Source organism: Dactylosporangium salmoneum (genome assembly GCF_039532525.1).
Lineage (GTDB): Bacteria > Actinomycetota > Actinomycetes > Mycobacteriales > Micromonosporaceae > Dactylosporangium > Dactylosporangium salmoneum.
Genome location: NZ_BAAARV010000016.1, coordinates 2,571 through 60,241 on the forward strand (window position 1 = coordinate 2,571; position 57,671 = coordinate 60,241).

40 protein-coding genes (1 of these 40 only partly in view) are annotated in these 57,671 nt (G+C 73.5%); 20 read left to right on the plus strand and 20 right to left on the minus strand.

Annotated elements, in window-relative coordinates:
* The first annotated feature begins 7 nt into the window (after positions 1-7).
* Positions 8-1,213 carry a multidrug effflux MFS transporter gene (locus ABD352_RS07835; RefSeq protein ID WP_344611879.1) on the plus strand — a complete coding sequence of 402 codons (1,206 nt, stop codon included), beginning with the start codon at positions 8-10 and terminating at the stop codon, positions 1,211-1,213.
* A 149-nt stretch (positions 1,214-1,362) separates the two neighbouring features.
* Here the strand turns inward: ABD352_RS07835 and ABD352_RS07840 are convergent, their stop codons facing one another.
* Positions 1,363-2,445: a Gfo/Idh/MocA family protein gene (locus tag ABD352_RS07840; protein WP_344611553.1), complete on the minus strand. Its 1,083-nt coding sequence runs from the start codon at positions 2,443-2,445 to the stop codon at positions 1,363-1,365.
* Positions 2,430-3,047 (minus strand): ThuA domain-containing protein, encoded by a 618-nt coding sequence (locus ABD352_RS07845; protein WP_344611554.1) that lies wholly within the window; start codon positions 3,045-3,047, stop codon positions 2,430-2,432. Before ABD352_RS07845 ends, ABD352_RS07840 begins: the two co-directional genes overlap by 16 nt.
* Before the next feature lie 208 nt (positions 3,048-3,255).
* On the opposite strand from ABD352_RS07845, the gene ABD352_RS07850 reads away from it, so the two are divergent.
* From ABD352_RS07850 to ABD352_RS07865, 4 genes are read left to right on the plus strand one after another with little or no spacing between them, the layout of a single operon-like run.
* Complete coding sequence (locus tag ABD352_RS07850) at positions 3,256-4,020, plus strand: class II aldolase/adducin family protein (protein ID WP_344611555.1); 765 nt, start codon at positions 3,256-3,258, stop codon at positions 4,018-4,020.
* An 11-nt stretch (positions 4,021-4,031) separates the two neighbouring features.
* On the plus strand, positions 4,032-5,282 hold the full coding sequence (locus ABD352_RS07855; protein ID WP_344611556.1) for an amidohydrolase family protein: 1,251 nt from the start codon (positions 4,032-4,034) through the stop codon (positions 5,280-5,282).
* An 11-nt stretch (positions 5,283-5,293) separates the two neighbouring features.
* Positions 5,294-6,058: a FadR/GntR family transcriptional regulator gene (locus ABD352_RS07860; protein WP_344611557.1), complete on the plus strand. Its 765-nt coding sequence runs from the start codon at positions 5,294-5,296 to the stop codon at positions 6,056-6,058.
* A 44-nt stretch (positions 6,059-6,102) separates the two neighbouring features.
* Positions 6,103-7,122, plus strand: a complete 1,020-nt coding sequence (locus ABD352_RS07865) for an NAD(P)/FAD-dependent oxidoreductase (RefSeq protein WP_344611558.1) — start codon at positions 6,103-6,105, stop codon at positions 7,120-7,122.
* On the opposite strand, the gene ABD352_RS07870 is transcribed toward ABD352_RS07865, so the two are convergent.
* Complete coding sequence (locus ABD352_RS07870; RefSeq protein WP_344611559.1) at positions 7,092-8,636, minus strand: beta-N-acetylhexosaminidase; 1,545 nt, start codon at positions 8,634-8,636, stop codon at positions 7,092-7,094. The genes ABD352_RS07865 and ABD352_RS07870 overlap by 31 nt on opposite strands.
* Before the next feature lie 401 nt (positions 8,637-9,037).
* Between ABD352_RS07870 and ABD352_RS07875 the strand changes: the two genes are divergently transcribed.
* From ABD352_RS07875 to grpE, 3 genes are all read left to right on the plus strand, one after another.
* On the plus strand, positions 9,038-9,748 hold the full coding sequence (locus tag ABD352_RS07875) for a DivIVA domain-containing protein (protein WP_344611560.1): 711 nt from the start codon (positions 9,038-9,040) through the stop codon (positions 9,746-9,748).
* A 128-nt stretch (positions 9,749-9,876) separates the two neighbouring features.
* Positions 9,877-10,542, plus strand: a complete 666-nt coding sequence (locus ABD352_RS07880; RefSeq protein WP_344611561.1) for a hypothetical protein — start codon at positions 9,877-9,879, stop codon at positions 10,540-10,542.
* Positions 10,539-11,402 carry a nucleotide exchange factor GrpE gene (gene grpE / locus ABD352_RS07885; protein WP_344611562.1) on the plus strand — a complete coding sequence of 288 codons (864 nt, stop codon included), beginning with the start codon at positions 10,539-10,541 and terminating at the stop codon, positions 11,400-11,402. Before ABD352_RS07880 ends, grpE begins: the two co-directional genes overlap by 4 nt.
* Positions 11,403-11,407: 5 nt before the next feature.
* On the opposite strand, the gene ABD352_RS07890 is transcribed toward grpE, so the two are convergent.
* On the minus strand, positions 11,408-11,902 hold the full coding sequence (locus ABD352_RS07890; RefSeq protein WP_344611563.1) for an RNA polymerase sigma factor: 495 nt from the start codon (positions 11,900-11,902) through the stop codon (positions 11,408-11,410).
* A gap of 2 nt (positions 11,903-11,904) precedes the next feature.
* Here ABD352_RS07890 and ABD352_RS07895 point away from each other — a divergent pair, with 2 nt between their 5' ends.
* Both ABD352_RS07895 and ABD352_RS07900 read left to right on the plus strand, forming a co-directional pair.
* Positions 11,905-13,695 (plus strand): dynamin family protein, encoded by a 1,791-nt coding sequence (locus ABD352_RS07895; protein ID WP_344611564.1) that lies wholly within the window; start codon positions 11,905-11,907, stop codon positions 13,693-13,695.
* 5 nt (positions 13,696-13,700) lie between these two features.
* Positions 13,701-15,620 carry a dynamin family protein gene (locus ABD352_RS07900; protein WP_344611565.1) on the plus strand — a complete coding sequence of 640 codons (1,920 nt, stop codon included), beginning with the start codon at positions 13,701-13,703 and terminating at the stop codon, positions 15,618-15,620.
* 5 nt (positions 15,621-15,625) lie between these two features.
* Here ABD352_RS07900 and ABD352_RS07905 read toward each other — a convergent pair whose 3' ends face one another.
* A complete protein-coding gene (locus ABD352_RS07905; RefSeq protein ID WP_344611566.1) occupies positions 15,626-16,363 on the minus strand; it encodes a hypothetical protein in 738 nt (245 codons plus the stop codon).
* Positions 16,364-16,500: 137 nt separating this feature from the next.
* Positions 16,501-19,020, minus strand: a complete 2,520-nt coding sequence (locus ABD352_RS07910) for an Hsp70 family protein (RefSeq protein WP_344611567.1) — start codon at positions 19,018-19,020, stop codon at positions 16,501-16,503.
* Positions 19,021-19,140: 120 nt separating this feature from the next.
* On the opposite strand from ABD352_RS07910, the gene ABD352_RS07915 reads away from it, so the two are divergent.
* Genes ABD352_RS07915 through ABD352_RS07925 form a run of 3 tightly spaced genes read left to right on the plus strand, consistent with a single transcriptional unit; the run spans position 19,141 to position 22,436 of the window.
* Positions 19,141-19,902 (plus strand): cyclase family protein, encoded by a 762-nt coding sequence (locus ABD352_RS07915; RefSeq protein ID WP_344611568.1) that lies wholly within the window; start codon positions 19,141-19,143, stop codon positions 19,900-19,902.
* Positions 19,902-21,524 (plus strand): thiamine pyrophosphate-binding protein, encoded by a 1,623-nt coding sequence (locus ABD352_RS07920; protein WP_344611569.1) that lies wholly within the window; start codon positions 19,902-19,904, stop codon positions 21,522-21,524. The genes ABD352_RS07915 and ABD352_RS07920 overlap by 1 nt, the downstream gene beginning before the upstream one ends.
* A gap of 6 nt (positions 21,525-21,530) precedes the next feature.
* Entirely contained in the window at positions 21,531-22,436 is a 906-nt protein-coding gene (locus tag ABD352_RS07925) for a helix-turn-helix domain-containing protein (RefSeq protein WP_344611570.1), read from the plus strand.
* A 6-nt stretch (positions 22,437-22,442) separates the two neighbouring features.
* On the opposite strand, the gene ABD352_RS07930 is transcribed toward ABD352_RS07925, so the two are convergent.
* Positions 22,443-24,623 (minus strand): protease pro-enzyme activation domain-containing protein, encoded by a 2,181-nt coding sequence (locus ABD352_RS07930; protein WP_344611571.1) that lies wholly within the window; start codon positions 24,621-24,623, stop codon positions 22,443-22,445.
* A gap of 256 nt (positions 24,624-24,879) precedes the next feature.
* Here ABD352_RS07930 and ABD352_RS07935 point away from each other — a divergent pair, with 256 nt between their 5' ends.
* Entirely contained in the window at positions 24,880-27,186 is a 2,307-nt protein-coding gene (locus ABD352_RS07935) for a putative bifunctional diguanylate cyclase/phosphodiesterase (protein ID WP_344611572.1), read from the plus strand.
* A 4-nt stretch (positions 27,187-27,190) separates the two neighbouring features.
* Here ABD352_RS07935 and ABD352_RS07940 read toward each other — a convergent pair whose 3' ends face one another.
* Positions 27,191-28,786 (minus strand): DUF4139 domain-containing protein, encoded by a 1,596-nt coding sequence (locus ABD352_RS07940; protein WP_344611573.1) that lies wholly within the window; start codon positions 28,784-28,786, stop codon positions 27,191-27,193.
* A gap of 298 nt (positions 28,787-29,084) precedes the next feature.
* On the opposite strand from ABD352_RS07940, the gene ABD352_RS07945 reads away from it, so the two are divergent.
* The 3 genes from ABD352_RS07945 (at position 29,085) to ABD352_RS07955 (ending at position 35,246) form a co-directional block, all read left to right on the plus strand.
* On the plus strand, positions 29,085-32,705 hold the full coding sequence (locus ABD352_RS07945; protein ID WP_344611574.1) for a CARDB domain-containing protein: 3,621 nt from the start codon (positions 29,085-29,087) through the stop codon (positions 32,703-32,705).
* 80 nt (positions 32,706-32,785) lie between these two features.
* The gene (locus tag ABD352_RS07950; RefSeq protein ID WP_344611575.1) at positions 32,786-33,760 is read left to right on the plus strand and encodes a hypothetical protein; all 975 of its coding nucleotides are present in this window, start codon (positions 32,786-32,788) and stop codon (positions 33,758-33,760) included.
* 109 nt (positions 33,761-33,869) lie between these two features.
* Entirely contained in the window at positions 33,870-35,246 is a 1,377-nt protein-coding gene (locus tag ABD352_RS07955; protein WP_344611576.1) for a cellulase family glycosylhydrolase, read from the plus strand.
* Positions 35,247-35,294: 48 nt separating this feature from the next.
* Here the strand turns inward: ABD352_RS07955 and ABD352_RS07960 are convergent, their stop codons facing one another.
* Both ABD352_RS07960 and ABD352_RS07965 read right to left on the minus strand, forming a co-directional pair.
* On the minus strand, positions 35,295-36,719 hold the full coding sequence (locus tag ABD352_RS07960) for a galactose-binding domain-containing protein (RefSeq protein WP_344611577.1): 1,425 nt from the start codon (positions 36,717-36,719) through the stop codon (positions 35,295-35,297).
* 11 nt (positions 36,720-36,730) lie between these two features.
* Positions 36,731-39,886 carry a discoidin domain-containing protein gene (locus ABD352_RS07965; RefSeq protein WP_344611578.1) on the minus strand — a complete coding sequence of 1,052 codons (3,156 nt, stop codon included), beginning with the start codon at positions 39,884-39,886 and terminating at the stop codon, positions 36,731-36,733.
* A gap of 193 nt (positions 39,887-40,079) precedes the next feature.
* Between ABD352_RS07965 and ABD352_RS07970 the strand changes: the two genes are divergently transcribed.
* Both ABD352_RS07970 and ABD352_RS07975 read left to right on the plus strand, forming a co-directional pair.
* The gene (locus tag ABD352_RS07970; RefSeq protein WP_344611579.1) at positions 40,080-41,123 is read left to right on the plus strand and encodes a chitinase; all 1,044 of its coding nucleotides are present in this window, start codon (positions 40,080-40,082) and stop codon (positions 41,121-41,123) included.
* A gap of 69 nt (positions 41,124-41,192) precedes the next feature.
* Positions 41,193-41,384 carry a hypothetical protein gene (locus ABD352_RS07975; protein ID WP_344611580.1) on the plus strand — a complete coding sequence of 64 codons (192 nt, stop codon included), beginning with the start codon at positions 41,193-41,195 and terminating at the stop codon, positions 41,382-41,384.
* A 90-nt stretch (positions 41,385-41,474) separates the two neighbouring features.
* Here the strand turns inward: ABD352_RS07975 and ABD352_RS07980 are convergent, their stop codons facing one another.
* The gene (locus ABD352_RS07980; protein WP_344611581.1) at positions 41,475-41,816 is read right to left on the minus strand and encodes an MmcQ/YjbR family DNA-binding protein; all 342 of its coding nucleotides are present in this window, start codon (positions 41,814-41,816) and stop codon (positions 41,475-41,477) included.
* A gap of 89 nt (positions 41,817-41,905) precedes the next feature.
* Between ABD352_RS07980 and ABD352_RS07985 the strand changes: the two genes are divergently transcribed.
* The gene (locus ABD352_RS07985; RefSeq protein WP_344611582.1) at positions 41,906-42,331 is read left to right on the plus strand and encodes a MarR family winged helix-turn-helix transcriptional regulator; all 426 of its coding nucleotides are present in this window, start codon (positions 41,906-41,908) and stop codon (positions 42,329-42,331) included.
* Positions 42,332-42,373: 42 nt separating this feature from the next.
* Here the strand turns inward: ABD352_RS07985 and ABD352_RS07990 are convergent, their stop codons facing one another.
* From ABD352_RS07990 to ABD352_RS08030, 9 genes are all read right to left on the minus strand, one after another.
* Positions 42,374-44,149: an Hsp70 family protein gene (locus tag ABD352_RS07990; RefSeq protein WP_344611583.1), complete on the minus strand. Its 1,776-nt coding sequence runs from the start codon at positions 44,147-44,149 to the stop codon at positions 42,374-42,376.
* Positions 44,150-44,171: 22 nt separating this feature from the next.
* Positions 44,172-44,498, minus strand: coding sequence for a putative quinol monooxygenase (locus tag ABD352_RS07995; protein ID WP_344611584.1), 327 nt, complete (start codon positions 44,496-44,498; stop codon positions 44,172-44,174).
* Positions 44,499-44,598: 100 nt separating this feature from the next.
* A complete protein-coding gene (locus tag ABD352_RS08000) occupies positions 44,599-44,787 on the minus strand; it encodes a hypothetical protein (protein ID WP_344611585.1) in 189 nt (62 codons plus the stop codon).
* A 76-nt stretch (positions 44,788-44,863) separates the two neighbouring features.
* A complete protein-coding gene (locus tag ABD352_RS08005) occupies positions 44,864-46,501 on the minus strand; it encodes an Hsp70 family protein (RefSeq protein WP_344611586.1) in 1,638 nt (545 codons plus the stop codon).
* A 59-nt stretch (positions 46,502-46,560) separates the two neighbouring features.
* On the minus strand, positions 46,561-51,504 hold the full coding sequence (locus ABD352_RS08010) for a carbohydrate-binding protein (RefSeq protein ID WP_344611587.1): 4,944 nt from the start codon (positions 51,502-51,504) through the stop codon (positions 46,561-46,563).
* A gap of 14 nt (positions 51,505-51,518) precedes the next feature.
* Positions 51,519-52,184, minus strand: coding sequence for a hypothetical protein (locus ABD352_RS08015; RefSeq protein WP_344611588.1), 666 nt, complete (start codon positions 52,182-52,184; stop codon positions 51,519-51,521).
* Positions 52,185-52,342: 158 nt separating this feature from the next.
* Complete coding sequence (locus ABD352_RS08020; RefSeq protein ID WP_344611589.1) at positions 52,343-53,983, minus strand: fucose isomerase; 1,641 nt, start codon at positions 53,981-53,983, stop codon at positions 52,343-52,345.
* Positions 53,980-56,469 carry a GH116 family glycosyl-hydrolase gene (locus ABD352_RS08025; RefSeq protein WP_344611590.1) on the minus strand — a complete coding sequence of 830 codons (2,490 nt, stop codon included), beginning with the start codon at positions 56,467-56,469 and terminating at the stop codon, positions 53,980-53,982. Before ABD352_RS08025 ends, ABD352_RS08020 begins: the two co-directional genes overlap by 4 nt.
* Positions 56,466-57,671 carry the 3' portion of an FGGY-family carbohydrate kinase gene (locus ABD352_RS08030; protein WP_344611591.1) on the minus strand. Its footprint extends 279 nt past the window's final position, so only the last 1,206 of its 1,485 coding nucleotides appear in the window; the start codon falls outside the window, past its right edge; the stop codon is at positions 56,466-56,468. Before ABD352_RS08030 ends, ABD352_RS08025 begins: the two co-directional genes overlap by 4 nt.

Here is a 57,671-nt window from a genome sequence, read left to right on the forward strand (position 1 = left end):
TTTCGGTCTGGTGCTCCTGCTCGGTTTCCTCACCGCGCTCGGGCCGCTCACCATCGACATGTACCTCCCATCCCTGCCGACCATCACCGACGATCTGCATGCGTCGGCGGCCGCGGTACAGCTGACGCTGACCGGCACCCTGGCCGGCCTCGCCGTCGGCCAGCTGATCGTCGGCCCGCTGTCCGACGCCCTGGGCCGCCGGCTGCCCCTGCTGGCCGGCATCGGCGTGCACGTGCTGGCGTCCGTGCTGTGCGTGTTCGCCCCGAACCTCGCCGTCCTCGGCACCCTGCGCGTCCTGCAGGGCCTCGGCGCGGCCGCCGCGTCGGTGGTGGCCATGGCCGTGGTGCGCGACCTCTGGACCGGCCTGGCCGCGGCCCGGATCCTCTCCCGGCTCATGCTCGTCGTCGGCGTGGCCCCGATCCTGGCCCCGACCATCGGCGGCCTCGTGCTGCGCCTGACCCAGTGGCGAGGCGTCTTCGTGGTGCTCGCCGCCGCGGGCCTGGCCATCCTGGCCGCCACCGCGCTGGCCCTGCCCGAGACCCTGTCCCCGGCCCGCCGCCGCGCCGGGGGCGTGGCCGGCACCGCCCGCGACTACGGCCGCCTGTTCGCCGACCGCGTGTACGTCGGCCTGATCCTCGTCGCCGGCCTGTCGATGGCCGCGCTGATCGCCTACGTGAGCGGCTCCAGCTTCGTCTTCCAGGACGGCTTCGGCCTCTCCCAGCAGCAGTTCGCGTTCGTCTTCGCCGGCGGCGCCGTCGGCCTGATCGCCGCCACCCAGCTCAACGTGCGCCTGCTGCGCCGCTGGACGCCGCAGCGCATCCTCCTCGGCGCGCTGGTCACCGGGACGGCCGCCGGCGCGGTGTTCGTGCTGCTGGCCGCGACCCGCACGGGCGGCCTGCCGGGCGTGCTGATCCCGCTGTGGACGGTGCTGGCGATGGTCGGCCTGGCCATGCCCAACGCCCCGGCCATCGCCCTGTCCCGCCACGGCGAGGCGGCCGGCACCGCCGCCGCCCTGCTCGGCGCGGTCCAGTTCGGCGCGGGCGCGGTGGCGGCGCCGCTGGTCGGAATGCTGGGGGTGGACGCCCTCGCGATGGCGATCGTGGTGTTCGGCGGGATGGCCGCGGCCGCCCTGACCCTGTGGCTGGTCGTGCGCCCGCACCGGCTCCCGGCCGAGCATCTCGTCGAGCCCGAGGCCCTGGCCGCCGTCCACTGAAGCAGCCGGAGGCCCTAGCCGCCGTCCACTGAAGCAGCCGCAGGCCCTAGCCGCCGTCCACTCAAGCAGCCGGAGGCCGTGGCCGCCGTCCACTCAAGCAGCCGGAGGCCCTGGCCGCCGTCCACTGAAGTAGCCGGAGGCCGTGGCCACTACTCCAGCGGCACCACGGGCGGGATCTCGCAGGTGCTCGTCAGGGTCACCGCGGCGGCCGACGCGGCCGCCGTCTGCAGCGACTCCATCACGTCCAGGACGTGGTAGGCCAGGCCGGCGTTGGCGCGGTGCCCGGTGCCGGCCGCCAGCGCGCGGGCCAGGTCGGCCACGCCGGTCCCGCGGGCGGCAGCGCGGTAGCCGGCCAGCTCCGGCAGCTCGGACCACGACTCCGTGGCGGCGGCGAAGTGGCGGACCGGCCCGGCGAAGTGGTTCGGGTCCGGCAGGTGGAGGGTGCCGTCGCTGCCGTACACCTCGATGCGGGGCAGCTGGGCGGCCCACACGTCGAAGCTCATCAGCAGGGTGGTCAGCGCGCCCGAGGCGTGCTCCAGCAGGCCGGTCTCATGGGTCGGGATGCCGACCGGGAACGTGGTGCCGGCGCGCGGGCCGGAGCCGATGGTGCGGGTGGCGCGCGGGGTCGAGGACAGGGCCGTGACGCGGCGGACCGGGCCCAGGAGGGTGACCAGGGCGGTCAGGTAGTACGGGCCCATGTCGAGCAGCGGCCCGCCGCCCGGCTGGTAGTAGAACTCCGGGTCCGGGTGCCAGCGCTCGTGGCCCGGCGTGGTCATGAAGGCGGTCGCGGCGACCGGGGTGCCGATCAGGCCGCCGGCCAGGGCGGCCCGCGCGGTCTGGACACCGGTGCCGAGCACCGTGTCGGGGGCGCAGCCCACCCGGCGGCCGGCCACGGAGGCCACGTCCAGGATCCGGCGGGCCTCGGCGGTGGTGGCGGCCAGGGGCTTCTCGTTGTAGACGTGCTTGCCGGCGGCGAGCGCGGTCAGGGCCACGCTCGCGTGGGCCGCCGGAATCGTCAGGTTCAGCACCAGGTCGACGTCCGGCGAGGACAGCAGGTCGGCGGTGAGCACGGGGCGTACACCCGGGAAATCGGCGGCGAGAAGACCGGCGCGGGCGGGGTCCAGGTCGGCGACGTGGGTCAGGGTCGCGTCCGCGGTGGCGGTCAGCGTGCGGGCGTACTGGGCGCTGATCTTCCCGGCGCCGATGATGCCGACGGTCAGCGGGTCGCCCACGCCAGCCCCCGCATGATGATCTCGTCGTGCTCGGGCACCTCGAGGTCCTTCGGTTCGTGGCCGACGGTGGTGACGAAGACGCGGCCCGCGCCGAAGGTGGTGGTCCACACGATCGGTACGGCGACGCCGTCGACGTCGGTGACGGCGTGGACCTCGATGGCCGGGTCGACGTGGACCTGGTACCGCTCCGTATGCACGTCGAACGCCGGCACCCCGGCCACCACCGGGTGGTCCGTGACCGGCGTGACCCGGTACCCGACGAAGTCCGGCGGGTGGTGGACGAACTGGCCGCCGGTGATGCGCTGGTAGTCGGGCGAGCCGCGGAACGCGTCGACGAGGCCGCCGTGCCAGCCGGCCAGGCCGGTGCCGGCCCGCACCGCGGCGCCCAGGCCGGCGACCTGCTCGCCGGTGATGGCGCCCATGGTCCAGCACTGCACGACCAGGTCGGCCCGGGCCATGAGGTCCGCGTCGAGGTAGGTGTCCAGCGACTCGGACGTGAGGACCTCGTGGCCGAGGGCGCGCAGCTTCGCGGCATAGCGGTCGGTGGTCTCGACCGGCCGGTGCCCCTCCCAGCCGCCACGGATCACGACGACGACGCTCATGGCCGCCGCCGGGCGCTGGCCGGGACGCGGTCGCACGAATGGTTGGAGACCGGCACGGCGACCGATGCTACCGGTCGATCGGTTCCCCTGCCGGAGTCAACCGCATCAAATCAATTTGATACAAAGACCAACCAAGCGATTGCTTGCCCTGCGCGGGAGAAGTTGCTAAATCTTTTAGAAGATTTGAACCGACGGTAAAGGAGGAGCGATGCCGGTGAAGCAGGGCGGGACGGCGGTCTGGGCGCCGCGGGTCACGCCGCCGATCGGGGTCGAGCTCAGCGACGCGCAGGCGCTGGCCTGTGCGTTCCGGATCCTGGCCCGTGACGGGTTCAGCGAGAACATCGCCGGGCACATCACGATGGTCTGCAACGACGACGGGGACATGTACATCAACCCGTGGGGGCTGTGGTGGGACGAGGTGTCCGCCTCCGACCTCTGCGTGGTCGACCGCGACGGGCGGCCGGTTTCCGGGCGCTGGGACGTCACGCCGGCCTTCCACATCCACACCGAGCTGCACCGCCGCCGGCCCGACGCGCGGGTCGTGGTGCACAACCACCCCTACTACGTGACGGTGCTCGCGGCGGTCGGCGTGCTGCCCGAGATCGTGCACCAGACCGGGTCGATGTTCGACGGGGACCTGGCGTTCGTGCACGAGTACACCGGCGAGGTCGACGACGCGGAGCTGGGCGCGGACCTGGCCGGGCGCATCGGCGACAAGTCGGTGGTGATCCTGGCCAGCCACGGGATCATCGTCACCGCGCCGACGATCCAGGAGGCGACGTACCGCTCGGCGAGCATCGACCGGGCCTGCCGCCTCGCCTACGACGTCATGCTGCTGGGCCGCGACCCGCTCGCCATCGCGCCCGGGCTGCGCCACGGCATGAAGCGCTCGCTGCTGGAGCGCGGCACCGATGTGTTCTGGGCCGGCGCGGTCCGCCGGCTGCTGCGCGACGAACCCGACGTACTCGAGTAAGGACCCCCGACATGGCGAACATCGACGAACTGTTGCACAGCAGCGGATTCACCACCGCCAGCCGCGACAAGGTCACGTTCCTGCCCGAGCCGCCGCGGCAGGAGCGCAAGTACACGTTCATCTCCGTCGACGACCACATCGTCGAGCCGCCGGACGCCTTCGATGGGCGGATGCCGGCCAAGTACGCCGAGCAGGCCCCGCACGTCATCGAGAAGGACGGCAGCCACGTCTGGGTGTACGACGGCAACGAGTTCCCCAACGTGGGCTTCAACGCCGTCGTCGGCCGGCCCGTCGACGAGTACAGCTTCGAGCCCAGCCGCTTCGACGACATGCGCCGCGGCTCGTGGGACATCCACGAGCGCATCAAGGACATGGACCTGAGCGGGGTGTACGCCTCGCTGTGCTTCCCGTCGTTCCTGCCGGGCTTCGCCGGGCAGCGCATCCAGCTGTCCACGAAGGACCAGGAGCTGGCCCTGGCCACCACCCGCGCCTGGAACGACTGGAACATCGAGGCGTGGTCCGGCGCCTACCCCGACCGGATGATCCCCTGCCAGCTGCCGTACTTCCTCGACCCCGAGCTGGGCGCCAAGGAGATCTACCGCAACGCCGAGCGCGGCTTCAAGGCGGTGACCTTCAGCGAGGCGCCGCACATGCTGGGCCTGCCGTCGCTGCACACCGGGCACTGGGACCCCATCATGCGGGCCTGCGCCGAGACCGGCACCGTGGTGAACCTCCACATCGGATCGTCGGGCACCTCCCCGTCGACTGCCCCGGACGCCCCGCCGGACGTCGTCGGGGTGCTGTTCTTCGGGTACTCGATGTTCTCGGCCGTGGACTGGCTCTACTCGCGGATCCCGGTCCGGTTCCCCGACATCAAGATCGTGCTGTCGGAGGGCGGGATCGGCTGGGTGCCCGGGCTCGTCGACCGGCTCAACCACATGCTGAGCTACCACGAGATGTACGGCACGTGGAAGGGCATCGACCTGACCCCCGCCGAGGTGCTGCTGCGCAACTTCTACTTCTGCGCGGTCGAGGACCCCTCGTCGTTCGCCCTGCGCCACGTGATCGGCGTCGACCACATCCTGCTGGAGCAGGACTACCCGCACTGCGACTCGACCTGGCCGCACACCCAGCGCACCATCGAGGAGGAGATCGGCGGGCTCCCGGACGAGGACGTGCGCAAGATGACGTGGGAGAACGCGTCGCGGCTGTACCGCCATCCGGTGCCCGCCGCCGTTCAGCAGGACCCCGACGCCTACTAGGCTGGCCGACCGTGGAGCCCCAGGTGCGCATCCATCGGCTCGCCGAGCAGGTGGCCGACCACATCCGCGCGCGGATCATCGGCGGCGACCTCGCCGACGGTGACCCGCTGCCGAAGGCGGAGGAGCTGATCCGCCGCTATCCGGTCAGTCTGCCGACGCTGCGCGAGGCGATGCGCATCCTGGAGGCCGAGGGTCTGGTGACCGTGCGCCGGGGACGGCTGGGCGGTGCCGTGGTGCACCGGCCGTCCCCGGCCAACCTGGGGTACAACCTGGGGCTCGTCCTCGCCGCCCAGCAGGCCGGCATCGGCGACGTCGCGGCCGCGCTGCGGCACGTGGAGCCGGCCTGCGCCGCGCTGTGCGCCACCCGCCGGGACCGGCGCCGGGCCGTGGTCCCGCGGCTGCGCGAGCTGCACGAGGAGTACCTGGCCCGCATCGACGACCTCCCGGCCGTGGTGGCCGTGTCGCGGCGCTTCCACGAGGCGCTGGTGAGCCTGTGCGGCAACCGGCCGCTCATCGCGCTCGCCGGCGCGCTGGAGGCGGTCTGGTCCAGCCACGAGGAGGACTGGGCCAACCGGACCGAGCCGCATTCGGTACCGCTGCGCAAACGCAAGGCCTCGGGCGAGATCCACGGCCGGATCCTGGCCCACATCGAGGCGGGCGAGCCCGACGCGGTGCACCGCCTGGTGGCCGCGCACCTGGCCGAGGCACAGCGCAACCCGCAGCCGGCGGGCGGCGACGCCATCGACCTGGGCCGCCTGCGGGAGCTCATGTACTGAGCACGATCTGTGCCCGATCGAGGTACCCACGGTAGGCTCTGCCGATGCGGGTCGTGGTGGTCGGCGCGGGCATCGTAGGGGCGGCGATCGCGTTTGCGGCCGCCCGGCGTGGCGCGGAGGTGACGCTCGTCGACGCCGTCGGCCCGGCCGCCGGGGCCACCGGCGCCTCGTTCGGGTGGATCGGCACCTCCGGCAAGTTCCCGGGCGGCGCGGCCGCGCTGCGCGACGACGTGCTGCCGCACTGGCGGCGGCTCGAGGCGGAGGTGCCGGGGGTCGAGATCCGGTGGACCGGGTCGCTGACCTGGCCGGCGCCGGACGGGCCGGTGCCGGGCGCGCAGCTGCTCGCCGCGGACCGGGTGGCGGCCCTGGAGCCGAACCTGCGCGACCCCTCACCCGGTGCGCTGCACCATCCCGGCGACGGGGCGCTCGACCCGGTCGCGGTCACCGGCGCGCTCATCGACGCCGCCCGCGGGCTCGGCGCCCGGACGCGGTTCGGGGTGCCGGTCGAGCGGGTGCTCGTCCGCGGGGGCCGGGCCGCCGGGGTGGAGACGCCCGACGGCCCGATCGGCGCGGACGCGGTCGTCGCCGCGGCCGGGACCGGGATGGCCGGGCTGTGCGACCTTCCCGTGGCGGCCTCGCCCGCCGTGCTGGTGCGCATCCCGGCGCAGCGCGGGCTCGTGCGCACGGTCTTCGCCGCGCCGGGCTTCGAGGTGCGCGAGCGCGCCGGCGGCGGCCTGCTGGCCGCGGTCGGGTGCCCGGACGGGCCGGAGGAGGCCGGTCACCGGGCCGCGCGGGCGGTCGCGGCGGCGTTTCGCGGCACCGCGGACGCCCGGCCCGACGCGGTGCACGTCGGGCTCCGGCCGATGCCGGCCGACCGGGCGCCGATCGTGGGGCCGGTCCCGGGCCTGCCCGGCCTCTACGCCGCCGTCATGCACTCCGGGGTCACCCTCGCCCCGGTGGTCGGGGACCTCGTCGCCACCGAGGTCGTCGACGGCGTGCCCGCCGCCGCGCTGGCCGGCTGCCGGCCCGAGCGCTACGCCGCCTGCGACACCCAGGGCACCTGAGGCGAGGGGTAGAAGTCGATGCCCAGGGCCTTCCAGCGGGGCGCCTGGGCGCCCAGCCGCAGCCGGAAGGCGGCCCAGTCGTGGGCGGCCGCCGGCGACCAGCCCAGCTCGGCGATGGCCGGCAGGCGCGGGAACGCCATGTACTCGATGTCGTCCGAGGTCCGGATCGTCTCCGTCCACAGCGGGGCCTCGACGCCGCGGATCGCGCCCGCGGGCGCCCCGAGCAGGTAGGCGCCGGGATCCCAGCCGTAGGCGTCGGCGACCTCGACGAGCGCGGCCCAGTCCTGCCCGAGCGGGGTCTGCGAGTTGTACTTCATGTCGAGGTACGCCAGGTTGGCCGGCGACAGCACCAGCCCCGTGCCACGGGCCGCGGCGGCCGCCACGGAGGGGTTGTCGTTCGTGGTGTCCCAGTACTGGGCCACCGTCGAGGGCGCCACGGTGGCCGCGACGACCTGGTGCCAGGCCAGTGCCGACTTGCCGTGCGCGGCGACGATGCCCTGCACCCGGTTCATGAAGGCGACGTAGTCCGCCTGGCTGGTGGCCTGGGCCTCGTCGCCGCCGATGTGCAGGTATCGCCCGGGGGTGATGGCGGCCAGCTCGCCGATGACGTCGTCGAGGAACCGGTAGGTGATGTCCTTGCCCACGCAGAGCGAGCTGAAGCCGACGTCGGTGCCGGTGTACCGCGGCGGCGCCACCCCGTCACAGTTGAGCTCGGCGTAGGAGGCGAGGGCGGCGTTCACGTGCCCCGGCATGTCGATCTCGGGGATGACCGTGATGTAGCGCGCGGCGGCGTAGGCCACGATCTGCTGGTACTGCTGCTGGGTGTAGTACCCGCCCGGGTCCCCGTCGACCGCGGTGCCCCCGCCGTAGGTGGCCAGCCGCGGCCAGCTGCGGATCATGATCCGCCAGCCCTGGTCGTCGGCGAGGTGCAGGTGGAACGTGTTGACCTTGTAGAGGGCCAGCTGGTCGATGTACCGCTCCACCTGCGCGACGCTGAAGAAGTGCCGGGCGACGTCGAGCATCGCGCCGCGGTAGGCGAAGCGCGGGTGGTCTGCGACGTGCCCGGCCGGCACCGTCCACGGCCCGGGTCCCCGGCGGTCGCGCTCGACCGCGGCGGGCAGCAGCTGCCGCAGCGTCTGGACCCCGGCGAACAGCCCCGCCGGCCGGTCGGCGGCCAGGGTGACGCCGCGGGGCGTGACGTCGAGGCGGTACCCCTCGGCGTCACTACCGCCGGTGAGCCGCAGCGCGATCGTGCCGCTCCCCCGGGCCCCGGGCCGCACCACGGGCAGCGGGTAGCCGGTCGAGCGGCGCAGGATCCCGGCGAGGTAGCCGGCGACGCCGTCGGCCCCCGGGTCGGCCGCGATCGCGGTGTGCCGGTCGATGGCGAAGGTGCCCCGGTCCGCCCGGGCCGTCACCGGCGCCGGCACCACGTTCGCGTAGGCGCCCCCGTCCACCGCCGCGGCCGGTTCGCCCGCGGCGAACAGGGCCGCGCCGGCCAGGAGCACAGCCACCATCGTCCGACGAAGCATGCGGGCCGCCTCTCGAATCGGAGCTACTGTTAAACAGTCTTCCTAATCGATGTCCATCAGGCTATGCGGTGGGCCGGATCGGCGCAACCACGGCACCGCGGGTATCGCCCGGGCGCACCCGGGACATGGGCCGCCACCTGCGCAATCGTAGCGAAACCGGCGCGGCCGGGTGTCCCGCCGCCGCCTGCCGGAGTGACAGCGGGACTGCGCACGGTCACGGATCCTTAAGATCCACTTTGGTTTGCGATGAACAGGTGACACGGAGGTCCCGCTGGTGGCGTTCGTCGGGTACCGTGCGCGGGGCATTCCGGGTCGGGGCGGGCGGCTTTATGGCGGGGACGAGTCCGGCCGGTCTGCGGGATACGTCTTCGAGGAGGGCACAGGGCATGACGACGCCGAACGGGATGCGGCAGTACGACGATCGCATGATGGGCGCCCCGGCCGCGCACAGCGCGCCGGACATTCCGGCGCCGCGGCACGACGGCAACGGCAACGAGCAGGCGAAGGCGCTCATGGTCCTCACCATGGCCCAGCGCACCGCCGAGGAGCACATCGAGACCGCCCGGCGCGAGGCCGAGCAGATCCGGGCCGAGGCGCACGCCGCCGCCGGGCAGATCGTCGGCGAGGCGCAGGCGCAGGCCGGAGCGCTGCGGGAAGAGGCCGAGAAGCTGCTCAACCGGGCCCGGATGACGGCCGAGAAGATCGCCCGGGACGCCGAGGCCTTCGCGGCCGACACCGAGCGCAGCGCGGGCGAGATGATGGGCGACGCGCAGGCGCGGGCCGAGGACATCGTGCGCGACGCGCAGGAGAACGCGCACAACATCAAGCAGCGGGCCGAGCAGATCTACGAGGACGTGGTCGGCGGCCTGACCTCGAAGCGGGCGGCGCTGCAGGCGCAGATCGAGTCGCTGGAGCGCTTCGACCACGAGTACCGGGCCCGGCTCACCTCGTTCATGCAGCAGCAGATGCGCGCCCTGTGGGTCGGCCAGCCGCAGGTCGAGGCCGACTTCCACGAGTCCGAGGCGGTGGCCGGCGAGCTCATGCCGGCCGGGCACCAGTTCGAGGACGAGGACGACGACGACGAGCCGCGCGACTGATCTCGCGCGCACCAGCGCGGGGCGGGCCGGGGTTCGGTCCGCCCCGCGCCGCATTTTGGGGTGTAACAATTCCCGGCCGTGGTCCGTCAGCATTCCGTAGGCGCACTGCCGACCATGGAGGCCGAGGGATGGACAGCTTCTCCGCGTGGGGGGACCTCGACGGCGACCACGTCGTCGACACGCAGGTCGTCGACGTGAACGGCGACGGGCACTTCGACGTGCAGTACACGGACACCAACCACGACGGGGTGGCCGACGTCATGCTCGTGGACCACAACCACGACGGCGTGGCCGACGTGGCGGTCTTCTCCGACGAGCACGGAAGCGCGCTGGTCATGGAGGACCACAACCACGACGGCGTGGCGGACTCGGTGTACACCGTGGGGCCCTTCGGCTCGGGCCACGGGGACACCGCCGCAGCCGATGGCCCCTTCCCCACCGCCGGGACGGCGACCGCCGGGCCGTTCCCGACCGGGGGCACCGAGACCGTGGCCGCGGGGCCGTACCCGACGGGTGACACCGGGGCCGTGCTCGACAGCGTCAATTCCTCGATGCACGACGCCGGCCTCATCTACCGCGACGCGATGCACCCCGGCTCGGTGGACCAGCACGACGTCGACGCGGCCGTGCAGCGCGGCGAGAACGCGGCGCGCAACGCCCAGACGATGCAGGGGTACACGTACCAGCAGCAGGTCAGCAACGACATCCACCGGGGCGACCTGGACCGGCAGTACTCCGAGGAGGCCCACCAGGCGGCGACCGACGCCGCCATCGAGGCGGAGCGGGGCGCATGATCCGGTCCGTCCGGCTGGCGACGGTCGCGCTGGTGCTGACCGGCGCCGCCCTCGCCGTCGCCGCCCTCCCGGCCGCGGGCGACCCGTCCCCCTGCGTCAGCACCGCCGCCTCCGCCGTCGCGCCACCATCGAAGCCGGCGGCGGAAGCCGCCGCGCCGCCGTCGAAGCCGGCGACAGAACCCGCCGCGCCGCCGTCGAAACCCGCGAGCGCGCCGGCGAGCCAGTGCGCCGCCGCCGGGGACCCCGCGAGCTCCGGCGGCAGCGGGGCAAAGCTCGCCGTCGCCCTCGTCGCGGTCCTCGTGCTCGCCGGGGCGGCCGGCGCGTTCGTGTTCTACCAGCGGCGGCAGCGGCTCGCGGCGGCCTACGGCCCGGCCGGGTACACCGGCGTCGCCGGCCCGCCGTCGCGGGAGGCCGCGGGCGTGACCCCGTTCAGCGCCCCGCCGCGCACCGCGCCGCGCACCCGCCCGCAGGGCCAGGACGAGACCCGGCTGGCCCAGGCCCTGCGCGACGTCGCCGGCAGCGGGATCAGCGCGGCGCTGACCCAGCAGGCCGACCGGCTGCTGGCCAGGCTCGGGGTGACCCGCGCCGAGCTGGTGCAGGCCGCCGTGCGGTTCCGCGACCAGCTGCTCGAGCGCGACCCCCGCGCCGCCGCCCGGCTCCTCGACGCGCTGCACGACGCGGGCGTCCGGGAGACCGTGGTCGAGGGCGTGCGGGTCGACGGCCAGCGGCACGAGGTGGTCGGCTCGGTGCCCGCCCCGACGCCGACGCTGCACGACACGGTGGCCGAGACCACCCAGTGCGGCTACGTCGACGGCGACCGCGTCCTGCGGCTGCCGAAGGTGCTGGTCTACCGGGCGTGACCTGACTAGTCGGCCAGCTCCCGGCGCAGCCGCTGGCGGCCCCGGAAGATCCACACCTTGACGGTGTTGACCGGGGCCCGCACCGCGGTGGCGACCTCCTCGTACGTCAGCCCGCCCGCCCACAGAAGGAGTGCCTCGCGATGGTTGACCGGCAGCGTGGCGAGCGCGGCCCGCACGCCGAGCACATCGCTGACCACGTCGGCGAAGAGCGGCCCGGCGTCGGCCCGCTCCGGTCCGGCCGCGTCGAGGCCGGTCTCGCGGGCGCCGGCCCGGCGGCGCAGCACGTCCCGGGCGGCGTTGCGGGCGATGGCGAGCACCCAGGCGGCGAACGTGCCGCGGCCGGCGTAGCGGGACAGGTGCCGCCACGCCGCGAGCTGGGTCTCCTGGAGGGCGTCGAGCGCGTCGCCGCGCTCGCCGGTCAGGTGCAGGCACAGCCCGAACGCGGTGCGCTCCACCGGCCGCCACAGGAATTCCCGGACGACACCCACTTCGGAGAGCACGCATGAGCACGCCCGACCTCGCCGTCGCCCGCCTGTGCGACGCGACCGCGATGCGCCTGCGGGACTCGGCGCTGCGCGGGCGGGTGCGGGCGGTGGCCGAGCGGCTGCGCCAGCCCCTGCAGGTGGCGGTCGCCGGCGCGGTCAGCGGCGGCAAGTCGACCCTCGTCAACGGCCTGCTGGGCCGGTCCGTCGCCCCGGCCGACGCGGGCGAGTGCACGCGGGTCGTCACCTGGTACGAGCACGGCCCGGACGAGGGCCGGATCGAGCTCGACCTGGTTGACGGCACCACCCGGGCCGCCCCGCTGGGCGAGGACGGGCGGCCGCCGCGCACCCTGCCGGTCCCCGTCGAGCACGTGCAGCGGGTGCGGGTCAGGATGGACCTGCCGGCGCTGCGCGGGCTGACCGTCATCGACACGCCGGGCGTCAACACCGTGGCCGCCGCCAACGAGCAGGCGGCCCGCCGGATGGTCTTCGGCACCGACGGCACCGACCACGCCCAGGCGCTCATCTACGTGCTGCGCTACGTCCAGCGCTTCGACGCGGGCGCCCTGGCCGACTTCCGCACCCTGTCCGCGGCCTGCGGGATGAGCGGCGTCAACACCCTGGCCGTGCTGAGCCAGGTCGACCGGCGCGGCGACGCCGACGACCCGTGGCCGGGCGCGCGGCGGCTGGCCGGGCGGGCCTACGAGCAGCTGCGCACCTCGGTCTTCGACGTGGTGCCGGTGGTTGGGCTGCTGGCCGAGACGGCCCGGGCCCGGCTGCTCACCGGGGCCGACCTGGCCGCCCTGCGGGCGCTGGCCGCGCTCGACGAGCTCGACCTCGAGGACCTCCTGGTCGACGTCGACGAGTTCGCCCGCTCGTCCGCCGCGCACGGGAGACTGGCGGGGCACCTCCACCGGTACGGCATCCGGGTCGCCGTCGACGCCGTGCGCGGGCGCCCCGGGCTCGACCTCGACGGCCTGCACGCCGCCCTGCTCGCCGCGTCCGGGTTCGGCAGCGCGGCCACCGCCGGCATCGGCTCGGTGGCCGCCGGCATCGCGCACTTCACCGAGCGGGCCGCGCAGCTCAAGGCCCTCGCCGCGATCGGCAGCCTGCGTCGGCTGGTCCGCGCGCCCGCGGGCGCCGGCGACCGGGCGGCCCTGGCCTCCCTGGCCGACGCGGTCGACGAGGGCCGCCCGCTCACCGCGAGCCTGCGCGGCCTGCGGGTCTTCGCCGCTCTCGACGCCGTCGGCCGCGGCCAGCTCGGCCTCGACGACGAGATGCTCGCCGAGCTGGTCGCGCTGGCCCGCGAGGACACCCCGGCGGCCCAGCTCGGCCTGCCGCCCGACGCGAGCCCGAAGGAGATCGCCCGGGAGGCCCGGGCCCGCTCGGTACGCTGGCGGCGCCTGGCCGTGACCACCGGCGCCCTCGCCGCCGGCCACCGCGCCCGCGACGTCCTCGGCGTGCTGGAGGAGCTGGCCGCGCTGGACGCCGCGGGCCCGGCCGCCGCCGCGCCGGCCGCCGCCGTCGCGCTCGGGGAGGACGCCGCCGGGCTGCTGCGCTCGCCGCGGCTGGCCGGCCGGCTGCGGGACGACCTGACCGCGCTGCTGTCCGGCGACGGCCCGGCCGCGCGGGTCGGGCTGCCCGCGGGGGCCGATGCGGTGGCGGTGGCCGAGCGGGCGGCCCAGCTGGCCGCGCAGTTCCGGGTGCTGCTGCACCGGCCGCTGCCCGCGCCGGAGAAGCGGGGCGTGACCGAGGTGTGCGGGGCGTACGAGGCGATCTGGGCGGCGGCGGCCGGCCCCCGCGGGGCGTGACGGACATGGCCGAGGCCACCGGAAGGGACACGATGAGCGCGGTACGGGACCGGCCGACGGTCGTCCAGGCGCTGCTGGAGCACGCCAACCAGGTGCACGCCCTGGCCAAACGGGCCGGGCGCGACGACCTGGCCGGCGTGCTCGCCGCCGAGGCCGCGCGCTGGAAGGACGTCACCGCCACGATCGTGGTCGCCGGCGCCCAGAAGCGGGGCAAGAGCCGCATGCTCAACGCCCTGGTGGACCGCCCCGAGCTGCTGCCCGTCGACGTCGACGTGGCCACCCACACCTACCTGGCCGTGCGCCGCGGCCCCGAGCTGTCGGTCGTGGTCCGCCGCCGCTCCGGCGAGCGCATCGCCAACCTGCCGATCACGCCGGAGGACATCGTCGACTACGCCTCGGCGCTGGGCGACCCGGACAAGCGCCGTGACGTGGTCGGCGTCGAGATCGCGATGGAGCACCCCCTGCTCGACGGCGTGCGGCTCGTCGACACCCCGGGCGTGGACAGCCTCACGGTCGGGCACCGCCACACCACGATGGCGATGCTGCAGGAGGCCGACGCCCTGCTGTTCGCCGTCAGCGCCCAGGACCAGCCGATCCTGCGCCACGAGCTCGAGTTCCTGGCCGAGGCGGCCCAGCGGGTCGAGGTGGTCGCGTTCGTGCTCACCATGGTCGAGGACTCCTCGTCCTGGCACACCCTGCTGGAGGAGAACCGCCGCCGCCTCGCCGACTTCGTCGGGCAGTCCACCGACGGCGCCCGCGTCCGGCGCCTCCTGAGCGCCCCGTGGATCCCGGTCAGCGCCAAGCTCGCCGAGGCCTCCGCCGCCCGCCGCGCCCTGGGCCAGCTCGAGCGGGCCGACGCCCTGTGGGAGCGCAGCGGCATGGGCCGGCTCGCCGACTACATCCGCTCCTGCGCCGGCGACCGCGAGATCGCCCGCTGCGCCAAGGTGCTGGCCGGCACCGACTCGGTGCTGCGGGCCATCACCGTGGCCGAGCAGGACCGCCTGGTCGCCGCCACCGAGAGCAGGGACGCCCTGCAGGAGCGCCTGGAGGAGGTCGAGGCCGCCGGCCGCGACCTGGCCGCCCGCGTCCGCGAGCGCCGCCGCTTCGCCGTGGAGCAGCAGTTCCTGGGTCGCGACGTGGCCACCATGGTCCGCGCGAAGCTGGACGAGCTGCGCCGCCCCTACGACGCCGCCGTTCCCGGGCTCACGAACCGGGCCCGCGTCGACGAGTTCCTGTCTGGCCTGCCCGAGAGCGTGGAGCTCTCCCTGCAGGCGGCCTGGGCCGAGCTGACCGACCAGATCCAGGACGTGGCCGCGCGGGCCCTGACCGAGTACCTCCTGGCCATGGGCCTCGACCCGATCGACATCGACCTCGTGACCCTGCAGCTGCCGACCACCACCCGCAACCGCCTGGCCAACCGGCCCGACGCCCCGGGCCACCGCTTCGACATGCTGCGCGAGGGCGTCCCCGGCATCACCATGGCCGCGAGCCTGACCACGATGCTCGCCGCGACGGGCGTCCTGCTGCCGATCGCGCTGATCGCCGGCCCGGTGGTGGCCGCGGGCGTGACGTGGCGGCGGCACCAGTACGAGCAGTCGGGCCGCAGCCAGGCCGGCATCCGCCAGCTCATCGCCGAGACCTTCAACGCCGCCGCCACCGAGATGATCACCGCCCTGGACCGGGCACTGGCCCGCTGGCGCGGCGAGGCGGAGGACGCGGTGGAGGAGAGCATGGCCGCGCAGCGCCGCGAGGCCGAGTCCCGCCGCGCCGAGCTGACGGCGCTGTCGGCCCGCGACGCGACGGCCCGCCGCGAGGCCGCGAAGACCGCCCAGGACCGCCTGGCCACCGCGAAGCGCCTGATGGCCCAGGCCGAGCAGCTCCACGCGGAGCTGAGCGAGCGGCTGCGCCCCTTGACCACCGCCTGACCAGCTCAGGCGACCACCGCCACCCCCGACTGAGACTCGCCGAACTCCCAGCCCGCCAGCAGCTTGCGCCGGCCGTCGAGGGCCGAGGTTCCCGTCGGCCACTCGTCCGCGCCCAGGTAGCAGGCGCCCGCGTCGCGCGACCAGAACGGCTCCAGGCAGTGCAGGCGCAGGTGGTCACGCAGCTGCGGCGGCTCGACCGCGGCCAGCGCCGCCTCCCAGCCCTCCTCGACCCGCCGCAGGCCTCCCGAGCCGAACGGGGCCAGCGCCGGCAGGCGGTGCGTGAACGTCGCCATGCGCATGGCGTCGTGCAGGGTGCCGTCCGTGGCCAGGTGCAACAGCGCCGAGACGCGATAGTTCAGCCGCTGCGCCGACCCGTCCGTCAGGTCGAGGCCGTGGCGGGCGAGCAGCACGCCCAGGTCGGCGCCGCGCACGAGCATGCCGGCATCGGCCGCCCGCACGTCGGCGAGGAACGCCGCCGGCAGGACGTCTTCGGCCCAGTCGACCGCGAACAGCGAATTGGCCAGGTCGAACTCCCAGGCGAGGTCCTGATGGTCGTCGTCGAGATAGCAGGCATCGACGGCCGGTAACGCGACCGGGGCGGACGACGCGAGGGCGGCCGGGGCGAGCCAGGGGGCCGGGAGCAGGAACTCGTCGAGGGTGTCGCCGCCGTAGTAGGCGTCGTAGGAGCCGGCAGGGAAGTCGGACCGCCCGAGCAGGACGGCGAAGGCAAACGTCAGGTCCACGCCACGCAGTCTGCACCAGGGGTACGACAAAAACGGGCCGGGATCAGGCCGGCGCCCGGTGTCCGCAACGTCGCTCCACAACGGGTGCGGGAGCGACGTTCCAGGCATGTCAAGAAGGATTCGCCGGGGCGGACGGGTCAGACGGGCACGCTCACGAGGTGGCCCAGGTTGGCCCTCGCCACGCCCGGGGCGGACCACGGGTCGTGCAGGCACAGCAGGTTGGCGCCCAGCCGGGCCACCGGCTCCAGCCAGCCCGACGCCGAGCGCACCGGGCGCACCCCGCCGGGCGTCGCGTGCAGCAGTTGGGTGCGGCCCTCCGGGGCGCTCGCGGCGATCCACAGGCCGTCGCCGTCGACCACCACGCGCGGCACCTCGGCCCGCTCGCGGCTGGTCAGGTGGCCCAGCATCGACACGCCCGACTCCTGGAACAGGGTGCGCAGCTCGCCGCCCGGCTCCAGGACGGCGATCCACAGGCCGCGGGAGGGCAGGACCTGCTCCACGCCGATGGCGTACATCCGGTCGCCGGCCGGGAACCAGCGCAGGGCGCCCGGGCGGGGGCGGCTGGCCAGCAGGTTGGCCTCGCCCTCCAGGGGGCCGGTCTCCAGGCCCGACTCGGTCGCCAGGTGCCACTGGTCGCGGTGGTGCACGGCCTGGTACAGCCAGTTCTTGTCCCGCCGCCGGCCGTGCTCGATCTTGCCGCCCGGGCTGACCTGGCAGACGAGCTGGTAGGGCTGGACCTGCTGGTGGCGGCCGCGGGCGAAGCCGGCCGGGCGGCGGTAGGTCGCGCCCATCGGGGCCTTGCTCGCGTAGCGGCCGAGCACGACGACGCAGCCCGGCGTGCCGTGGGCCGGCATCGGCAGCGACTCCGACGGGCTGTTCTGGTCGATGAGGCGGCGCAGGAGGTTGTTCTCGTTGACGTACCACCGCGCCGTCTCGCCGATGTCCAGCGGCAGCGTGTCCTGGACGAAGACGGCGGTCAGGTTGGTCTCGATGACCGACAGGCCGCCGGTGGCGCCCCAGGGCAGGCCGATCGTGTTGTCGACCTGCGCCGACGGGTACGGGCGCAGGAAGGCCCAGCCGACCGCGCCGTCGGCGAGCAGGATCGGGTCCTCGGCGGTCATCACGGTGCGGCTGGAGCGGATGACCAGCTCGGGGCTCAGGGTGTGCAGCTGGGCCGCGGCGACGCCGAAGCGGTCGGCGACGAGCAGGCCCTCGGTGGTGGCGGCCCAGCCGGTGACCCGGCCCAGCGCGAGCTGCCGGTCCGGGCGGCCGGCCGCGTCGAGGCGGTGCAGCACGTCGACGGTGGCGTTGGGGTCGCGGCACCAGACGTAGACGTCGGTGCCGGTCGCGACGGCCTCCACCACGCCGGCGAGGTGCACGTCGAAGCGGTCGCCCTCGACGACGGCCGGGCGCGGCTGCGGCGCGACGACGGGCGTCGTCACCGGAGGGCGGGCGACGGGCGCGGCGGCGGCAGGAGCGGGGACCGGGGCGGCGACAGGGGCGGAGACCGGGGCGGGGACCGGGGCGGGGACCGGGGCGGCGACAGGGGCGGGGACCGCGCCGATCGAGGCGAGCGACATCCGGGCCGCGCCCAGGGCCACCACCGTCTTGGGGTCGTCCCACGTGCGGACCTGGGCGGCGTAGCGGGAACGCAGCGTCTGCTCGACCAGCGGCATGCGCGAGGCCCCGCCGGTCAGGAAGATGCCGGCCAGCGTCTCGAGCCCGCCGCCGTCGTCCTGCGCCTGGCGGATCGTCTCGTCGAGGATGTCGGCCGTGCGCTGGATGTCGGTGCCGATGAGGTTCTCCAGCTCGGCCCGGTTGATCTCGACGTCGACGTCGGCGCCGGAGATGTACTGGCTGGCGGTGTCGTACTCCGACAGCGCCTCCTTGGCCGACCGCGCCTCGCCCAGCAGGTCGGCCGCCGCGGCCAGCCAGCGCCGCTCCACGCCGGTGGAGACCTGCTCCCACCACTGCGGGGCGCGCTGGCCCAGCTGGGCGCCGAAGTACTCGTACACCCGCTCGTCGAACGTCTCCCCGCCGATCTGGTCGTCGCCGCCGGGCTTGCCGACGACCACGAACTCCCCGCCGCGGCGGGCCAGCACGGCGCTGTCGAACGTGCCGCCGCCGAGGTCGTAGACGGCGACCCGGCCGCCCTCGGCGAGGTTGTGCGAGACGGTGTAGTGCACGGCCGCGGCGACCGGCTCCTCGACCAGCTGCAGGGTGGCCTCGGGGGCCACCGTCGCGGCGGCCGCGCGCAGCACGGCGCGGCGGTCCTCACCCCACGCGACCGGGTGGGTCAGCACCAGCGAGGCCGGGCGGGCACCGTCGAAGCGGGAGCGTCCCTCGGCCACGAAGAGCTCCAGCAGGGCGGCCATGGCGTCGCCGGCCTCGACCGGGGTGCCGCCGAGCAGCATGGCGCCGCGGCCCACGTACCGCTTGGGGTTGCGCTCCGCGCGCTCCGGGGACCGGCCGACGAGCCGCTGGGCCAGGCTGCCGGCCAGCAGCCGACCGGCGTCGTCGAGCAGGACCGTGGAGGGGATCCGGCGCTCGCGCCCGACCTCGAGGATCTCGACGCGGTCACCGGCGGCTATGGCCGCGGCGGAGAAGCTGGTTCCGAGATCGACCCCGAGGCCCCACAGCATCGCTTCCCTTTCCACGCCGCGTCGGCCCCATGCTAGGCGGGCAGAGCCCGGTACCGATCGTCCGTCGGGTGGGCCGCCATCGTCGAAGGGACAGAAATCGTTGACTCGCAAGGGCCACGTGCCTACGGTCGCGGCATGTCGCTCTTGTCCGATCTGGTGGACGCCGTCACGTCCGGCTCGATCGAGGTGGTCGACCTGACCGCCCCGCTCAGCGGGGACACGCCGATCCTGCAGCTGCCCGAACCCTTCGGCAACACCTGGCGGTTCCAGTTCGAGGAGATCAGCCGCTACGACGACCGGGGCCCGGCCTGGTACTGGAACAACTTCCGCTCCGGCGAGCACACCGGCACCCACTTCGACGCGCCGATCCACTGGGTCACCGGGCGCGACGGCGAGGACGTCTCGCAGGTCCCGCCGCGCAAGCTGTTCGCGCCGGCGGTCGTCATCGACTGCGCCGAGCGGGCCGCGGCCGACCCCGACTACCTGCTCCAGATCGACGACGTCCGGGCGTTCGAAGCAGAGCACGGCCCGCTTCCCGCCGGCGGCTGGCTCCTGCTCAAGACCGGCTGGTCCGCCCGCGGCGACGACGACGCGGCCTATCGCAACGAGGGCCACACGCCCGGCATCTCGGTCGAGTGCGCCCGCTGGCTAGCCGAGGAGGCGCCGATCGCGGGCGTCGGCGTGGAGACCGTCGGCACCGACGCGGGGGCCGCGCACTCCTTCGACCCGCCGTTCCCGTGCCACTCGTTCCTGCTCGGGGCCGGGAAGTACGGCCTCACGCAGCTGCGCAACCTGGACCGGCTCCCGCCGATGGGCGCCGTCGTGGTGGCCGCCCCGCTGCCCATCCTGCGCGGCTCGGGCAGCCCCAGCCGCGTCCTGGCCCTGGTCGAGCGCTGATGCTCGTCGCCGAGGCGGTCGGCCGGGCGCTCGCGCAGACCGGCGTCGAGTGCGTCTTCGGGCTCGTGGGCAGTGGGAACTTCCACCTGACCAACGCGCTCGTGGCGGCCGGCGCGCGGTTCGTCGCCGCCCGGCACGAGGGCGGCGCGGCGGTCATGGCCGACGCCTACGCCCGCACCTCGGGCCGTCTCGGCGTGCTCACCCTGCACCAGGGCCCGGGCGTCACCAACGCGCTGACCGGCATCGCGGAGGCGGCCAAGAGCCGCACCCCTATGGTGGTGCTGGCTGCCGACACCGGCGCGGCCGGCGCCCGCTCCAACTTCCGGCTCGACCAGGCCGCCCTCGCCGCGGCGGTGGGCGCGGTCCACGAGCGGGCGGCCACGCCGCAGAGCGCGGTCGAGGACGTGCTGCGGGCCGCCCGGCGGGCCGTGCTCGAGCGGCGCACGGTGCTGGTCAGCCTGCCCCTGGACGTGCAGGCGGGCGAAACGCTGCCGCAGGCGAGGCCCATGCCCGAGCCGCCGGTCCTCGTCCCGGCCCCGCGGGCCGTCGCGGCCCTCGCCGACCTCCTGCAGCGCGCCGAGCGCCCGGTCTTCGTGGCCGGCCGCGGGGCCCGCGACGCGAAGGGCGAGATCGCCCGGCTCGCCGAGCGCTGCGGGGCGCTGCTGGCCACGTCGGCCGTCGCCAAGGGACTCTTCGACGCCGGCCCGTGGTGCCTCGACGTCTCCGGCGGCTTCGCCTCCCCCGCGGCCGCCGGGCTGATCGCCGGGGCCGACGCCGTCGTGGCGTGGGGCTGCACGCTCAACATGTGGACCACCCGGCACGGCCGGCTGCTCGGCCCGGACGCAGCCGTGGCCCAGGTCGACGTCGACGCCGAGGCCCTGCACGCCAACCCGCGGGTCGGCCTCGGGGTGCTCGGCGACGCGGGAGCGACCGCCGCGGCCGTGGACGATGCGCTGGCGGCGCGGGGCCACGCCTCCCCGGGGTACCGCCGCGAAGCACTCCCCCCGGTCCGCTGGCGCGACGTGCCCTTCGAGGACGAGTCCACCGGGGCCACCATCGACCCGCGCACGCTGTCGGTCCGCCTCGACGACCTGCTCCCGGCGGCCCGGACGGTCAGCGTGGACTCGGGCAACTTCATGGGCTACCCGTCGATGTACCTCTCCGTGCCCGACGAGGCCGGATTCTGCTTCACCCAGGCGTTCCAGTCGGTCGGCCTCGGGCTGGCCACGGCGATCGGCGCCGCGCTCGCCCGGCCGGACCGCCTGCCGGTGGCCGCGCTCGGCGACGGCGGCTTCCTCATGGGCCTGTCCGAGCTGGAGACGGTGGTCCGGCTCGGCCTGCCGATGCTCATCGTGGTGTACGACGACGCCGCCTACGGCGCCGAGGTGCACCACTTCGGCCCGCACGGCCACCCGCTGGACACGGTGACGTTCCCCGGCGCCGACCTGGCCGCCGTCGCCCGCGGCTTCGGCTGCGAGGCGGTCACCGTCCGCGCGGCGGCGGACCTCGACGCGGTCGCCCGGTGGCTGCAAGGCCCGCGGGAGCGGCCGATGCTCGTGGACGCCAAGGTCGGCGCCGCCCGGGGATCCTGGTGGCTGGAAGAGGCGTTCAGGGGGCACTGACACGACATGACCGAGCTCGGCCGAGTGCTGCGGGACGGGCCGTTCTCCACGGCGCTCGCGGTGGCCGTGGAGCGCTCCGGGCTCACCCTGGACCGGCTGCGGGAGCGCCTGGCCGAGCGCGGCGTGACCGTGTCGCGCACGACGCTGTCGTACTGGCGCAGCGGCCGCTCCCGGCCGGAGCGGGCCGGCTCGCTCGACGCGGTCACCGCCCTGGAGGACGTGCTGGGCCTGCCCCGCGCCTCGCTGCTGGTGCTGCTCGGCCCGCGAAGGGCCCGCGGCCGCTGGCTCGACCACCCGCAGGGCACCCTGACCCGGCACACGCTGTGGCCTGACGCCGGCCCGATGCTCGACCACCTGGCCGCCCCGCGCGAGGGCGAGGTGGTCACCCGCTCCGTGCACGACGTGCTGCGGCTGGGCCCGGAGCGCTCCGAGCGGGCGCTGCGGGTCCGGCTGGTGGTGGAGGCGAGCGCCGAGCAGTGCCACCGGCTGCCGGTGTTCTACCAGGTCGACTCGCCGGAGCGGGACGCGCCGCGGCTGGCCCGGGTCCACTTCGGCGGCCGCGGCGGGCGCAGCGTCTACGACCACCGCACCGGGCTCATGGTGGCCGAGGTGCTCTTCGACCGTCCGCTGCGCCGCGGCGAGCTGGCCGTGGTCGACTACGAGCTCGAGTTCCCGCCCGGCGGGGAGCTGTGCACGTACCACCGCCGGTTCTTCCGGCCGGTCCGCGAGCACGTCATCGTCGTCGAGTTCGGCCCGCGGCCCCCGGCCCGGTGCCACCGGTTCACCCAGCGCGTCCCCGGCGGGCCGGAGCGGCCGGATGGCGAGGTGTGGATCGGTGGCACCGGGGCCGCGCAGTCGGTGTGGACGGACCTGCCGCCCGGAATCACCGGCCTGCGCTGGGACTGGTCCTAGCCGTGGCTAGAACGGGAAGATGAACCAGTAGAAGGAGCGGGAGGCGGTGGCGCCGCCCGCGTCGGTCACCCGCACGGTCGCGTAGTAGTTGGCCCAGGTCGTGGGCCGCCCGCTGATCACGCCGGTGCTCGGGTTGATGCTCAGCCCGGCCGGCAGGCCGGACGCCGTCCACCGGTAGGGCGTGGTGCCGCCGGTGGCGTGCATGGCGACGCTGACCGAGGTGCCCTTGGTCGAGGTCAGCGTGCCGGGGTCGGCCAGCGCCAGGTCGCCCGGCGGCGGCGTGGTCGAGCCGATGGTGAGCGAGTAGTCGGCGGAGTGGGTGACCGCGCCCGCCGTCCCCGTCACGTGGATGGTGTACGTCCCGGCCGCCGCCGAGGCCGTGGTCGCGATCGTCGCCGTCGACGAGTCGCCGGGGTTCACGGTGGCCGGGGCGAAGGAGACGGTCACGCCGGAGGGCTGGCCGCTCGCCGTCAGGGTGATCGCGCCCGTCGGGTTGGTCCCGGCGGTCGTGCTCACCGTCGTGGTCGCCGACGCGCCGGGCTGGACGCTGCCGCCGGTGGGCGACAGGGCCAGGCCGAAGTCGGCCGGCGGCGGGGTCGTGGTGCCGAGCAGGGCGTCGCCGAGCGCGTCGCCCTTCATCGAACCCCAGCCGGTGCACAGATCGTAGCCGGTGCCGGCGCTGTACGTGCCGTTGCTGCCGCTGGTGACGTCGTGGAACAGGCTCGTGTAGCTCGAGCCCTTCGCCAGCGAGTACAGGGTCGGGTTGAGGGCGCCGAGGCGGGCCTTGCCGGCCGCGCGGGCCTTCTGGTTGAGCAACGCGACGTAGCCGGCCCACAGCGGCGAGGACAGGCTGGTCCCGCCGACCGACTGCCAGCTCCCGTTGGTGTTCACCGACAGCGCGCCGGCGCTGTAGTCGGCCAGCAGCGCCACGTCCGGCACCGAACGGTACTGGTTGGAGCCGGTCTGCCAGTCGGGCCGGGCGAAGATCGACGAGTACGCGCCGCCGGAGCGGGTATTGCCGGTGCCGCCCTGGTTCCAGCACGTCTCCGACGAGTACGTGCCGGCGTTGTCCGACGTCGTCAGCCGGGTGCCGCCGACGCCGGTGAACAGCGGGTCGCTGGCCGGGTAGTCGGCCTGCAGGGTGGAGTTGTCGCCGTTGTAGCCGCAGCCGGTGGCGCCCCAGTCGCCGGACGCCGACAGCAGGGTCACGCCCTGCAGCACCATCTGGTTGTACGAGTCGTGCGAGGCGTTGATCGGCGCCGACTCGCACTTCTCGCCGGCCAGCCAGGAGCCGGACAGGATCGTGATCTGGTTGTCGGAGGCGATGCGGGCCATCTCGTGCACCCACGCGGTGTCGGTGTTCGGCGCCGAGTACACGATCTGCGAGGCCGACGGCGCGGTGGCCGCGACGGCGTCGATGTCGAGCGTGACCTCGAGCTGGCCGCTGCCCGGGGTGGACACCCCGCCGTCGATCTTCACCACGGTCGGCACCACCCGCGGCTGGCCGAACTGGCTGGTCCAGGTGTCGATGTCGGCCTGCTTGAAGGTGTCGAACTCGATGAGCCCGACGGTCTCGCCGCTGCCGGTGTAGGAGCCGGACAGCCCGGTGAGCGAGTACGCGGTGCGCAGCTGGGCCGGCGTGTACCCGCCGCCGGGCCCGGTCGGGGCCGCATGGCGGAACATGGGCCGGCTGTCCAGGCCGGTGACGGCCCGCGTCACCCCGGCGATCTCCGCCGGCACCGCCGGCGCCGCGTCGGCGGCGTAGAAGCGCCCGCCGCCGGCCGCCTGGAAGTCGGACACGGCGGTGTGGAAGGCCTTGCCCGCCGCGGCGGCCGGCCCGGTGGCCACGACGACCTGCCGGTTGCCGGTCACTTCCTGGACAGTGAGCCCCTGGCCCCTGAGGTAGGCCGAGACCCGGTCGACATCGGACTGGGCGGGCGCGAACAGCGCGTTGTACTCCGCGGCGGTGAGGTAGTGCCGGTACAGCGGCGAGGACGGGTCGGAGACCGCGGCGACGAGGGCGTCGAGCCGCGCCTGGTTGCGCGGCTTCAGGGCGACACCGACGGTGACGTCGGCGGCGCTGGCCCCGAGCCGGCGGGGCCCGTCGGTCGCGGCCGCGGCCGGCGAGGCGAGCGTCGCCGCCCCGGCCAGGAGCGCCGCCACCAGGGCAACCATTCTTCGATACATGGGGATCTCCCGATGGAGAGGGTGAGGAGCGATGGCGGCGACCGTAACGACCCTCGATCGGGTGCGAGAAGGCTTAGCTGACGCGTCGCAGGTTTGCCGGCGCCGGCCCTGCCGACCTGCGCGGATGTCGCGGAAACGGCGAAGCGCGTCACAGTATTGGACGCGGGGCGCGACCGGGCACCAATGCCCGCAGATCAGTGAACCTCAAACGTTCGGGTGAGATCCGGCACGCAACGGGCGCGATATTGTCGGCTCCGTGACGCGGGAGGCGCTGCGGTACGTCAAGGCCACCGCCGGGGTCGCCGCGCTCGGCACCGTCTGGTGCGGGGCCTACCTCACCGTCGGAGCCGGCACCGAGGCCCTCGTCTACGTCTTCGTCCCGGTGGGCGGCGCCCTCGCCACCGCGTCCGTGCTGCACCTGGTCCGCCGGGGCGACCTCGACCCCGCCGGACGGCGCTTCTGGCGCCTCGTGGTGACCGCGCTGGCGTTGATCACCATCGGGTACGCCTGGCTCGCCCTCGACATGCTGGTGCACTGGCGCGGGGCGCACTGGCGCACCATGCCGCTGCCCGCCGCCGGCTGCACGGCGCTCGGCTTCGCCATCGCCATCTGGGCCGTCGCGCGGGTGCCGGTGGCGCAGTCCGGCGGCGTCGAGCGCTGGCGCATCCTGCTCGACCGCATGATCGCCTTCCTCGGCTGCGCGGCCGTGCTGTGGTACGCCGGCCTGGCCCCGATGTTCTCCGCCGCCGAACCGTGGAGCCCCCAGGCGATGGTGCTGGTCGGGCTCGGGCTCCTGGTCGCGATCGGGGCGGCGACGAAGGTCTCCTACGTCGAGGGCGGCCCGGTCGACCCGGCCGCCCTGCGGTTCATCGCGGCCGGCGGCGGCGCCGTGGCCGCGGCCGTCTCCGTGCTGGCGGTGCGGTTCGGCTACGCCGGGGTCGTGCCCGCCCAGGCGATCGTCATGCCGCTCGCGCCGGTGCTGGCCACGCTCGGCGCGGCCGCCCAGTGGCGCGCCACCACCGGGCCGCGGACCCGGCCGGCCCGCGGCGGGGTGCTACTGCCCTACCTGGCCGTGGCCGCGGCCGACGTCCCGCTCATCGCCGTCGCGCTCGGCGCGCCGCTGCGCTGGCCGGCCCGGGTCGTGCTGCTCGCCGCGGTGCTGGTGACCGCGCTGGTCACGCTGCGGCAGTACGTCGCCTTCCGGGAGAACGCGCGGCTGCTGCACAACACGCGGGTACAGGAGGAGCGGCTGCAGTACGAGGTCAGCCACGACGGGCTGACCGGGCTGGCCAACCGGGCGCTGTTCCGGGACCGGCTGGCGGCCGCCCTGACCGGCACCGGCCGCGCGTACGTGCTGCTGGTCGACCTCGACGACTTCAAGACCGTCAACGACCTGCTCGGCCACGGCGTCGGCGACGGGCTGCTGGTCTCGGTCGCGCAGCTGCTGCGGGCCGAGGCCGGGGACCACGGCCTGCCGGTGCGGGTCGGCGGCGACGAGTTCGCGGTGCTGCTCACCGGGCCCGGGGCCGACCCGGAGGGGGTGGCCCGGCGGCTGCTGGCCGCGCTCGACCAGCCGATCAGCGAGCACCGGCTGCTGGTGCAGGCCAGCATCGGCATCGCCGAGGCCGGGCCGGGCGCCACCGTGGACTCCGTCCTGCGGGATGCCGACGTCGCGATGTACACCGCCAAGCAGCGCGGGAAGGCGAGCTTCGTGCGCTACGTCGACGGCATGGGCGAGCCGGTGCTGGCCCACATGCAGCTCGGGGCCGAGCTGCGCCGGGCCGTCGACGAGGGCGAGCTGCGGGTGGTCTACCAGCCGATCCACCGCCTGGACGACAACCGCGTGATCGGGGTCGAGGCGCTGGTGCGCTGGCAGCACCCGGAGCGCGGCGTGGTGAGCCCGGCCGAGTTCATCCCGGCCGCGGAGCGCACCGGGCTGATCGTGCCGCTGGGCCGGTTCGTGCTGCGCGAGACCTGCCGGCAGGCGGCGGCGTGGCTGGCCGAGTTCGGCCCCGACGCGCTGCAGGAGGCGGGCCTGAACGTCTCCGCCCGGCAGCTGCACGACCCCGACTTCGTGGCCGACGTGACCGCGGCCCTGGCCGAGAGCGGGCTGCCCTGCGAGCGCCTGGTGCTCGAGGTGACCGAGTCGGCGGTGCTGCGCGGCCAGCAGGTCTCGCGGACGCTGTCCGAGCTGGACCGCATGGGCATCCGGCTGGCGCTGGACGACTTCGGCACCGGCGAGTCGTCGCTGAGCCTGCTGCGGGCGTTCCCGGCCGCGATCGTCAAGCTGGACAAGTCCTTCGTGGACGGCATCGAGGTCGACGACGGGCGGCCGGCCGCCGCCGACGCCCGGCAGGCGGTGGCCCGCGCGGTCATCCAGCTGGCCCGGGCCCTCGGCCTGGACACGGTGGCCGAGGGCGTGGAGAGCGCCGAGCAGGCGGCCGTGCTGCGCGAGCTCGGCTACACCCTCGGCCAGGGCTACCACCTGGCCGAGCCCATGACCGCCGGCGAGGTGTCCCGCGTGCTGGCCCGCCAGCAGGCGATGGCGACCCTCGAGCGCTGAGCGGCTACTCGCGCCAGCCGGAGAGCTCCACGCCCTTGGAGGTCTCCACCCGGTAGCCGAGGCGGATCGTCTGCTGCGCGGACTCGTCGATCGGCAGCTTCCAGGTCAGCACGCCCAGGTCGGTCCGCTCGGCCGGCTGCGGCTCGGCGAGCGTCTCGCGGACCGTGATGGCGTCGTGGCGGGAGACCGGCAGCTGGTCGAGCACGGTGACGGTGATCGGCCGCCCGGTGTAGTTGCCGATCGTGGTGCGGTACTCCACCTCGCGCCGCCGGCTGGAGCCGAGCGTCGCCTTCGTGGCGGTGCGCCGGGTCAGCTCGCGCTCCACCCGCACCCGGTCGTCGAGCCCCAGGGCCAGCTCCAGCTCCTCGCCGGGGGCCCAGGTGGCAAGCCCCGTGCGGCTGACGAAGTCGGCCTCGTGGAAGACCGCGGCCTGGCCGGGCGGCAGCGTGTGGCCCGAGGAGTTGGTGACCACGGCGCGCAGGTGCACGTCCGCCGAGCGGGCCGGTGCGGTCACGTGGTCGAGGCGCGCGGCCAGGTCCAGCACCGCGACGGTGGCCCGGGCGGTGGTGCCGTCGGCGGGCACCGCGACCGGGCGGGCCGGGCGGTAGACCGCGGCCACCGCCCCCTCCTCGACCCGGGCCTGGGCCTGCCCGAGCGGGGCGATGTCGGCGAACGCCTCCTCCAGCATCGGCGCGCCACCGGGCGCCGGGGCGGACATCATCGGGGCCGGCATGGGGCCGCCGCCGCCGAAGCCCGCCGAGCGCGCCATCGGCATCGGCACCGGCGGCGGGAGCGGGTCGAGGTACCACGGGCGCAGCTCGGGGATCTCGGCCACGCCCGAGGTGCGGGCGGTCGACAGCGCCAGCTCGCACTCCGGCCAGTCCTCGCCGGTGCGCTGCTCGACCAGGCCGAACCAGGTCACCTGCAGCGCGTCGCCGACGAGCCGCACATCGTAGTTGGAGCGCCAGCCGGCCTCGCCCACCTGGTACGTCACGTCCAGCTCGACCGGCCCCTCGTCGGCCACGCTCAGCGCGACGACGGCGTAGCGGGCGTCGGGCTCACGCTTGCCGGACAGGTCGGCCAGGCGCCGGTCGGCGGCGGCGATCCGGTCGGCCACCTCGGTGCGGCGCTCCTGCAGCTGCCGCAGCGCGGCCAGCACCTCGGTCATCTCGGCCCCCAGCGTGCCGGCGAACCCGGTCGCGGCCTCGGGGGCGGACGCGCCGGTGGCCAGGCCGCGCGCGTAGGCCGCGCTCGCCCGCTCGCCCAGCGTGGTGAGGAACGTCTGGCGCTGGCGCAGTACGGTCTCGGCGTCCTCGATCCCGTCGGCCTCCGCGGCCAGGCGGCGCCGCTCGGCGCGCAGCTCGGCCACGGTCGCGTCGGAGGGCTCGGCGCGGCGGTGCAGCACCACGTCGACCCCGAGGACGGTGGCCGGCCCGCGCCCGCTGACCCGCACCGAGTCGGGGTCGATCCCGAGTGGCAGCGGGCCGACCTCCACCACCCGGTCCCCGGCCGGCAGGACCTGCCGGACCCGGCGGGTGACGCGCGCCTGGGCCGGATACACGGTGACCGCGACGATGGGCGCGTCGATCGAGTTCTCCACGATGCGCACCGTAGCAGTCCGCCGCTCGCGCCCTTCGCCGATCACAGTTTCATGACGAAACGCAGAGACGTTGACGAATTGACGGATATCTGCAACGTTAGATTTCCCCGTCCGCAAGAAGCTTGCAGAATCTTGCAACTTCCCGGCAGGCGCACCGCCGACCGCCTGCCCCCGAGCGCCCCACACCCCACTACGCCCAGGCCCGAGCGCGCCTCCGCCAATCCCGACTCCCACCGGGACGGCCGCCGGGTCACGGGGCGATCCGCGCTGTCATCTGAACGGAGCAGAAGACAACCCCATGAGAGCCAAGCTGCTCGCCGGCGCCCTGACGGCCGTCATGGCCGTCGCCGCCGGCGCCGCCGTCGCCTCCACACCCGCCCACGCCGCCGGTGGGCCCAACCTCGCGCTGGGCAAGACCATCACCGCCAGCAGCGCCAACGGCCAGTACGTGGCCACCAACGCCAACGACGGCAACCAGTCCTCCTACTGGGAGAGCGCGAACAACGCCTTCCCGCAGTGGATCCAGGTCGACCTCGGCGCCGCCACCGCCGTCGACCAGGTGAAGCTGAAGCTGCCCACTGGCAGCTGGGGCGCCCGCACGCAGACCCTGAGCGTGCGGGGCAGCTCCGACGGCAACAACTTCGCCGACCTGTCGGCCTCGGCTGGGCGGACCTTCGACCCGGCCAGCGCCAACACCGTGACCATCGACTTCACCGCGGCCACCGTGCGCTACGTCCGGGTGAACATCACCGCCAACACCGGATGGCCGGCCGGGCAGCTGTCGGAGTTCGAGGTGTACGGCGTGAGCGGCACCGCGCAGCCGCCGACCGCGCCGGGCAACCTGACCCTCACCGAGCCCACGGCCGGCCAGCCCAAGCTCACGTGGACCGCGTCCTCGTCCACGCTGGGCATCGGCGGGTACACGGTCTACGCCAACGGCACCGCCCGCGCGACCGTGTCCGGCACGACGCTGACCTACACCGACACCCAGCCGACCACCGCCACGGTCACCTACTGGGTGCGGGCCAAGGACACGGCCGGCAACGAGTCGGCCGACAGCAACCACGTGACCCGCAACGGGACCACGCCGCCCGGCGGCACGAACCTGGCCCCGGGCAAGGCGATCGAGGCGTCGTCGTCGGTGTTCTCGTTCGTCGCGACCAACGCCAACGACGGCAACACCGGGACGTACTGGGAGTCCAACGGGTACCCGTCGACGCTGACCCTGCACCTCGGGGCCAACGCCGACCTCACCTCGCTGGTCGTCAAGCTCAACCCGGACACGGCCTGGGGGCCGCGCACGCAGAACTTCGCCGTGCTGGGCCGCGAGCAGTCCGCCACCGGCTTCAGCAACCTGGTCGCCCGGGCCGACTACAGCTTCAGCCCGTCGGGCAACCAGAACACCGTCACCGTCCCGGTGAGCGGCCGGGTCGCCGACGTGCAGCTGCAGTTCTTCAGCAACACCGGCGCCCCCGGCGGGCAGGTGGCCGAGCTGCAGGCGATCGGCACCATGGCGCCCAACCCCGACCTCGTGGTCACCGCCGTCTCCTGGTCGCCGAGCTCGGTGAACGAGTCCACCCCGATCACCCTGTCGGCGACGGTGGGCAACAGCGGCAACGCCGCGTCCCCCGCCACCACGGTGAACTTCAACCTCGGCGGCTCGGTCGCGGCCACCGCGGCCGTCGGCGCGCTGCAGCCCGGCGCGTCCACCACGGTGACGGCCAGCGTCGGCACCCGCGCGATCGGCACCTACCCGGTCTCGGCCACCGTCAACCCGGCCAAGACCGTCATCGAGCAGAACACCGACAACAACACCCTGGCCGCGTCCACCTCCCTCGTGGTGACCCAGGCGCCCGGCCCGGACCTGCAGGTCCTCTCCATCACGAGCAACCCGGCCAGCCCGCCGGCCGGCGCCGCGGTCTCCTTCACCGTGGCCGTGAACAACCGCGGCACCACCGCGGTCACCGCCACCACGGTCACCCGGGTCACCGTCGGCACGACCACGCTCGACGCCAACACCGGGCCGATCGCGGCCGGGCAGACCGTCAACGTCGCCATCCCCGGCACCTGGACGGCGGTGAACGGCGGCGCCACCATCACGGCCACCGCCGACGCCACCAACGTGGTCGCCGAGACCAACGAGACCAACAACACCCTGACCAAGTCCATCGTGGTCGGTCGGGGCGCCGCGGTGCCCTACACCGAGTACGAGGCGGAGAACGGCACCTACACCGGCACCCTGCTGACCGCCGACGCGCTGCGCACCTTCGGGCACACCAACTTCGGCACCGAGTCCTCGGGCCGCAAGTCGGTGCGCCTCGACGCGTCCGGCCAGTACGTCGAGTTCACCTCGACCAACCAGGCAAACTCGATCGTGGTGCGCAACTCCGTGCCGGACTCGCCCTCGGGCGGCGGCCAGGACTACACCATCAGCCTGTACGCCAACGGCACCTTCGTGCAGAAGCTGACCCTCTCCTCGCACTTCAGCTGGCTGTACGGCAACAGCGACGACACCGAGTCGCTGTCCAACACCCCGGGCGGCGACGCGCGCCGGCTCTTCGACGAGTCGCACGCGCTGCTGTCGTCGAGCTACCCGGCCGGCACCAAGTTCCGGCTGCAGCGCGACGCCGGGGACAACGCCTCGTTCTACGTCATCGACCTGGTCGACCTCGAGCAGGTCGCCCCGCCGCTGAGCCAGCCGGCCGGCTGCACCTCGATCACGCAGTACGGCGCGGTGCCCAACGACGGCCTGGACGACACGGCGGCGATCCAGCGGGCCGTGATGGACAACCAGAACGGCGTCATCTCCTGCGTGTGGATCCCGGCCGGGCAGTGGCGGCAGGAGCAGAAGATCCTGACCCCGGACCCGACCCGCGGGCAGTACAACCAGAAGGGCATCCGCAACGTCGTCGTCAAGGGCGCCGGCATGTGGTACTCCCAGCTGTACACGACCACCGAGCCGCAGAAGGTGGTCGGCAACATCAACCACCCGCACGAGGGCAACGTCGGCTTCGACATCGACGACAACGTCCAGATCTCCGACATCGCGATCTTCGGCGGCACGACCAACCGCAAGGACCGCGGCCACGGGCTCAACGGCCGCTTCGGCAAGAACACGAAGATCAGCAACGTGTGGATCGAGCACACCAACGTCGGCGCCTGGGTCGGCCGCGACTACAGCGACACGCCCGCCTACTGGAACCCCGCCGACGGCCTGCAGTTCAGCGGGATGCGCATCCGCGACACCTACGCCGACGGCATCAACTTCGCCAACGGCTCGCGCAACTCCTCGGTGTTCAACTCGTCGTTCCGCACCACCGGCGACGACTCGATGGCGGTCTGGTCCAGCACGTACGTGAAGGACCAGTCGGTGGACATCGGCCACGACAACCACTTCACCAACAACACCGTCCAGCTGCCGTGGCGGGCCAACGGCATCGCCATCTACGGCGGCTACGGCAACGTCATCGAGAACAACGTCGTGTCCGACACGATGAACTACCCCGGCATCATGCTCGCCACCGACCACTCCCCGATCCCGTTCTCCGGTACCACGACCATCGCCAACAACGGGCTGTACCGCTGCGGCGGCGTGTTCTGGGGCGAGCAGCAGAAGTTCGGCGCGATCACCCTGTTCGCGCCGTCCAGCGACATCGTCGGGGTCACCATCCGCGACACCGACATCTCCGACTCCACCTACGACGGCATCCAGTTCAAGGCGGGCAGCGGCCAGTACCCGAACGTGGCCATCACCAACGTCCGCATCGACAAGTCGAACAACGGCGCCGGCATCCTGGCCATGGGCAGCGCCCGCGGCAGCGCCACGCTGACCAACGTCACCATCACCAACTCGGCGACCGGTGACCTGGTCAAGGAGCCGGGCTCGCAGTTCGTCTTCAACGGCACGCCCAACCACTAGTTCCACCGGCGGTCACCGGCCCTCTTCCGGGCCGGTGACCGCCCCCGGAACCGGATCCGCGGTGGTAGCGTCCAAGCTCCATGCGGACCAGAATCCTCGCCGTCGTCGCCCTTGTCGCGCTCGCGATCACGGGGTGCGCGAAGCAGCTCGACGGGCCCGAGGCCCCGGCGGGCTCGCCGGAGATCCACGACGCCTGGACCTCGTGCAAGGACCTGCCCGAGCGCACCCCGACCGGCCCCGCCGGGCTGGAGGGCCAGGCCGACGCGCTGATGCTGCCCCGGCTGCCCGACGACTTCGCGCCGGTCGCCGTCGTGCTGTGCGCCATGGAGATCCAGGACGGTCCCGGCGGGGCCAAGAACCAGGCCAGGGTCGAGCGGCGCACGACCGACGTGCGCGAGCTCACCGCGGCGCTGCGCCTGCCCGGCCTGCGGCCACCGGCCGACGCGGCGTGCAGCCTGGAGGCGGTCATCCTCCCGTTCTTCGCGGTCCTCGACGCCGGCGGGCACTGGTTGCAGCCCGGCGTCGCCGGCGACGGCTGCGGCCACCCCCGCATCGAGGTGCGCAACGCGCTGCAGCACCTGCACAGCACCGTCGTGTCCTCGACCGTCATCAACGAGATCGAGTCCTCCGCGGCCGCCCAGTCCGGCTGCGCTCAGCGCTACACGGACATGGTCGGCACCGTGACCAGCGACGCCGGCGCGAAGCTGGACGGGCCGTTCGAGCCGGCGACGTCGGACGTGCGGCTGTGCATCTACACCGTGCCGGCGTCCGAGCAGGGCAGCGCCAAGCCGGCCGGGGACTTCGAGCGGGGCGGGCCGCTGGCCGCGGCGGCCTGGGCCGAGCTGCGTGCGGCCATGCTCGCCGCCGGGCCGGCCGCGCCGTGCACGGCCCACGCCGGCCGGTTCGCGATGTTCCAGCCGGCCGGCAACGGCCCCGGCGGCGTGTGGGTCGAGCTCGACGGCTGCCACCGCATGTGGGCGGAGGTGGCCACGGGCGGCGGGTCGCTGCGCCAGGCCGGCATCGAGCTCGTCGAGCGGATCAACAAGGCCGTCTGAGCACCGCTTTGTGAGACTTTCATCGGTCCCGGGCCGTCGCCGCTGGTCCCGGGACAGCTCGAAGCGCTTCGATTGAGTTTCGAAACGGCGGGGCGTAGTCACGTACGTCATGAAGCGAAGACTCGCCCTCGCCGGCGCCGCGCTGGTCGCGGTCGCCGCGTCGATCGTGGTGGCCGCCCAGCCGGCGTCCGCCGCCGTCGGCCTGCACATCAGCGGCCGCAACATCGTCGAGGCCAACGGCCAGACGTTCGTCATGCGCGGGGTGAACCACCCGCACGTGTGGTACACCGGCCAGACCAGCTCGTTCGCGAACGTCAAGGCGCTCGGGGCCAACACCGTGCGCGTGGTGCTCGGCAGCGGCAAGCGGTGGGGCCCGTCCAACGACATCCCCAACATCATCGCGCTGTGCAAGGCCAGCCGGCTGATCTGCGTGCTCGAGGTGCACGACACCACCGGCTACGGCGAGGACGGCGCCGCCGCCACCCTCGACGAGGCGGTCAACTACTGGATCAGCCAGAAGGCCAACCTGGTCGGCCAGGAGAGCTACGTCGCCATCAACATCGGCAACGAGCCGATCGGCAACAACAACCCGGCCCAGTGGACCGCGGCGACCGTCGCGGCCATCCAGAAGATGCGCAGCAACGGCTTCCAGCACCTGCTGATGGTCGACGCGCCGAACTGGGGCCAGGACTGGCAGAACGTGATGCGCGACAACGCCCAGACCGTGCTGGACGCCGACACCCAGAAGAACACGGTGCTGTCCATCCACATGTACAGCGTCTACAACACCGCGTCGAAGATCACCGACTACCTGGACCGCTTCCAGGCGGCCGGCTGGCCGCTCGTCATCGGCGAGTTCGGCTGGCAGTTCAACTCCGGCGAGGTCGACCACGAGACGATCCTGTCCGAGGCGAACAAGCGCGGGCTGGGGTACATCGGCTGGTCCTGGAGCGGCAACACCGACCCGATCCTGGACATGGCCACCAACTTCGACCCCAACCAGCTCACCACCTGGGGCCAGCGCATCTTCAACGGCGCCAACGGCATCAAGGCCACGGCCAAGGAGGCGAGCGTCTACGGCGGGACCAGCCCGTCGCCGAGCCGCAGCAGCGCCTCCCCCAGCGTCAGCCCTTCGGCCTCGCGCAGCCCCTCCTCCAGCCCCTCGTCCAGCCCCTCGGCGCCCTCCAAGGGCTGCACCGCGACGTACTCCGTCGTCGGGCAGTGGCCCGACGGGTTCCAGGGCGACGTGAAGGTCACCGCCGGCTCGGCCGCGATCACGGCCTGGACGGTGACATGGACGTTCCCGAACGGGCAGGCCGTCACCCAGGCCTGGAACGCGACGGTCACGAGCAGCGGCTCGGCCGTGACCGCCCGCAACGTCTCCTACAACGGCGGACTGGCCGCCGGTGCGTCCACGAACTTCGGCTTCCTCGCCTCGTGGACCGGCACCAACGGGACGCCGACGCTCGCCTGTACCGCGAGCTGACGGTCCCGGGACGGGCCGGGTATGGCGGTACCCGGCCCGTCGTCTCCATCAGGATCCGTAGACCTCGTACTCCCACAGCGAGTAGCCCCACTGCGTGCCGCGCTGGGTGCCATTGATGCGGACGTATCGCCCGGTCCCCGACACCGCGACATCGTCGATGCCGCCGTCCCCGGTCGTGGTGCTGTACACCGTCGTCCAGTTCGTGTTGTCGGCCGAGGTTTGCACCTGATACGCCCGCGCGTAGGCCGTCTCCCAGTTCAGCCGCACCCGGTTGATCGTCCGGCTCGCCCCGAGGTCGACCGCGATCCACTGTGGATCGCTGTACGCGCTCCCCCATCGGGTGGTGACGCTGCCGTCGACCGCGTTGGCCGCGGCGTGCGGACTGTTCGGCTCGACCGACGACGCCGTCACCGGGCGGCCCAGCGCGAGGTTGGCCGAGCCGTACACGTTGAGGTCCCACAGCGAGTAGCCCCACTGTGTGGCCCGCTGGGTGCCGTACATCCGGACATATCGCCCGGTTCCCGAGAGCGCGATATCGTCGATGCCGCCGTCCCCGGTGGTCGTGCTGAAGATCGTGCTCCAGGTGGCGTTGTCCGGGGACGCCTGGATCTGATATGCCCGCCCGTAGGCCGTCTCCCAGTTGAGCCGGACCCGGTTCAGGTTGTAGACGGCGCCGAGATCAACGGATATCCACTGTGGATCCGCGTACGCGCTGGACCAGCGGGTGGCCGCGTTGCCGTCCACGGCCAGGCTCCCCGACCGGCCGGGGTCGTCGGTCGACGACGTCGTCACCGGGCGTCCCTTGGCCAGGTCACCGGCGGGCGGCGTGACCGTGTCGGCCTTGATGCGGATGTTGCGGTAGAAGATGTGGGCGGCGTCGCCGTCATTCTGCACGCCGATGTAGCCGTTGGCGATGTTGCGGGTGCTCATGTAGTCGTTGATCTTCACGCCGTTGAGGGAGACCTCGACGTGCTGGCCGTGGACCTGGACGTCGTACGTGTTCCACGACCCCGGCGGGTTGAGGTTGGCGGCGCGCAGCGCGGCGTCGGGCGCCTGGAAGCTGTAGACGCTGCCGGTGGTGCGGGTCGGGTCGGCGTCGGAGGCGTCGATCTGGATCTCGTGGCCGGCGCTGACCGGGGCCCACGGGTCCCCGTTCGGGTCAGGGAACCCGATGAAGACGCCGCCGTTGTCGTCGCCCGGCATCATCCAGTCGACCCGCAGCGAGTAGTTGGCGAAGGTGCTCAGGGGGTACCACAGCAGCCCCATGCCACCGAAGGAGCTCAGCGTGCCGTCGCCGCCAAGGGTGAACCCGCCCGGCCCGGCCTGGCGCCACTTGCTCAGGCTGGCCTGGGTGCCGTCGAACAGGGCGGTGTAGCCGTCCTCCACCGCCGCCTCGGCGCGCGAGACGGTCAGCGCGGGGGCGAGCGCGGTGGCCAGCACGAGCGGCAGCGCCCATCTCAGCAAAGTGTGCACGGTCGTTCCTCTCATGCGCCGTAGACCTCGAGTTCCCACAGGGAGTAGCCGTACTGCGTGCCGCGCTGGGTCCCATAGACCCGGACGTATCGTCCGGTCCCCGAGAGCGCGATGTCGTCGATGCCGCCGTCCCCGGTCGTGGTGCTGTACACCGTCGTCCAGTTCGCGTTGTCCGCCGAGGTCTGGACCTGGTACGCCTTGCCGTAGGCGACCTCCCAGTTGAGCCGCACCCGGTTCAGCGTCTTCGTGCCGCCGAGGTCCACGGCGATCCACTGCGGATCGGCGTAGGCGCTCGACCACCGCGACGACGGGTTGGCGTCCACCGCGGCGCTGCCCGGCCGGCCCGGATCGTCGGTCGAGGAGACCGTCACCGGGCGGTTGCGGGCCAGGTTCGGGGCCGCGTAGACGTTGAGGTCCCACAGCGAATAGCCCCACTGCGTGGCCCGCTGGGTCCCATAGATTCGCACATATCGGCCGGTCCCCGAGAGCGCGATGTCGTCGACGCCGCCGTCGCCGGTCGTCGTGCTGTACGCCGTCGTCCAGTTCGCGTTGTCGGCAGAGACCTGGATCTGGTACGCCTTGCCGTAGGCGACCTCCCAGTTGAGCCGCACCCGGCTCAGGTTGTACGTGGCGCCGAGATCCACGGCGATCCACTGTGGATCGGCGTAGGCGCTGGACCAGCGGGTGGCCGCGTTGCCGTCCACCGCCGCGCCGCCCTGCCGGCCCGGGTCGTCGGTCGAGGAGACCGTCACCGGCCTGCCGCGGGCCACGTCGACCGGGCCGGTGAACGTGAAGGTGTCCACGTTGAACAGCGCCCCGCTGCCGCCCTTGAAGGTGAGGTACAGCGCGTGCGTCCCCGGCGGCGGCGTGATCGCGGTGCTGAGGTCGACCCAGTTCTCCCACCCCCCGGTGCCGGGGATCGTCATCGAGCCGGCGAGCGGCCCGGTCGGCGAGTCGGTGCGCAACTCCAGGGTGCCCCCGGCGGTGGCCGAGGCGACCCGTGCGCTCACGCCGGTCGCGCCGGCCAGGTTGTACGGCGTGAACGACAGCCAGTCGCCGTTGTCGATGGCGCCGACGTAGGAGCCCTCGGCCGTTGTGGTGTTGTAGACGGTCAGGTTGCCGCTGGACGAGCCGAAGTGCTCGGCCTGGCGGTGCCGGGGCTGCAGCAGGATCTGGGCGTGCGCGGACAGCCCGCCCTTGTCGGTGTAGGCCGCGTCGATGACCCCGAAGATGTTGTCGCTCGGGTTGTGCTCGCTGTTGGCCGACGTCTGCAGCACGCCCGAGCAGCCGGTGGCGCTCGTGATCGGGTGGCCGTGCTGGTCGTGGCCGAGGATGAAGTTGACGCTCACCTTCGAGCAGTCGATGGTGCCGTCCTCGGGGTCGGCGACGCTCACCTGGAACGGCACCGCGTCGCCGAAGTCGAACAGCGCGCCGTTGGCCGGGCCGGCGATGGTCACGGTCGGTGCGGTGTTGCCGACCGTGACCAACGTGGACGCCGTGCCGGTGTTGCCGGCCGGGTCGGTGACCGTGAGCCGCGCGGTGTAGGAGCCGTTGGCCGTGTAGGTGTGCGACGGGTTGGCCTGGGTGGACGTGGCGCCGTCGCCGAAGGCCCAGCTGTAGGTCAGCGCGCCGCCCTCCGGGTCGCTGGAGCCGGCCGAGCTGAACGACACGGCGAGCGGGGGCTGGCCCGAGGTACGGCTGGCGGAGACGACGGCGGTCGGGGCGCGGTTGCCGCCGGGGACGCCCTCGAACCGGTACAGCGCCGAGTTCTCGTCACCGTTGAACCAGCCGGCGCCGTAGTCCAGGATGTAGAGCGCGCCCTCCGGGCCGATGGCCATGTCCATGATGTGCTTGTGCGTCCAGCCGAAGTTGGCGACCGGGCCGGGGCTGCCGTCGGCGTTGACGGTCACCGTCTTGATCCAGTCGAGGGAGAACTCGCCGGCGAAGAACTTGTTGTCGAAGCTCTGCGGCAGCTTCGCGGCCGAGGCCAGGTTCGGGTCGTAGTGGTACACCGGGCCGGCCATCGGGCCGCCGCCGGTCTCGCCGAGCGGGGAGCCGGGCTGGTTGTCGTACGACAGCCAGGCGGGCTTGGCCGGCGGAAGGTTGGTCAGGCCCGTGTTGTGCGGCGAGTCGTTGACCGGGGCGTTGCAGTTGAACTTCGGCCCGGAGGTGCCGGTGGCGAAGTCGTAGTCGTTGTACGGGCTGTTGTAGCCCTGGCAGTACGGCCAGCCCTCGTTGCTGGGCCCGGTGATGCGGTCGAACTCCTGGTGCCCGCCCTCGCCGCGGTTCGGGTCGTTGGTGTCGGAGTCGGCCGCGTAGTTGCCGACGTAGACGACCCCGGTCGCCTTGTCCACGGACATCCGGAACGGGTTGCGGAAGCCCATCGAGTAGATCTCGGGGCGGGTCTTCGCGGTGCCCGGCGGGAAGAGGTTGCCGGCCGGGACGGTGTACGTGCCGTCGGCCTGCGGCTTGATGCGCAGCAGCTTGCCGCGCAGGTCGTTGGTGTTGCCGGCGGTGCGCTGGGCGTCGAAGTCCCAGCTGTACCCGGGCCGCTCGTCGATCGGGGTGTAGCCGCTGGAGGACCACGGCTGGGTGTCGTCGCCCGTGGTCAGGTACAGGTTGCCCTGGGCGTCGAAGTCGATGTCCCCGCCGACGTGGCAGCACATCCCGCGGTCGGTGGTGACCTGGAGCATCTTTCTCTCGCTGGCCATGTCCAGCGTCCCGTCGGCCTTCAGCGTGAACCGGGACAGCTGGTTGTAGCCCTGCCAGGCCCGGAAGTCGGCGTCGGTGCCGGTCGACGGGGCGTCGCCGGCCGGGGTGTTCAGAGGCGGGGCGTAGTACAGGTAGATCCAGCGGTTGGCGGAGAACCCGGGGTCGGCCGCGATGCCCTGCAGGCCCTCCTCGTCGTGGGTGTAGACCGGGATCGTGCCGGCCAGCTTCGTGGTGCCCCCGGCGTCGGTGGCGAAGAGCCGGCCGTCCCGCGAGGTGTGCAGCACCGTGCGGTCGGGCAGGACGGCGAGCGACATCGGCTCGCCCATCGCGGCCGGTCCCTTGGCCATCGTGACTTCCTGCAGCACGTCGGCGGCGTACGCGGCGGGCGGCTCGACGGCAAAAACATTGACGGTCACGAGTATCGTGACGGCGACGGCGGCTGTGCGCCTGCGCATTGGCGGACTCCTTCGCGACACGGAGGAGCGCGCCGCCGCCCCAGACTTTCATCAGTGTCGATAAAAGATTCCAGTCGTACGACGAATCTGTCAACGCGTTCGACAAAAGTCGATGTGCCAGGAATCCCTTGACACGCGGCCGATTGTCAGTCAGGTTTCCTGTTTATTGCCCTCCTCCTTCGAAGGGTTGCCCATGCCCCACGTACTGCGCGGCCTGCTCGGCGCCGCGGTGGCCGTAGCCGCGCTGGTCCCGGCGACCGCCGCCAACGCCGGCGAGGCCCACCGCACCCTGCCCGAGCACGTCTTCTCGCCGTACTTCCAGAGCTACACCGACGCCAGTCCCGCCGCGGTCAGCCGGGCCTCCGGCGCGCGGTACCTCACCATGGCGTTCCTGCAGACCCAGGCGGCCGGCTCCTGCGACGTGCTGTGGAACGGCGACCCGGCCAAGCCCGTCGCCTGGTCCACGTTCGGCCCCGACATCGCCCGCATCCGCGCCACCGGCGGCGACGTGGTGCCGTCCTTCGGCGGCTACAGCGCCGACAGCACCGCCACCGAGATCGCCGACAGCTGCACCGACGTCCCCCGGATCGCCGCGGCCTACCAGAAGGTGATCGCCACCTACGGCGTGACCCGCCTGGACATGGACATCGAGGACCAGTCGCTGAACGACCTGGCCGCGATCGACCGCCGCAACCAGGCGATCCACCTCGTGCAGCAGTGGGCCGCGCGCCAGCACCGCCCGCTGCAGATCGTCTACACCCTGCCGACCACCCCGCACGGCCTGGAGCCCAACGCGGTCAACGTGCTGCGCAGCGCGCAGCGCTACGGCGCCCGGGTCGACATCGTCAACATCATGACCTTCGACTACTACGACGACCAGCCCCACGACATGGCCGCCGACACGAAGAGCGCCGCCCGCGGCCTCCTCGACACCCTCCGGCAGCTGTACCCCCACCGCTCCACCGCCGACCTGTGGCGCATGGTCGGCGTCACCGAGATGCTCGGCATCGACGACTACGGCTCGGGCGGCGAGACCGGACCGCTGGAGATCCTCACCCTGGCCGGCGCGCGCGACGTCACCCGGTGGGCCGCCGAGCACCACATCGGCGAGCTGTCCTTCTGGGCGCTGGGCCGCGACAACGGCGGCTGCCCGGGCGTGGCCGGCTCGGACGACTGCTCCGGCGTGGCCCAGGCCCCGTACCAGTACACCCACATCATGCAGGCCTTCGCCGGCTGACGCGGCCGGTCCGGATGTGCCCGCCCGTCGCGCGGCGGGCACATCCTCCCGGCCCATAGAGTGGGGCGGATGCTCTTCGTCTCGTACGCGACGGCCGACCGGGCGCTGGTGGCGCCGCTGGTCGACGCGGTCGAGGAGCTGGCCGGGGCCCGGCTCGCGCGGGCCGCGGCCCTCGCGTTCGTGGTCCACGTCCTGGTGCGCGCCATGGCCGGGCTGGGCGGCGACCCCGGCCGGAGCTGTCGGCCCGGATCGCCGCGATGAGCGAGGCGGTGTACGGCCCGGCTCGGGCGAGGTCGCCGCGCTGGAGGACGTCGTGCGGCGGGCCGGCCCGGCCCGCTGACCCCGCGGCGGTCAGTCCGGGGCGCGCATCCGCCAGGCGTCGGTGACCAGCTCCTCGAGGCGGTCCGGGTCCACCGTGTCCAGCCGGAGCATGACCAGCGGCATGCCGTCGTACGCCGAGGTGGTGAAGAACCGCTCCGGCTCGCCCAGCAGCAGGGCCTGCTTCTCCGCCTCGTCGCCGACGTAGAGCACGGCGACGTCGGTGCGGATCACCCGCGGCCGGCCCGGGAGGCGCTCCGGGTAGGACCAGACGAAGCCCTTGTTGCCCACCCGGAAGTCGAAGCCCTCGCTGTCGATCTCGGCCACGCCGGGCAGCGCCAGGGCCAGCCTCCGCACGTCGTCCGCATCCGCCATGAGCCCCAGCCTATCGGGGCTGCTTGCGGTACCGATATCGTTAGTGGTACAAACGTTAGAGCGACAAACGAATTCGAAGGGACACGACCATGGGCACGCAGTTCGGCACGCAGCTGATCGGGCAGACCGAGAAGGCCCTCAACGCGATCCTGGAGCGGATGCTGGCCGGGACCGGGATCAGCGAACCGCAGTGGGTGGCGCTCACCCTGACCGTCCGGGCGGGCGGCCCGGTGCCGGCCGGGGAGCTGGCCGGGCGGATCGCCGCCGCGACCAAGACCGGCCCGGCCGCGGCGCGCGAGCGGCTGGGCGAGCTGGCCGCGGCCGGCCTGATCGAGCACGCACCGGACGGCGCGGCGTGCGCGACGGAGCGCGGCCGGGCGCAGTGGTCCGCGGTGCGGGCCCGGATCGAGGAGCTCACCGACCGGCTGTGGGGCGACCTGCCGGCGGCCGACCTCGCCACCGCCGGCTCGGTGCTGAGCACGGTCCTGGGCCGCGCCAACGCGGTCCTCGCCTGAACGAGTGGCGGCCGGCCCGCGCGCACCCGGGCACCCGCCGACTCAGGTCAGCGCGGCGGCGAGGTTGGGCAGGGTCGCGCGGGTGACGGCGACGAGGCGGTCGCGGAGGTCCTGCCGGTTCTTGTCGGTCCAGCCGGCCTTGTCGGAGCGGGTGAAGCGGACGCGCAGGATCCAGACCAGGTTGGCCTGGCGGACGCCGATCACGAGCATGAGCTCGGTGGCGGCCTTCTGGCTGGAGTCCTTGGCCTGGTACACGACGGCCTCGTCGCCCAGCCCGGCCACGGCGACCGGGTTGTCGTTCACCCGCGCGGTGTCGGCCACCATCTGCTGGTAGTCGAACGCGGTGCCGGCCGGGTCGGCGCGCACGCTGACGCTGCCGTTGAAGACGGCGATGGCCGCGCCGCGCTTCTGGGTGCGGGTGCTCTGGCAGTTCGCGGTGGCCATCTGACCGTTCAGGTTGCGGCTGGGCAGGTCCGGCTCCTCCTGGCCCTCGTACAGGTCCGCGAACGGCGCGAGGTCCATGAACGCGCAGAGGTTGTCGGGGGCCTTGGTGAGGTCGTACCGCGGCGCGGGCGCGCTCGCCGGCGCGTCCGCCCCGGTGCCGCCGGTGTCCCGCAGGCTCATGTAGGTGGCGAACCCGGCGAACGCCAGCACCACGACGGCGGCCGCGGCCACCGCCACCCGGAGCCGTCCTCGCGGTGCCGCCGCCCGCGCTGCCGGTACGGTCGGCTCGTCCGCGCTCGGCGGCGGCACGGCCGGCGGCTCTGCGCTCGACGCCACCGGCGGGCCGCCGAGGCGCAGGGCGCCGTCGGCCACCACGAGCTCGGGCTGCTCGGCCACGACCGGGGCGATACCGAGCGTCTCGTGCAGCATCGTGGCCACCAGCGGGATGCGGCTCGAGCCGCCGACCAGGAACACCCCGCCGACGTCGGCCGGGCTCACCCGGGCCGTGCGCAGCAGCGCCGCCGTCATCGCCACCGCCGGCCACAGCACCGGCTGGGCGACGGCCTCCAGCTGCTCGCGCCCGAGCGGCACCTCCCGGCCCAGCGACGGGACCGCCACCACCGTGCCGCTGGCCCGTGACAGCATCTCCTTGGCCGAGCGCACCTCGTCCCACAGCCTCAGGCGGGTCGCGGCGTCGCTCCACAGCGGCCCGAACGTCTCCTGCAGCGCGGTCACGATGGCGGCGTCCACGTCGAGGCCGCCGATGTCGTCGCGGCCGTCGTCGGCGACCGGGTCGTAGCCGTGCGGGCCGCGGCGCAGCAGCGAGACGTCGCAGGTGCCGGCGCCGAGGTCGAAGACGAGGAGGTGGGCGCCGTCGGGCAGCGCGCCGCCGTGCACCGCGGCGAACGCGGCCGCGGCGGCGAGCGGCTCGGCGACGAGGTCGACGTCGGCGAGCCCGGCCCGCCGGGCGGCCGCGGCGAGCGTGGCGCGGCGGGCCGGCCCCCAGTCGACCGGGTGGGTGAGCGTGGCCGCGCGGACCGGTGCGGCCGCGACCCGGGCCGCCTCCGCGGCGACCCGGGCGAGGACCGCGGCGATGAGCTCACCGACCGCGACCTCGGCGTCGCCGAGCAGCACGGCCGGCTCGTCGATGCGCCGCTTCGGGTTCGGTTCGAGCCGGTGCGGCGCGCTGCGGGCCAGGTGCGCCGCGTCCCGGCCGGTGTGCAGCCGGCCGTCCGGCCCGAGCAGCACCGCGGAGGCCAGCAGGGGTGAGCCGTCGAAGAGCAGCTGCTGCGCCCGCCCGTCGGGCCGGCGCAGCACGGCGACGGTGGTGGACGTGCCGAAGTCGATCCCCAGCCGCAGCGCGGGCTCCGTCATGGTCGGCGAGCGTACTGCACGCCTACCGGTCGACGGCGAGCTCCCCGAGCTCCGACCAGCCGTCCTGCTCGACCGTGGCGTTGACGATCCGCGGGGTCTCGGCGAGGTACTGCGGCAGCGTCCGCTGCGCCTCCTTGAAGTGCTCCGACCCGACGTGGGCGGCCCCGGCGTCGCCGTCGCGGAAGGCCTCCACGAGCACGTACTCGTTCGGGTCCGCCAGGCTGCGGGACCAGTCGAACCACAGGCAGCCCGGCTCGGCCCGGGTCGCCTCCGTGAACGGCCCGGAGATGCTCGGCCACGCCTGCGCGTGCTCGGGCAGGACGCGGAACTTCGCGGTAATGAAGATCATTCGGTACTCCTCACGAGACTCGACTCTCGCAAGATATATATCTGCAAACGCGCCCCGGAAACGTGCCGTTCCCGGCGTTTTGGCACGGCGTCCCGGCGCCTCATCGCAGACCGGCGACCAGCCCCTCCCACGCGGCTTCCTCGGCGGGCGTGAGCGGACGCCCGTCCCGGGGCTCCCCCGGGTCCCGGAACCACTCGAGCGGCACGGCGCATCCGCTGACGCACCAGCCCAGCACCAGCAACGCGGTGAACACGGCCCGCAGCAGCGCCGCCATGTTGTCGTCGGACACAACACGACGATAATCGTGAATATCTTGCCGACCACCCCTAGGCGACCCCTACCCACTCCTCAGCGTGGCGGTGCCGTCATGACGGCACCTCGTGGATGGCGGCGTCGAGGAGGGCGATCAGGTCGGTCCAGTCGTCGCGGAGCTGGTCCAGGTCCAGCCGGGACAGCCGGCGGCGGGCGCCGCGGGCCGTCGGGTCCAGCAGGTGCCGCCGCAGGGCGTCGTCGGCCTGGTCGATGGTGGAGTGCTCGCCGATCAGGTCGTCCGTGCCCTCCAGGTCCAGAAAGATCGCGAGCTGGGCGACGATGTCGCGGCAGCGGCACACGAAGGCCGGCAGCCAGTGCTCCGGCGGGGCGGAGATGTGCTCCACGAGGAGGTCCAGGTCGTACCGCGACTCCTCCGGCCCCAGGTTGCGCACCCGCCAGGGCGGCAGCGACAGCAGCGGGTCGGTGGTGCCGGTCGAGGACTGCCGGGCCAGCGACAGCTGGTCGGGGAAGAGGAGCAGGCGGCCGTCGGCGTCGGCCGGGAAGATGTGCTCCATGACGCCGTGGCCGGCGTGCAGCTCGCCGCGCAGGGTGACGCCGGTGTACGAGGGCGTGCTCAGCTCGATCAGGTCGACCACGGTCACCGCGAGCGCGGGCTGATGCGAGGCCGGCACGGCGACGGCCGGGCGCGCCGGGGCCGGCGGCGGCGCGCCGACGAGGTCCAGCAGGCCCGCGGCCACCGCCAGCTCCGGGTGCTCGAACCCCTGGGGCGGCAGGCCCAGGGCGCGGTGCAGGAGCTCGGACACCAGCGGCATGCGGGTCGTGCCGCCGGTCAGCAGGACGGCGGCGAAGGGGCGCAGGGGCACCGGGCAGCCGGCCAGCATGGCGCCGACCGCGTCGAGGGTGCGCTGCAGCAGCGGGGCGGCCAGGGCGTTGAGCTCGGCGCGGGTCAGCACGAACTCGGACTCGACCAGCGGGACGTAGACCGTGGCGGTGTCGGCGCGGCTCAGGGTCTCGCGGGCGCCTCGGATCTCGTCCCACAGCTGGCGGCGGGCGGCGCGGTCGGCGGCGGTCGCCGGGGCGTCCATGCGGGCCCACAGGTCGGCGGGGCCGCCGCGGGTGCGCAGGTGGGACGCGATGGCGTCGTCCAGGGCCTGGCCGCCGACGCCGTCCAGCCCGGTGCTGCACACCACTTCGAAGCCGGGGTGACAGCGGACCACGGCGGCGTCGAAGGTGGCCGCGCCCAGGTGGTAGACGAGCAGGTCGGCGGGGCCGGGGTCGGCCCGGCGCAGGTGGGCCGCGGCGGCGGCGAGCGGGGCCGGGACCAGGCGGGCGCGCGGCACTCCGGCGGCGGCCGCGGCCCTGTGCAGCACGTCGCGGCGGGGCTGGGGCCACGATGCCGGGTGGGCCAGGAGGGCCTCGGTGACGGGGGCGGCGGCCTCGGCGGCGACCCGGTTGATCAGGGCGCCGAGGAGCGGCTCGATGGCGACGTCGGCGCCGATGGAGATGGCGGGCTCGTCGATGCGGCGCCGCGGGCTGGGCTCGAAGCGCTCCGGATGCGAGCGGGCGGCCTGCACGGCGTCACGGCCGACCACCAGGCGACCGCCGCCGTCGAGGAAGACCGCCGACGGCAGGAGGGGCGAGCCGTCGAAGAAGAGCGGCTCGACCGGGCCGCCGGGGCGGCGGACGTATGCCACCGTGTTCGAGGTTCCGAGGTCCACTGCCAGTTCCATCGACTGTAAGAGAACCACACGGTGCAAGAGGCTGTCCGCCGCCCCGGTCGGGAAAACAACTACGAAATCAGCTTCCAGGGGCCGTTGGGGTCACCGGGGGCCTGGTTGCGGGTCCACCACTTCGCCTCGTAGACGTGGTTGTTGTAGGCCACCCGGTCGCCGGCGTTGTACACCGTCGTGGCCGTCCAGGCCGCCGGTCCGCCGCCCGGGGACGGCGGGGCGATCTCCTCCCAGGGGCCGTTCGGGTCACCGGGGGCCTGGTTGCGGGTCCACCAGCGGGCGCGGAACTTCTTGTCCTTGTACATCGCGATCTCCCCCGAGTTGAAGATGCGCGACGCGGTCCAGGCGTTGGTCCCGTCCTCGGTCATGGCCAGCTCCTGCCAGGGGCCGGTCGGATCGCCCGGCTTCTGGTTCTTGGTGGCCCAGGCCGCGATGTAGGCGCGGCCGTCGTAGCTGACCTTCTCGTTGTACTTGTACTGCTGCGAGGCGGTCCACGCCGGCGGCAGGTTCACGGTCACGGTGGCCGTCGCCGTCGCCGGGGCGAAGGCGTCGGTGCCGAGGTACGCGGCCGTCAGCGTGTGCACGCCCGCCGAGAGGCCCGGCGGCAGCTTGAAGCTCACCGTGTTGCCGGCGAGCCCGGCCGAGCCCCGCACCTCGTCGCCCTCGCGCAGCTCGACCGTGCCGGGGACGGTGACCCCGTCGGCCGAGACCTGCACGGTGACCGTGGCCGCCGTGCCCCAGTCGACCGAGGCCGACGAGGCGGACAGCACGGGCGCGCCCCGCACGGTGCGGAAGACCGCGGGCTGGGCCACCGCCACGCCGCCGTCGGCGCTGCTGGCCGAGACGATCCAGGCGTACGACGTCGCCGGGGTCAGCCCGGTCCAGCTCACGGTGGCCGTGCCGCCCGACTGGACCTGCGCCGTGCCGATGGTCCCGGCCGGCACGTAGGCGGCCAGGGAGTCGGTGGCGAAGGACGTCTTGCGGGAGGTCAGGTCGACCGGGAGGGTCAGGTTGTCCTCGGAGCCGTTGTACCGCGGCTTGGTCTGGCTCCCGTCCTGGCGGATGTCGTACTCCGTCGCCCCGTAGTTGTTCAGGAACGGGGAGTACGTGTCGATGTGCATCTCCGCCCGCTTGACGTCGAACTGCAGCAGCCGCAGGAAGCTCGCGCCGAACTGCAGCCGGTCGGTCGCCTTGTGGTCGGGCGTGCCGTCGCCGTTGACGTCGATGTTGCCGTTGGCGTCGACCAGCTTGGGCCACAGCTCGCCGGCCGGGACCGTGTAGAACTGGTAGTCCGCGAGCAGCTCGACCACGTCGTGCGCGACGGTCACGCCGACGTTCGTCTTCAGGTTGGTGCCGACGCCGTGCTCGTGGCCGGCGAGGACCAGGAAGACGTTCGGGTTGGCCTCGACCACCTGCTTGTACAGCGGCGAGCCGTCCGGCGCCGAGAAGTCCGCCCCGCGCCCGTCGGGGTTGGTCGACGGCTTGAGGTAGTCGTGCGACAGCAGGATGCCGTTGCGGTCCTTGTAGCGCTTGAAGATGGAGTCCGCCCACTTGGCCTCCTGCGGCGTGACGCCGTAGGAGAGCCCGACCGCGACGAAGTCGAGGCCGCCGGCCGAGAACAGCACGTAGTTGTTCTGGTTGTCCTTGCCGGGCACGACGCTGCCGTCGGCGTTGAACTGCTCGTCCCACGCGTGGTACTCCGCGCCGGCCGGCCAGCCCTTGGCCACCTGGTAGTAGCGGCTCGCGCTGAACGTCTTGCTGAACCGGGAGTCCGGGCCGGTCTCGGCGCCCAGCTGGTCGTCGTGGTTGCCGGCGATGACCTGGTTCACCACGCCGTTGTCGTCGAGCGTCTTCTGGTACTGCGACGCGAGCGCGAGCTCCTTGTCGACCTCCTCGTTCAGGCCCGGTCGCAGCAGCGAGCCGTCGGGCTTCTTGGCGAGCGGGTCGTAGTAGTCGTTCTCGATGACGTCGCCGGTGTGCGCGGTGTAGGCGATCTTCCGCCCGGCCGCGTTGTCGGCGATCCACTGGGTGGTGTCCTTGTAGGCCGCCGCCCAGATGGCCTGCTCCTCGGCCGTCTCGACGTCGGAGGCCTCCTTGACGCCGTTCCAGTTGTCGTACGTGCCGCCGGCCGCGCCCTCGGTCAGGTACTGCGTGTCGGTGAAGTGGGCCAGGGCGAAGTCGTACGTCCCCGGGTCCTCGAAGTGGTCCTTGTCCGCCTGCGCGGTGGCGTCGTGCGGCGAGAGGTCGTCGGCGAAGGGGTCCTCGCCGGTGACGAGCACGTGCACGGTGCCGCCGTCGCGGTAGGCGTCGGCGAGCTGGGTGGCCAGCACGGTGCTGTGCTCGGCCTGGCCGCGGGAGCTGGTGAGCACCACCCACTGCTTGGCCGAGGGGTTCCACGCCCGCAGCGCCACGACCCGCTCGGGGTCGATGGTGCCCTCCCAGCGCAGGGTCGGGTTGGCCGCCGTGCCGATGTTGAGGTCGTAGCGCTGGAAGACCACGTCCCGTCCGGACGGCGTGTCGACGCTCTGCCCGTCCAGCGGCCGCAGCGACTCGAGCTTGACGCTGCCGTCGTGGGCGACGTCGAGGGTGGTCGGCACCGCGCTGGCCGTGCCCTGGTACCCGCCGGTCGGCAGCACCACGTCGGCCTTGGTGAACGTGGCGGTCAGCGCCACGCCGGCCGCGCCGGGCACCTTGGCCGACAGGTTGGCCGACGGCGCGTTGACGCCGGTGACCGCGGCCGCCAGGTCGGTCGGCACGTCGGGGATGTTGGCGCTGGTGAAGTGGATCTGCCGGGTGGCCGTGTTGCCCAGCACGTCGGTCGCGCTGACGGCAAGCGTGTGCGCGCCGGCCGGCAGGCCGTGGCCGATCTGGTCGCCCTGGTTGACCGCCTTGCCGTCGAGCGTGATGACCGGCTTGCCGGCCACCCCGGAGGCGTCCTTGATCTTGACCATGAGCGCGACGGTCGAGGTGAGGTTCTGCCCCTCGGCCGGGACGCTGCTGTCGACCTCGGGCGCGCTGTTGTCGACGGTGAAGCCGCGGCTGGACGCCTTGTCGCCGCTCACGGCCTTGATGGTGTGGCGGCCGTCGGCGAGCGTGGTGGTGTCCACGTCGGCCCGCTTGCCCTGGCCGGGCGCGGCGATGTCGAACGTGATCGTCTTGTCCAGCACCGGGTTGAAGGTGCTGCCGCAGGTACCGTCGCCGATGTAGACGGTCACCTGCTGGCCGGCCGGGTAGGTGGCCGAGCCGATCGTCACCGTGTTCTCGGCGATCTCCTTGGTCAGCTGGGTCGCGGACGCGCCGACCGGGGCGAGCTCGAAGTCGCGGAGGGTGAAGTCGTCGTAGTTGTCGCAGCCGCCCGGCTTGGCGCTGCCGTGGTCGCTGCCGGCCACGAACTCGACGGTGTTGACGCCCGGCACGAGCCACTCGTTCGGGAAGGCGAGGTCGGCGACCTCCTTCTCCCAGATGCCGAGGTCCAGCGGGATGCCGTTGATGAGCACCTTGTTGTCGAAGCCGCTGTCGGAGCCGTTGCCGCCGATGAAGGCCCGCAGGTGCGCGGTGCCGCTCGCGGCGAGAGTGTCGATCGTGCGGGTGGTCGGCGCGCCCGCGACGTCGAAGTGGAACTCGGCCTCCTTGTTGGGGCCGCAGGTGCCGTCGCCCAGCGCCAGCGAGGCGTCGGTGGTGACGGCCCGGGTGGTGGTGGCGCCGGTCGTGGTGAGCAGGTAGGTGGTGCCCACGGTCACCGTGCCGGCGGTGCCCAGGGTCAGCTGGGTGGCCGCCCGGGTCAGCTTGAAGTCGTCGTGGTTGGCGCAGGTGGCGCCGTTCAGGGTGCCGTTGTAGTCGCCGGTCTTGACCTGCACGACGTTGTCGCCGAGGTGCAGGTACCGGTGCGGGAGCTTAATGGTGGCGGTCTCCGCGCCGGCCACGCCGTAGTCCCCGCCGAGGTCGACCCGGTTGCCGTTGACCAGCAGGTAGTTGTGGTACTTGGCCTCGGCCGAGTTGCCGGCCTCGACGGTCAGCGTGAGGGTCGCGGTGCCCGACGCCAGGGTCTCGGCGTTCTCCGCGGCGCGGTCGTCGATCGCCAGCGACTCCACGCTGCCGGTGCCGCCGGTGAGGGCCGCGATGACCGGCTCGGTGCCGCGGACGAGGGCCCCGTCGGCCGGGGTGACCTTCGGCGCGCCCGCCGGGGCGTTGTTCACCGCGACCGCGACCCGGCTGGTGGCGCCGGACTTGGTGGTCGCGGTGACCGTGTGTGCGCCGTTGGCCAGGGTGGTGGTGTCCAGGTCGGCGCCGAGGCCGGCGGTCCCGCCGGGGGTGCCGGAGACGACGAACGTCAGGTCCTGGGTGAGCAGGTGCGGCGAGCTGCCGCAGGTGCCGTCGCCGAAGCTGTAGCTGAAGGCGTTCTGCTCGCCGTCGGCCACGACGCCGAGCAGGCTCAGGCTGATGCTGCTCAGCGCGAAGTCGTCGTAGTTGGGGCAGCGCAGCCCCTCGCCGAAGGGCAGCTGGTTCACGCCGACGGCCGAGGCGTTGGTGGTGTCGACCCAGTTCCAGCCGGCGTGCACGGTGACCTTGTTGGCGCCCTCGTGCAGCCACTCGCCGGGGAAGTCGAGGCTCCCCGCGCGGCCACCGGGGATGTCCGGCACGTAGACCCGGTCGGCCTCGGCCGTGTGGTCGTTGACGGTGATGTAGTTGTGGTAGCGGGCCTCGGTACCGTTGCCGCCCATGTCGAACGCGAAGTGCGCGGTGCCGGCCGTGGGCTTCGCGGTGATCTGCCGGTCGTCGACCTTCAGGGCCACGACCGAGTCGTTCTCGACGGTCGGCTCGGCGCCGACGTGGGCCGTGCCCTCGAGGGTCTGGCCGTCGGCCAGGTTGAGCACCGGAGCGCCGGTCGCGCCCGGGGGCGCTTCCTCCGCCCCGGCGGTGTTCGGCCCGATCGCCGCGCTGGTCCCGCCGACCAACGCGAGGGCGAGCGCGGAGGCGATCGCCCGCCGCATTCGTTGCCTCATGTTCGAGACTCTCCTTATGTTTCCCGGGTGGTGGGTTTGAGCCGGCGCCGCACCAGGAAGAAGCCCATGGCGGCGAGGACGAGGAGCACGCCCACGACAACCCCGATCTGCAGGGCGGCGCTGCGGCCGAGGTTGTCGCCGGCGGCGGCGGTGCCAAGGGTCCACTCGTGGGTGTCGGCGCCCTGGCGGTAGACCGTGCGCTGGCCGTTCGGGCCGGTGGCGAGGCTCTGGTACGCCGGGTTGAGGTCCGTGAGCGTCCGCACCGCGATCGTGGCGGTGCCGATCGGCGCGGGGCAGGCGAAGTCGACGGTCGCGCCGGCCTTGGCGAGGTCGGCCGGCGGCTGGACGGTCCCGGCGCACGCCTTCCCGGCGGCGGTCACGGTGATCTGGCGCAGCAGGTAGCCGGCGAACTGCGGGGAGGGCCCGATCGCGGCGGCGTCGGCGTCGCGGTAGAACACGGCGCCGTCGAGCATGACGCGGTCCTGGGGCAGCACGCCGAGGGCGACGCCGAGCAGCGTCAGGTCGTCGAGGCCGCCCGCCTTCCAGCGCACGTGCACGACCTGGGCGTCGGCGGAGACGGCGACGGTCTGCGGGTCGCCGAAGGGGTGGGCCGCGGCCGGCTGCGGGGCGATGAACACGGCGGCCAGCGCGAGCAACCCCGCGAGGAGGCGCTGAGCCAAGGGGACACTCCGGGTTGTACGAGATCATTTTCTGTGCCGGAGAAGTCTGACCTTTGGCGCCGGAAACGCACAGGCGTCGCTCAGCGACGGACAGGTGAACAAACAGTTCGGCGGCGGGCGCCCCATCGCCCGCCGCCGAACCACCCACCGCCGGAAATTCAGATCTTGACGTCCCCGCACAGGTGGACGACCAGGCCGAGCTCCTGGAACAGCGCCGCCTTGGCCAGCAGCGCCCGGTCCGCCGCCTCGGCGTCCGGGGTGTAGGCGACCTGCACGTGGTTGGCCTTGTGCCGGGCCATGAGCTGGTCCCGGCCGACCCCGTGCAGCACGGCGTGCATGATGGGCCACTGCCGGTCGGTGGCGTCCAGCCGGCGCTGGGTCTCCTGCGCCGGCAGCTCGCGCACGTGCGCGCGGCCCAGGTCGACGTGCAGGACGCCGTCCATGATGAACACCCGCGACCAGACGATCTCGCCGGGCTTGGACACGCCGCTGAGCGTGCCGCCGCCGAGCGGGAAGAACATCGGCGGCTGGCGCATGCTGTAGCTCTTGTCGTAGCCGCCGTTGTGCGACGCCGGCACCGACCCGGAGATCTCGAAGACCCAGACGAACTCGCCCTCGTAGTCCTGGCCCCACCGGATGTCGTGCAGCGTGGTGGCCGGGTCGAAGCCCATCGCGGTCCACAGCCGGTTGGTGACCAGCGCGTCGACGGCGACGCCCTCGTCGACCTCGTTGAAGTGCGGCAGCGGCGCGCCGGCGTAGAGCTCGCGGGCGCCGTCGCGGCTGCGCACCGGCGGGCGCTCCACGTTGTTGAGCAGCCCCTCGGCGAGGTCGCTGGCCGGCACCGTGTCCTTCAGGCCCTGCTGGTACTGGATGCCGACGGCGTCGAGGCCGAAGTCGTCGCTCATCCGCAGAGCCGCGATGTACATCTTGAACTGGCTCGTCACCTGTGCCTCGGTGAGCTCCGTGGCCTCGTCGGCGCCGAAGTGGAAGGTGAAGCCGCGCTCGTCGAGCCAGGCCCGCACGGCGGCGGCCTCCTCGTCGCTCACCCGGTTCATCTCGGCCACCAGCGCGCTCTGCGACAGCCGCTCCTTGTAGATGCCGAGCGGGTTGAGCAGCTCGTCGTCGAAGATGGCGTTGTACATCCCCATGCAACCCTCGTCGAAGACGCCGATGACGGCCTTCTCGTCGCGCAGCTGCCGGGCCAGCGCGGCACCCAGCACCACCTCGGGCGAGGTCTCGTCCAGCGGCGGCAGGTCGCGCACGTGGGACAGGTCGTGCACCACCTCCCCGGTGTCGAGCCACTGCCGCAGCCCGTCGACCGCCCACGCGTCGGTGAAGTCCTCGCTCCACAGCGCCGAGTGGCGCACGCCGGCCTTGGTGAGGCTGGCGGTGAGGTTCAGCAGGCCGACCAGGCCGGGGAAGCCGCCCGACCAGTTGGCCACGATGAGGATCGGGCCCTCGTGGGTGCGCAGGCCGGCCAGGACGTGGTGGCTGTACTGCCACACCGCCTCCACGACGATCAGCGGCGCGTCCCGCGGGATCGTCTTGAACACCTCGATGCCCATGCGCTGGCTGTCGACGAAGCCGTGGCCCTTGTCCGCGTCGTACTCGTGGGTGCGCCGGGCCTGCCAGCCCAGCCGGTCCAGGGCCGCCGTCACGTCGGCCTCGAGCTTCGCCTGGGTGGGCCAGCAGCGGAGGTTGGCGCTCGGCCGGAGGTCGCCGCTGGCCACCAGGTAGGCGGTGGCGGGCTCGGTGGCCGGCCGCCGCAGCGGTACCGGCAGCGGGTAGGTACTCGTCATTTCTCCTCCGGTGGAGTCGTGGGGGCAGGGAGCGGGAATGCCGTGAAGGCCTGGCCGGCGCGAAGGGCGACGCCGGTGGCCTCGAGCCGGCCGAGCGACGGGTGCTCGACGACCAGCCGGGCCAGGTCGAGGGAGCCGCCGTGCAGCACGAGGGCGGCGCCGTCCGGGCCGACCTCGGCCTCGCCCCAGCCGTGCCCGGCGGTGAAGACGGCGCGGACGACGGGCGCGGCGAGGCGGGGGCGGATGGTCAGGGTGGCCGACGGCGCGTCGTAGTCGACGCCGCTGAGCGCCAGCACCGGCCCCCAGCTGGCCAGCGACCGGGCGTAGTGGTTGCCGCACTCGGCCTCGTTCCACGGGCTGCGGCGCCGGCCGTCGTGGCGGTCGCGCACGGCGCGCACGATGCGCAGCCCCTCGTCCGTCAGGCCCTCGTAGATGAGGTGGGTGGCGACCTGGTACTCGATGCCGGTCCACACCTCGTCGCTGTAGACGAACGGGATGCGGGGCCGCCCGCCGCGCGGCCACGTGCACAGCAGCAGCCCGGCCTCGTCGCCGAGCGCATAGGTGCGCTGCACGCTGTGGTGCGCCGAGAGGTCCTCCCGGAAGTTGTACTTCCACACGGCGCCGATCGCGGACCGCACATGGTCGGGCGGCAGCACGTGGCCGAGCCCGGCGACGTGCGCGAGCTGCTGGCCGAGCAGCTGGTCGCTGAGGCAGCCCGTGCCGTACTGGTAGCGGTGCTCGTCGACGTCGTCGATGCGCTGCTCGTAGTACTCGCCGTTGTACAGCAGCGCGTCCATCCGCTCGGCACAGCGTCGCGCGGCGGCGCCGAAGCGCTCCGCGTCGGCGTCCTCGCCGAGGCGCTCGGCCATGCGGGCGCCGGCGTGCAGCGCGGCCGCGAACATCGAGTTGGCCAGCGAGTTGGGGCCGAAGAACTCGATGTCGTAGGTGTTGTGCTGCTTGCTGTCCAGCACGCCGTCGCCGTCCGCGTCCCACTCGGCGAACGCGAAGTCCAGCGCCCGTCTCGCGGCCGGGTACAGCTCCGCCAGCCATGCGTCCCCGGCGCCGAAGCGCCACTCCCGGTAGAGCCGCACGACCGCGCCGAGCTGCCCGTCGACGGCCGGGTGGAAGTCCCACGGGGCGTTGCCGAAGACGCTGTTGGCGCGGAAGTTCATCCGCCCGTCGGGCCGGGTCTCGCGCAGGAACTCGGTCTCCCGGGCGCTGCGCTCCAGCTCGGGGAAGAGGAACGCGGCCGACTGGGCGTAGTTCCACACGTGCGTGCAGGTGCCCTCGCAGCTGCCGGCGTGCGCGAAGCTGCCCTCCCAGGCGGCGAACACCCCGCCCTCGAGCCGGAAACACGTCGTGCTGCGCAGCACGGCCAGGTTGGCTGCTGCGGCGTCGACGACCTCGGGCGGCAGCGTCCCGCCGTGCAGGGCGCGGTGGAACGTGCGGGTCGCCGCCTCCAGCGACGGCAGCTCCTGCGCGAGGTGCCGGGCCACGGCCCACGCGTCGGCGAACCGGGTGGCGTAGTGGTTGCGCACGACGTCCGCGGCGCCGGCGTTGTCCAGGCCGATGTTGCCCTGCCAGGCGCGGGCCCGGTTCGGGAAGTGCCAGGTGAGCAGGAACTCGAAGTCGCGCTCGGCGCCGGGCTCCAGCCGGGCGGCGATGCCGAGCGAGCCGACCCGCAGGCGGGTGAACCACTCCGGCCGCGGCGGCGGGTCGAGCGTCTGCACCGTCTCGGGCTCCAGCCGGCCGTCCTCGCACAGGTCGTCCCAGAACACCTGGACGCCGTCCTGCCAGAAGCCGCTGAGCCACTGCGGCTTGGCGGTGACGTCCCGGTCGGTCGTGGCGAGCGCCGCGCTGCCGAAGCGCAGGTCGTGCTCGCCGAGGTCGGTGCCGAAGCGGATGCCGCACACCACGCCGTCGTCGACCCAGTCGTTGCGCGGATGCCCCTCGAACTCCGGGAAGTTGAAGACGTTGCGGCGCGCGATGCCGACGGGGTTGGCCATGGAGCCCACCACGGTCACGTCGGCCGGGGCGTCGCCGATGTTCTTCACGGTGTACCGCAGGACGGCGCCCGGCAGCCCGGAGGCGTCCGCGTCGAGGGGCACCAGCGGGGTGAACGCGGTCAGCGTGACCTCGGCGCCGAGGAGCGGGTCGGCGAGGTCGACCCACAGCAGCGGGTACTCGCCGCGCATCCGGCTCCGCGCCAGCCGGGGCAGCCCGGCCAGCCGCCCGGCGTCGTAGCCCTGGTCGCCCTCGTGCGGCGGGCGCAGCCGCCCCTCCAGCACGCGGGTCACCGCCTCGGCGCCGTCGCGGGCGACCCGGATGGCGAAGCACGTGAACGGCAGGCTCGCGCCCTTGTCCGGCGCGTTGGCCAGCTCCCAGTCGCGCAGCTCCCCGCGGGCGCCGACAGACACGTTGCCGGTGCCGATGCCGCCGAGCGGGAACGCGGCGACGGCCGCGTCGCCGTCGAGGACCCGGCTCATGAACGGGCCGCCAGCGCGTGCGCGATCCGCTCGGTGGCCGGATACAGCTCCAGGTACAGCCGGTACAGCTCGTCGTAGCGCGCGCCGGCGGCCGGGTCCGGCTCGACGACCTCGACGATCGGGTTCCAGTCCTCGATGCGCACCTCGTGCGCGGCCGCCCCGGCGAGGAACGCGGCGCCGTAGCTGGCGCCGATGGTCTTCTCCGGCACGCACTGGGCGCGGCCGGTCACGTCGGAGACGATCCGGGCCCACAGGCCGCCCTGGGTCCCGCCGCCGACGGCGACGATCCGCTCGATCCGCCCGCCGGCCGCCTCGATCGCCTCGATGTTGTGGCGCACCCCGAACGCGGTCGCCTCCAGCGCCGCCCGGTACAGGTCGCCGCGGGTGTGCTCGACCGTCAGGCCGGCGATGACGCCGCGCGCGTCCGGGTCGGCGATCGGGGTGCGCTCGCCGGCGAAGTACGGCAGCATCAGCAGCCCCCGGGCGCCGGCGCCCGACGCCCGGGCCTCCTCCAGCAGGGCCGGGTAGCCGGGGCCGCCGAAGAGCTCGTGCAGCCAGGACGTGATGGCGCCCGAGGTGGCCATGCCGGCCGCCAGGTTGCGGGTGCCCGGAAACGCGCCGGTGGTGCCCCACAGCACCGGGGAGGCGTTGCGCACCTCGGTGGTGTGGACGAGGAACATCGTCGTGCCGTACATCAGCATGAGGTCGCCGAGCCGGTGCGCGCCCACGCTGACCGCCTCCGTCCAGGCGTCGATGGTCCCGGCCACGACGGGCGTCCCGGCGGCCAGCCCCGTCCGCGCGGCCGCCTCGGCGGTCACGGCGCCGACCACGTCGCCGGGCCAGACCAGCGGCGGCAGCTCGATGCCACCGCGCAGGCCGTCCGCCCACGGCCGGTGCCAGTCCAGCGCCTGCGCGTCGTACATCGGCGTGCACTGGCTCGCCGAGTGCTGGTCGAGGTAGTACGCGCCGGTGAGGCGGTGGCCGAGCCAGTTGGACGGCATGAACAGCCGGCGGGCCCGGGCCCACGCCTCGGGCTCGTGCTCGGTGAGCCAGGCGAGCTTCGGCCCGACGCTCTGCGTGGACAGCGCCGACCCGCTGCGCTCGCGGATGGCGTCCGCCCCGCCGAGCTCCCCGGTGAGCCGCGCGATCTGCGCGGTGGCCCGGGTGTCGACGCCGTAGAGGATGCCGGGCCGCAGCGGCGC

Coding starts and splice junctions, on each gene's coding strand:
- ABD352_RS07955 (WP_344611576.1), top strand. CDS start 33,870: ATGAAGCGAAGACTCGCCCTCGCCGGCGCCGCGCTGGTCGCGGTCGCC.
- ABD352_RS07915 (WP_344611568.1), top strand. CDS start 19,141: ATGTCGCTCTTGTCCGATCTGGTGGACGCCGTCACGTCCGGCTCGATC.
- ABD352_RS07850 (WP_344611555.1), top strand. CDS start 3,256: ATGCCGGTGAAGCAGGGCGGGACGGCGGTCTGGGCGCCGCGGGTCACG.
- ABD352_RS07920 (WP_344611569.1), top strand. CDS start 19,902: ATGCTCGTCGCCGAGGCGGTCGGCCGGGCGCTCGCGCAGACCGGCGTC.
- ABD352_RS07925 (WP_344611570.1), top strand. CDS start 21,531: ATGACCGAGCTCGGCCGAGTGCTGCGGGACGGGCCGTTCTCCACGGCG.
- ABD352_RS07930 (WP_344611571.1), bottom strand. CDS start 24,623: ATGTATCGAAGAATGGTTGCCCTGGTGGCGGCGCTCCTGGCCGGGGCG.
- ABD352_RS07865 (WP_344611558.1), top strand. CDS start 6,103: ATGCGGGTCGTGGTGGTCGGCGCGGGCATCGTAGGGGCGGCGATCGCG.
- ABD352_RS08025 (WP_344611590.1), bottom strand. CDS start 56,469: ATGAGCCGGGTCCTCGACGGCGACGCGGCCGTCGCCGCGTTCCCGCTC.
- ABD352_RS07980 (WP_344611581.1), bottom strand. CDS start 41,816: ATGGCGGATGCGGACGACGTGCGGAGGCTGGCCCTGGCGCTGCCCGGC.
- ABD352_RS07880 (WP_344611561.1), top strand. CDS start 9,877: ATGGACAGCTTCTCCGCGTGGGGGGACCTCGACGGCGACCACGTCGTC.
- ABD352_RS07950 (WP_344611575.1), top strand. CDS start 32,786: ATGCGGACCAGAATCCTCGCCGTCGTCGCCCTTGTCGCGCTCGCGATC.
- ABD352_RS07995 (WP_344611584.1), bottom strand. CDS start 44,498: ATGATCTTCATTACCGCGAAGTTCCGCGTCCTGCCCGAGCACGCGCAG.
- ABD352_RS07970 (WP_344611579.1), top strand. CDS start 40,080: ATGCCCCACGTACTGCGCGGCCTGCTCGGCGCCGCGGTGGCCGTAGCC.
- ABD352_RS08005 (WP_344611586.1), bottom strand. CDS start 46,501: ATGGAACTGGCAGTGGACCTCGGAACCTCGAACACGGTGGCATACGTC.
- ABD352_RS07975 (WP_344611580.1), top strand. CDS start 41,193: ATGCTCTTCGTCTCGTACGCGACGGCCGACCGGGCGCTGGTGGCGCCG.
- ABD352_RS07855 (WP_344611556.1), top strand. CDS start 4,032: ATGGCGAACATCGACGAACTGTTGCACAGCAGCGGATTCACCACCGCC.
- ABD352_RS07965 (WP_344611578.1), bottom strand. CDS start 39,886: ATGCGCAGGCGCACAGCCGCCGTCGCCGTCACGATACTCGTGACCGTC.
- ABD352_RS07870 (WP_344611559.1), bottom strand. CDS start 8,636: ATGGTGGCTGTGCTCCTGGCCGGCGCGGCCCTGTTCGCCGCGGGCGAA.
- ABD352_RS07875 (WP_344611560.1), top strand. CDS start 9,038: ATGACGACGCCGAACGGGATGCGGCAGTACGACGATCGCATGATGGGC.
- grpE (WP_344611562.1), top strand. CDS start 10,539: ATGATCCGGTCCGTCCGGCTGGCGACGGTCGCGCTGGTGCTGACCGGC.
- ABD352_RS07845 (WP_344611554.1), bottom strand. CDS start 3,047: ATGAGCGTCGTCGTCGTGATCCGTGGCGGCTGGGAGGGGCACCGGCCG.
- ABD352_RS08010 (WP_344611587.1), bottom strand. CDS start 51,504: ATGAGGCAACGAATGCGGCGGGCGATCGCCTCCGCGCTCGCCCTCGCG.
- ABD352_RS07985 (WP_344611582.1), top strand. CDS start 41,906: ATGGGCACGCAGTTCGGCACGCAGCTGATCGGGCAGACCGAGAAGGCC.
- ABD352_RS07895 (WP_344611564.1), top strand. CDS start 11,905: ATGAGCACGCCCGACCTCGCCGTCGCCCGCCTGTGCGACGCGACCGCG.
- ABD352_RS07990 (WP_344611583.1), bottom strand. CDS start 44,149: ATGACGGAGCCCGCGCTGCGGCTGGGGATCGACTTCGGCACGTCCACC.
- ABD352_RS08020 (WP_344611589.1), bottom strand. CDS start 53,983: ATGACGAGTACCTACCCGCTGCCGGTACCGCTGCGGCGGCCGGCCACC.
- ABD352_RS07945 (WP_344611574.1), top strand. CDS start 29,085: ATGAGAGCCAAGCTGCTCGCCGGCGCCCTGACGGCCGTCATGGCCGTC.
- ABD352_RS07900 (WP_344611565.1), top strand. CDS start 13,701: ATGGCCGAGGCCACCGGAAGGGACACGATGAGCGCGGTACGGGACCGG.